The sequence below is a fragment of the Pseudomonas sp. GW821-FHT04D07 genome (genome assembly GCF_059420225.1).
Genome location: NZ_JBWKTH010000039.1, coordinates 1 through 50,983, shown reverse-complemented (window position 1 = coordinate 50,983; position 50,983 = coordinate 1). Strand labels below are relative to the sequence as shown.

Sequence of the window (50,983 nt, the reverse complement as noted above, 5' to 3'; positions counted from 1 at the left end):
CCCCCCCCCCCCCCCCCCCCCCCCCCCCCCCCCCCCCCCCCCCCCCCCCCCCCCCCCCCCCCCCCCCCCCCCCCACAAGGGCGATCTGCGCCCACACGAGCTTCATCCGGCTTCAAGATCACGGTTCTTCAGCCGTGCGCCGCAGGCCATGGATAGGCCAGCCACGTTTCCAGGCGCTTGGCGAAGCGGCCGCTTTCCATATCCTGATGCAGCCACTGGTCGACATACTGCTTGAGCACGATGTCACGGGGCAGCAACACGGCCTTCTCGGAGAAGTCGAACGGCTGCTCCGGGTGCACCGCGCACAGCTGCGGATGCAGCTTCTGCTGGACCCGGGTTTCCACCGCGTCGGTCATCATCAGGTCGGCCTTGCCGTCGACGATCTGCTGGAAAATCGTCACATTGTCCGGATGCACGAGGATCTGTGCCTGCTTGAGGTTGGCGCGGGCGAACTTCTCATTGGTGCCGCCAGGGTTGACGATCGCCCGGACATTCGGCTGGTCGATCTGAGCCAGGGTCTGGAACGCCTGCTGCCGGGAACAGAGGGTGATCGGCGTCTTGCCGTCACGCTGGTAAGGCTGCGAGAAAAACGCCAGTTTCTGGCGCTCCATGTTCACCGAGATCCCGCTGATCGCCAGGTCGAACTTGTCAGCCTGCAGATCGCCCGTCAGCGTCGGCCAGGTGGTCGGCACCAGTTCCAGCTTGACCCCCAGGGATGTCGCCAGCCCTTCGGCCAGTTCGATATCCAGGCCGATAAAGCCATCCGCACTCTTGTAGCTGAACGGCTTGTAGTCACCGGTAGTGCCGACACGCAGCACGCCTTGCTGGACGATGTGGTCGAGTCGGCTGTTGCTGGCTTCCTGTGGGGAAGCCGCGCTACTGCTCGGCGGCTGCGGCGCGGCAGTGACCGTGCCGGTCAGCAACAGCCCGGCGAACAGGCAGCGGGAAAAATACGCGGGAATGGCAAACGTCATAAGCGGTCCTTTCTTATCTGGATCCATGGGTGCCTGCGACAGGCACGCCTCTCCAGATTAACCGCTAGCCCCCGGTAGGAGCGAGCTTGCTCGCGATGGAGTACCCGGCACCGTGGGGTATCAGGCACGAAGAGTCATCGTTAACGACCATCGCGAGCAATCGAGCGTCGACCGGCTGCGCCTACAGGACAGACATCCGTAACGACACAATCGACATCAGCCCGTGGGTGATGGCGTCTCATCGGGAATGTACGGTTCGCTGGGCTCGTTCGGGTGGGGCGGTTCGCTGGGTTGCGGCGTATCGGGATCAGGCTGCCCCGGGATACCCGGGATGCCGCTGGACAGGCTCTGGGGATGCGCCAGCAACGACCAAGCCAACAAACCCACTTGATTGGGTTCCAGTTTCGCCAGTTGGGCGCTGATACTTGGATCGATCTTCATGGGGTACTCCTGAGCGTTGAAGCCCGGTTCGTCTTGCACAAACCGGGAGGGTGCACTCAATAGAGTAGCCGTACGCCGAGGAATTCCCTGTTTCGACGCGCCCTTTGTCAGGTACGCGGCAGGGTCACGCCACGCTGGCCCTGATACTTGCCGCCACGGTCCTTATAGGACACTTCGCACTCTTCATCGGACTCGAGGAACAACATCTGCGCCACGCCTTCATTGGCGTAGATCTTCGCCGGCAACGTGGTGGTGTTGGAGAACTCCAGGGTCACGTGGCCTTCCCATTCCGGCTCCAGCGGCGTGACGTTGACGATGATCCCGCAACGGGCGTAAGTACTCTTGCCCAGGCAGATGGTCAGCACGTTGCGTGGAATACGGAAATACTCGACGGTGCGGGCCAGGGCGAAGGAGTTCGGTGGAATGATGCAGACGTCGCTCTTCACATCGACGAAGCTGCCCGCGTCGAAGTTTTTCGGATCGACAGTCGCCGAATTGATGTTGGTGAACACCTTGAACTCATCGGCGCAGCGCACATCGTAGCCATAGCTCGAGACACCGAAGGAGATCACCCGGTTGTCGGCTTCGCCACGCACCTGGCGCTCGACGAAGGGTTCGATCATGCCGTGCTCTTGCGCCATGCGGCGAATCCACTTGTCCGATTTGATGCTCATGGCGGGTGTCCTGATATAACGAGGTGGAAAAATTCTGTCCGGCATCTTACCGGGGCGCGCCGTCGGGTTAAAGCGTCGACGCCGTTTCTCGCGATGACGCGCTCCCCGGACCTGACAAATCGGCCATTTGCGCTGGACTACCAGCCTTCCCGGCCACCGCCAGTCACGAAATAGACGAAACCTTTGTGAAGACCATTGGCACGTCTCGGAAAGTGGGGTATGGTGGCGCCACTGTGCTGCTTGTGTCACTGAGAATCTCTACACGATGTTGAATTTCGATCCAACCATCTCCAAGAATTTTTCCTGCTCTTTGCACTCAGTCTCGGCCAGGGCTTTTCCTGAGTCGCAGTTAACTTTGTCCAAGGAGACATCAAATGTCTAATCGCCAAACCGGTACCGTTAAGTGGTTCAACGATGAAAAAGGCTTCGGCTTCATCACTCCACAATCCGGTGACGACCTGTTCGTACACTTCAAAGCAATCCAATCCGACGGCTTCAAAAGCCTGAAAGAAGGCCAACAGGTTTCTTTCATCGCTACCCGCGGTCAGAAAGGCATGCAAGCTGAAGAAGTTCAAGTTATCTAACTTGTACTGATCCAGTAAAAAAGCCCCGCCCTCAAAAGCGGGGCTTTTTTGTGCCCGGGTGTTTTGCAGGTGCCTGCCAGGTATCGGCCCGTACGCCCATCAACCGTACGACACAAACCTTGCAGGAGCCGGCTTGCTGGCGATAGCGGCTTATCAGGCGACAACGATGTCGACTGTCAGATCGCATCGCCAGCAAGCCGGCTCCTACAGGTACAGCGTTCCAGCTCGCTTGAGGCGTAGCGACATCAATCGTCGCTGATGGTGATATTCGGCATTGCCTGGCTGACCGCTTCCTGCAACACGATCCGCGCGCCCACGTGCCGTGCCAGTTCCTGGTAGACCATGGCGATCTGGCTGTCCGGCTCGGCGATCACCGTCGGCTTGCCACCGTCGGCCTGCTCACGGATCAGCATCGACAGCGGCAACGAGGCCAGCAGCTCAACGCCATACTGGCTCGCCAGCTTCTCACCGCCGCCTTCACCGAACAGATGCTCGGCATGGCCGCAGTTCGAACAGATATGCACCGCCATGTTTTCCACGACACCCAGCACCGGGATATTCACCTTGCGGAACATCTCCACGCCCTTGCGGGCATCCAGCAGGGCCAGGTCCTGCGGGGTGGTGACAATCACCGCGCCGGCCACCGGGACCTTCTGCGCCAGGGTCAGCTGGATATCGCCGGTGCCCGGCGGCATGTCGATCACCAGGTAGTCGAGGTTGCCCCAGTCGGTCTGGGTCACCAGTTGCAACAAAGCCCCGGAAACCATCGGACCGCGCCAGACCATCGGCGTGTTGTCATCGGTAAGGAAGGCCATGGACATCACTTCCACGCCATGGGACTCGATGGGCACGAACCATTTCTGCTCCTTGATCTTCGGCCGCGTGCCTTCAGCGACACCGAACATGATGCCCTGGCTCGGCCCGTAGATATCCGCATCGAGAATCCCCACCCGGGCCCCTTCGCGGGCCAGCGCCAGCGCCAGGTTGGCCGCCGTGGTCGACTTGCCCACCCCGCCCTTGCCGGAGGCCACCGCCACCACGTTCTTCACATTGGCCAGGCCCGGAATCTGCGCCTGGGCCTTGTGCGCGGCAATCACGCAGTCGATCTCGACCTTGGCCGCGGCCACGCCGTCCAGGCCTTCGACGGCCATCTGCAACATCTGCGCCCAGCCACTTTTGAACAGGCCGGCGGCATAACCCAACTCAAGTCGGACCGTGACGTGATCACCCTGGATATCGATGGCCCGCACACAGCCGGCGCTGACCGGGTCCTGGTTCAGATAAGGGTCGGTGTACTGGCGAAGGACGGCCTCCACCGCTGCGCGATTGACTGCGCTCATGGGCAACTCCCGAAAAAGACTGAGTAAAACAGACAGCTATCCTAACCGTTCTGAGAAGCAGAGACATGCCACAAGGGGTGAATTATGTGCGCCGGGGCTTTATAGTGGCCGATCTCCGTTTCACTTCAAGTAGCCGAGCCCCATGTCCGAGCCACGCCAGATCCTCGTCACCAGCGCCCTGCCCTATGCCAATGGTTCCATTCACCTTGGCCACATGGTCGAGTATGTCCAGACGGACATGTGGGTGCGCTTCCAGAAGCACCGCGGCAACCAATGCATCTATGTCTGCGCTGACGACGCCCACGGCTCGGCCATCATGTTGCGCGCCGAGAAGGAAGGCATCACCCCGGAACAGTTGATCGCCAACGTCCAGCTCGAGCACAGCAGCGACTTCGCCGACTTCCTGGTGGAGTTCGACAACTTCCACTCGACCCACGCCGAAGAAAACCGCGCGCTGTCGACCCAGATCTACCTGCGCCTGCGCGACGCCGGGCATATCGCCACACGTTCGATCACCCAGTATTTCGACCCGGAAAAGCAGATGTTCCTGGCCGACCGCTTCATCAAGGGCACCTGCCCGAAATGCGGCACCGAAGACCAGTACGGCGACAACTGCGAGAAATGCGGCGCGACCTACGCACCCACCGACCTGAAAGACCCGAAATCGGCGATTTCCGGGGCCACGCCGGTGCTCAAGGATTCCCAGCACTTCTTCTTCAAGCTGCCGGACTTCCAGGCCATGCTGCAAACCTGGACCCGCAGCGGCACCCTGCAGGACGCCGTGGCGAACAAGATCGCCGAATGGCTGGATGCCGGCCTGCAACAGTGGGACATCTCCCGCGACGCGCCGTATTTCGGTTTCGAGATCCCGGATGAGCCGGGCAAGTACTTCTACGTCTGGCTGGATGCGCCCATCGGCTACATGGCCAGCTTCAAGAACCTCTGCGCGCGACGTCCGGAACTGGACTTCGATGCGTTCTGGGGCAAGGACTCGACAGCCGAGCTGTACCACTTCATCGGCAAGGACATCGTCAACTTCCACGCCCTGTTCTGGCCGGCGATGCTCGAAGGTGCCGGCTACCGCAAGCCAACCGGGATCAACGTGCACGGTTACCTGACCGTCAACGGTCAGAAAATGTCCAAGTCCCGCGGCACCTTTATCAAGGCCCGTACCTACCTGGACCACCTGTCCCCGGAATACCTGCGTTACTACTACGCGGCCAAGCTGGGCAAAGGCGTCGACGACCTCGACCTGAACCTGGAAGACTTCGTGCAGAAGGTCAACTCGGACCTGGTCGGCAAGGTGGTCAACATCGCCAGCCGTTGTGCCGGCTTTATCCACAAGGGCAATGCCGGTGTACTGGTGGCCGGCAACGCCGCGCCGGAACTCACCGAAGCCTTCCTGGCCGCCACCCCGAGCATCGCCGAAGCCTACGAGGCACGGGATTTCGCCCGGGCCATGCGTGAAATCATGGGGCTGGCCGACCGCGCCAATGCCTGGATCGCCGACAAGGCCCCCTGGTCCCTGGCCAAACAGGAAGGCAAGCAGGATGAAGTCCAGGCCGTCTGCGCCGTGGGCATCAACCTGTTCCGCCAATTGATCATCTTCCTCAAGCCGGTGCTGCCACTGCTGGCCGCCGATGCCGAGGCATTCCTCAATGTCGCGCCGCTGACCTGGAACGATCACGCCAGCCTGCTCGCCAACCATCAGTTGAATGCGTTCAAACCATTGATGACCCGTATCGACCCGGTAAAAGTGCAAGCCATGAGCGACGCCTCGAAAGAAGACCTCACCGCCAGCCAGACCGACACCGGTAGCGCCGCCCCACAAGGCAACGGCGAACTGGCCAAGGACCCGTTGTCGGCGGAAATCGACTTCGATGCCTTTGCCGCCGTCGACCTGCGCGTCGCGCTGATTCTCAAGGCCGAAGCCGTCGAAGGCGCGGACAAGCTGCTGCGCCTGACCCTGGATATCGGCGATGAGCAACGCAACGTGTTCTCCGGAATCAAGAGCGCCTACCCGAACCCCGCGGAGCTGGAAGGTCGCCTGACCATGATGATCGCCAACCTCAAACCACGGAAAATGCGTTTCGGCATCTCCGAGGGCATGGTGATGGCGGCCGGTCCTGGCGGCGAGGACATCTACCTGCTGAGCCCGGACACCGGTGCCAAGCCAGGCCAGCGGATCAAGTAACCGCTCACGCCAACTCGCGGGGCATGTGCAATCATGGCCCGCGACGTTGCAAAACTGGTACGCAGTCCCTCCTTGCCGGATAATCAGCGTTGTTCGCTAATCCGGCATGACCATGATCGATTTTGTATTTCCTCTCGTCAGTGCAGCCCTGCTCAACAACCTCGTGTTGCACTGGCCGCTGGGCGTCGATCCGCTGCTGCAAGCCCAACCGGCCGTCTCCGGAAAACGCCTGACCCTCCACGCCCTGGGCATTGCCACCAGCGCACTGCTGCTGCTCAGCACGCTGATCAGCCACAGCCTCTACCACTACCTGCTGCTGCCACTGGGCCTGGAGGCCTTCAAGCTGTTCGTCTTCCTGCCCACCAGCGTGTTGCTGATTGGCCCACTCCTGACACTGCTTGCGCGCTGCCTGCCACGCCTGCCCTTTGCCGGGCTTGCGCCCTGGCTGCTGGGCAATGCCGGCATCCTCGGCCTGAGCCTGCTCAACGCCGCCGATGACCTGGGACTGATCCGGGCGCTCGTCACCAGCCTGGGGGCCGGACTGGGTTTCTGGCTGGTCCTGAGCCTGTTCAGCGACCTGCGCCAGCGTACTTTCCACGAGGAGGTTCCGCTACCCTTTCGCGGTCTGCCGATCGATCTGATTGGCGCCGGTTTGATAGGCGTGGCCTTCCTCGGTTTCACTGCATTGGTCAAACCATGAGCCTGATTCAACGTATCGATGCCCTGCTGCCGCAGACCCAATGCGGTAAATGCGGGCACCCGGGCTGCAAGCCTTACGCCGAAGGCATCGCCCAGGGCGAGGCGATCAACAAGTGCCCGCCGGGCGGTGGCGAAACCATTGCCGCCCTGGCCGAACTGCTGCACGTGCCCGTCCTGCTGCTGGACCCCGAACGCGGCAGCGCCCCGGCCCAGGTCGCGTTTATCCGCGAGGCTGAGTGCATCGGCTGCACCAAATGCATCCAGGCCTGCCCGGTGGATGCCATTGTCGGCGCGGCCAAGTGGATGCACAGCGTGATCGTCGACGAGTGCACCGGCTGCGACCTGTGTGTCGCGCCCTGCCCGGTGGATTGCATCGAGATGCATCCACTGCCCTTGACCCAGATCGTGCCGGTGGTCGGCGGCTTGGCCAACAGCGTCGCGGAACTCCGCGCGCGCGCGGAGAAACGCAATCGCGCGCGCCGGCGCTTCGAAAACCGCAACGCCCGGCTGCACGCCGAAGAACAGCGCAAGCAGGCGGAACGCCTGGCCCGTACGCAGCGCGCGGCACAACCCGAAGCCGTCGCGACCAACCCGGTGCAGGACGCCATTGCGCGGATCAAGGCGCAGAAAGCCGAGGCCGCCGACGCGGCGCTGAAAAAAGCCAAGATCAATCTGGCCATGAGCCGGGCGCAATTGAACAAATCGCTGAAAGCCTTCGGCCATCCGCCGATTGCCGAACAGGCCGCACAACTGGTGCTGCTGCAACAGCAATTCGAAGCAGCGGAACAGGCCCTGCGCCACTTGGATGCGTCCCATGCGGCGCCTTGAAACGCCGGACGAGCGCACCCGCCGAGCCATGCAATGGGTGTTGCTCGCCACGCTGCCAGGGATCGCGGTGCTACTCTGGCTCAATGGTTGGGCCATCCTGATCAACCTGCTGCTGGCCGCCTGCAGCGCGCTGGCGGCCGAAGCGCTGGCCCTCGGTTTACGCCGCCGCCCGATAGGCTCCGCGTTGATGGACGGCAGCGCCCTGGTCAGCGCCACCCTGCTGGCCGTCGCCCTGCCGCCCTATTGCCCCTGGTGGCTGACCGTCAGCGCCTCGACCAGCGCCTTGCTGCTGGGCAAGCATCTGTATGGCGGCCTGGGTAAAAATCCGTTCAACCCGGCCATGCTCGGTTATGCCCTGGTCCTGGTCAGCTTCCCTGGCGCCATGACCCATTGGTCGATCAACCATGGCCTGAACCTGCTCGGCGGCCTGCAAACCGTGTTCGGCCTGCATCTCGACGGGCAACCGGACGCCTGGGTCCAGGCCACCGCGCTGGACACACTACGGATCAACAAAAGCCTGACCATGGACGAGCTTTTCGCCAGCAACCCCGCATTCGGGCATTTCGGCGGCAAGGGCAGCGAATGGGTCAATCTGGCCTTTCTCGCCGGCGGCGCCTTTCTGCTCAGGCAAAAAGTCTTCAGCTGGCACGCGCCGGCGGGCATGCTCGGCAGCCTGTTTATCCTCAGCTTGCTGTTCTGGAATGGCTCCGGCTCGGACTCCCACGGCTCGCCACTGTTTCACCTGCTGACTGGCGCGACGATGCTCGGTGCCTTTTTCATCGTCACCGAGCCGGTCTCCGGCGCCAGAAGCCCCAGGGCGCGCCTGCTGTTCGGCATCGGCGTCGGCACCCTGACCTACGTGATCCGCACCTGGGGCAGCTACCCCGATGGCGTGGCCTTTGCCGTGCTGCTGATGAACCTCGCGGTACCGTCCCTGGAACGCCTGGGCGCCGCCACGCAGGAGGAACCGCCAGCATGAACAGAACCGCCTCGGCACTTATCCTGCTGACCCTGGCCGGACTGGGAATCGGCCTGACCTGGCTGGCGCAGCAACAGGCGCGACCGCTGATCCAGGAACAACAGGAGGTGATCGAGAACCGCAAGCTGCTCGATGTCCTGCCGCCAGGGCAATACCAGAGCCGCCCGCTACAACTGGAGGCGGTGCAGCAAGCTCACAGCCTGCTGATCAGCGGCAGCTTGATGTTCAAGGACGGCCAACCGAGCGCGGTTGTCCTGCAAAGTCGGACCCAGGGCTATGGCGGGCCGCTGGATCTGATGATCGGGATTGGCGTGAACGGCAGGCTGCTCGGGGTCAAGACCCTGTCGCACGCGGAAACACCCGGGCTGGGGGCAAAAATCGCCGACCAGGGTAATCTCTGGCTGCAACACTGGCTGGGTAAGTCCCGGGCGGATACCGCCGATAGCGACTGGCGCCTGAAAAAGGATGGCGGGCAGTTCGACCAGATAGCCGGCGCGACGATCACCTCCCGCGCCGCCGTCAACGCCATTCATGATGCCCTGCGCTACTTCGATGAACATCTGGCGCCACTCATGGGAACAGCCGCACATGAATAGGTCCGCGACACTCCAGAAAACCATGCTCCTGACGCCACTCCTCGGTGCCAGCGATTCGTTGCTCAAGGCACTCTCGATCGGGGTGCTGAGCCTGATCGCGATCAGCGCCTATGGCCTGCTGAGTCGGACTCTCAAACCCTGGATTCACCCGAGGCTGGCCGGGCTGAGCGGCATCCTGCTCGCCGCCACCCTGGTCAGTTGCCTTTCCCTCGGTCTTCAGGCCTGGGCCTGGGAGTTGCACCAGGCCCTGGGTATCTACCCGGCCCTGATCAGCCTGCAATGCCTGCTATTGGAGCACCTGGGAGCGTTCGAGCGCCGTCACCTGGGGACCAGCACCGCCCTGCTCGCCAGCCTCGGGGTGGGCCTGTTGCTCATGGGGACGCTGCGAGAACTGCTGGGTAACGGCACGTTGCTCGATCACCTGCGCTGGCTAAACCCGAGCGCTAGCGAGCTGCCGCGCTTGTGGGCCGCGCAAGACGGACTGCACCTGGCCAGCCTGACGCCGGGCGCCTTTATCCTTCTGGGCCTGCTGTTGGCCGCCAGACAGGCCTGGAGCCAGCAGCGCTTAGCCAGACTGGGCTCGACCTCATTTTCAAAGGAATCCACCCTGCCATGAATGCCGCCAAACGCCTGGAGATCTTTCGCAGATTCCACGAAGACAATCCGGACCCCAAGACCGAACTGGCCTACTCGACGCCCTTTGAGCTGTTGATCGCGGTGATTCTCTCCGCCCAGGCCACCGACGTCAGCGTGAACAAGGCGACTGCCAAGCTCTACCCCGTGGCCAACACCCCACAAGCCATTCACGCCCTCGGGGTCGAAGGGCTGTCGGCGTATATCAAGACCATCGGCCTGTTCAACAGCAAGGCCAAGAACGTGATCGAGACTTGTCGCTTGCTGGTGGAAAACCACGGCGGCGAGGTACCGCAAACCCGCGAAGCCCTGGAGGCCCTGCCCGGCGTCGGTCGCAAGACCGCCAACGTGGTGCTCAACACCGCGTTCCGACAACTGACCATGGCCGTCGACACGCATATTTTCCGGGTCAGCAACCGCACCGGCCTGGCGCCGGGCAAGGATGTGGTCGCGGTCGAGAAGCAGTTGATGAAATTCGTGCCCAAGCCTTACCTGCTCGACGCCCACCACTGGTTGATCCTGCACGGACGTTACGTCTGTCAGGCGCGCAAACCGCGTTGTGGCAGTTGTCGGATCGAAGACTTGTGCGAATACAAGGACAAGACCTCGGACGATTGAGCCACTATTGGTTTTATTGATAAAGCGATTGAAAAAATCTTTTTTACCGGGCCGGAAATTATCGATATAAGGGGCGCCAACGGCAGTCTTAGCCCGGAGTTATGTTTATGAGCACCGACAAAGAGCAATTGGACGTAGAAGACGACTTCATCGCTGCCGAAACAGAGGACAGCGAGCCCGTGGTTGAGGTCGCAAAAACCAACCTCAGCAAGCGCCGCACCATCGATAACCTGCTGGAAGAGCGTCGCCTGCAAAAGCAACTGGCAGACTATGATTTTGATTTGTAATTAATACACGCCCACTCAAAAGCCTCCTTTGCGGAGGCTTTTTGGTTTGTAGAGGTGTCGTTGTTATGCAGAGCATCGTCGATGCCATACCGCCGGCCCTCTCCTGCCGGCTGAATACCAGGGGTTTTCCTCGTCGTCCCCGCTTCCTTCCCCCTTCCGTCCGTTGCCAGGTAGCTGTCGCTAAAGGTTGTTTCAGACCAGGCCGTTGCGCTGCGCCAACTCGATCAGGTCAACCAGCGAGCGGGCGTTGAGCTTGAGCAATAACCGCGTTTTGTAGGTACTGACGGTCTTGTTGCTCAAAAACATGCCATCGGCAATTTCCTTGTTGCTCTTGCCCCTCGCCAATTGCTGCAACACCATCATTTCGCGGCCGGAGAGCCGATTGACCATATCGGCCTCACTGGCATTCCCCAGGCTGGAGCGCACCGTGTGCAACGCCTGGTTGGGGAAATAGCTGTAGCCGGAAAGCACCGCCTTGATGGCACTGAGCATTTCAGTCAGGTCCTGCTGCTTGCACACGTAACCCGCGGCACCAGCCTGCATGCAACGCATGGAAAAATGCCCGGGGGCCTGCGAGGTCAGCACCAGAACTTTGAAAGAAAGTCCCATAGACGTTAAACGGGCAATGACTTCCAGCCCGTCCAGCTTGGGAATCCCGATATCGAGTATAACAATGTCCGGCGCATGTTCCCGCGCCAACTGTAAAGCATCTACACCGTTATCCGTCTCCGCAATGACTTCGTAGCCATGACGTTCCATCAGCATACGTACAGCAAGACGAATGACGGGATGATCATCCACGATCAGCACTTTATTCATGGGCAAGTCCAATTTTCGCTGTTCGAATTTTCAGAGTCAGCACAATAGCCTAGTCATACCCTCCTGGGCATAGCGCCTCCACCGGGCAGTACCAGCCAAAGACATTCCCTACAAACAACAGAGATTCGCCCTACAAAAAAAGCACCATCATAAAAAGTGCAACTCCCTGGCGGATCGCCAACCGTCCGGGAGCCATACCGTCCATGATAAACATCCCACTCCCAGGGGATTTCATCTTGGCATCCGGCACAACGACATCACCTTGCTTCGCTTTGCCAGGTTCAAACATTAGAACGCCAGGTAATGGCCTGTCTAATGGATTTCTGCAACAAGAAATAATGGGCCCGCCCGCGGGCCGCCACCCGCGCCCGGACGCCATGACACAGGGCCTGGCGGCGCTCGCGGACGGGCGCCAAGGCGCCCACTGGTTGCCGCGAAAAACGCCGAAGAAATTGGCCATAAAACCGACGGCATACACATAAGTAAGGACGGTATTATCAAAAAGCTGTTTATGCTAATGCCAGGTCAGCGGAAACGTTTGACAACTTGCACGCACCCTCCGCCAGTGAATACACAGTCGGTGCTGAGTTGTGCCCTTTCGATAAACCCTGAACGGCAACATTAACAGCTGCGGCACCGCTCACTTTAAAATGCCAAGCCGCGACCGATAAAAAGAACAGGAAACGGACTACGCCCCGCCAAGAACGCTTACCTTCAACTCTACAATCACCGCCCTACAGTTAAACCCTCCGACTTGATCCTTTCTTTCCAGGCTGCAAACTCGATACTTGCTGACTCACTTCAAGACCTTCGAACACCACTCAATCGTTTATTCATCTCCCAACACCGAATGACATTAGCAAAGGTCTATCCTACGACTCGGACGAGCAGGTCATATATAATGAACGACCACACTTTCAAAAAGCATCTGATCCCGCACAAACCTCTGGATCTTGACCTCGATCTGGCCATTGACGACTTTCTCAAACGCGGCGGCACCATTGATCGCGTGCAAGGCGGCGTCTGCGACCAGGTTCCGCCGGACACTGGCGACCAAGCCATGGCGGCGGAAGAAGAGGAGCAGGAACGAACACGCAAAACCGAACTGCTGCGCGAGCTGATCACCAAGGGGGCGGGCATCTGCGCCCTGCAGTACTCGCTCAAGATGAACAAGAACGAGATAAAACGCATGGCGCGGGAAAACGGCCTGAAGATCGTTCAAAGCCGTTCGCTGCACATCACTCGGAAATACCGGACGGCGCACTCGACCAGCGCGGAGTTCGCGCAAGATGCCATTGCCGGACATGCCATGCACTATTGCGCGCTCGGTTACACCGCCATCGAGATTGCGCAAAAACTCGACTTGACCGTGCGCCAGGTCTGCGAACTGGGAAAAAACTACCGCTTCGAACTCAATCACCGCACCGACCACCAGGATGAATAATGCCGTCCCGGCGCCAAAAAAAAGCCCCGGCCAACAGGCCAGGGCTTTTCAGACAAACAACCGATCAGAACAACTTGCGACCCTTGTTCGCCGCAATGCGCATGCGCAGTGCATTGAGCTTGATGAAGCCGGCCGCGTCGGCCTGGTTGTAGGCGCCGCCGTCTTCTTCGAAGGTGGCGATGTTGGCATCGAACAACGACTCGTCGGACTTGCGCCCGGTGACGATCACGTTGCCCTTGTACAGTTTCAGGCGAACCACGCCATTCACGTGGGCCTGGGACGCATCGATCATCTGTTGCAGCATCAGACGCTCAGGGCTCCACCAGTAGCCGGTGTAGATCAGGCTGGCGTACTTGGGCATCAGCTCGTCTTTCAGGTGAGCGACTTCGCGGTCCAGGGTGATCGACTCGATGGCCCGGTGCGCACGCAGCATGATGGTGCCGCCTGGGGTTTCGTAGCAACCGCGGGACTTCATGCCCACATAGCGGTTCTCGACGATGTCCAGACGGCCGATGCCGTGTTCGCCGCCGATACGGTTCAGGGTCGCCAGCACGGTGGCTGGGGTCATTTCGACGCCGTCCAGTGCGACGATATCGCCGTTGCGGTAGGTCAGCTCCAGATACTGAGCCTTGTCAGGCGCGTTCTCCGGGGAGACGGTCCAACGCCACATGTCTTCTTCGTGCTCGGTCCAGGTGTCTTCCAGCACGCCGCCTTCATAGGAGATGTGCAGCAGGTTGGCATCCATCGAATACGGGGATTTTTTCTTGCCGTGACGTTCGATCGGGATGTTGTGCTTTTCAGCGTAATCCATCAGTTTTTCACGGGACAGCAGGTCCCATTCACGCCATGGCGCAATCACTTTCACGCCTGGCTTGAGGGCATAGGCACCCAGCTCGAAACGCACCTGGTCGTTACCTTTGCCGGTAGCGCCGTGGGAAATGGCGTCGGCACCGGTTTCGTTGGCGATTTCGATCAGGCGCTTGGCGATCAGCGGACGGGCGATGGAAGTGCCCAGCAGGTACTCGCCTTCGTAGACGGTATTGGCGCGGAACATCGGGAACACGAAATCGCGCACGAATTCTTCGCGCAGGTCGTCGATATAGATCTCCTTCACGCCCATGGCTTGCGCCTTGGCACGTGCTGGCTCGACCTCTTCGCCCTGACCCAGGTCCGCGGTGAAGGTCACCACTTCACAGTTATAAGTATCCTGCAGCCACTTGAGGATCACCGAAGTGTCCAGGCCGCCGGAATACGCCAGAACGACCTTGTTTACGTCCGCCATGCCATCACTCCACCGGGTTGTACGGAAAGCCGTCGATTCTACCGCTCAAACCGGTGAATTTACAGAGGCGCGACAGCTTAGGACGGCAAAGCGACAGATAATGTCGACGCGGCGACGAAAACAGCCGCTTCAGGAGGTCTTCGCGGCATTCCCCGCGCTGGCCGTGGGCGCGGGAGCAGGAGCCGCGGGAGCCGGCGCGGACGCCTCGGCGACCGGGACACGCTCCAGATGGATATTGACCCGGCGATTCTTCGCCCGGTTGGCCGCACTGTTGTTCGGCACCAGCGGATAACGCTCACCGTGGAAACGCATGACGATGGCCGATTCGGGGATGCCGTTGGCCTTGAAGAAATCCATCACCGCCAGCGCCCGGCGCCGCGACAGGTCGCGGTTGGCCAGGCGATTGCCGGCATTGTCGGAATGCCCATCGAGTTCGATATGGTTGACGGTCGGATCGGCCTTCATGAACTCGAGCATCACCTGCAACTCGGCCTTGGCCTGGGCATCGAGGTCGACACCGGTGCCGGGAAAGCCGATCTGCGCCTGTTTCACTTGCTCGAAATTCTTCGGCAGCAGTTTCGCGGTGCACGCCTGGTAGTCGCTGTAGGCCTTGCTGAACTTCACCGGCAGCAGGCGTATTTCGGAAATACCGCCGTCGCGTGAATAATGCCGGACCAGCGGGCTGCGGCCTTCCATCAGGCCACTGACCAGGCGTCCGGCCTGGCCCTGGGAGCTGTTGAACAGCACATCGCCACTGCCGATCTGCACCGAGCCCAGGTTGATATCACCACGCCCCGGCTGCCACGGCGCCGCCGCCGCCAGCAAGGTCGCTGAACCGCCACCGAGCACGTGGTTGTAGGCTTTCAGGCGAAAGGTCACCTGCTCGCCGGCCCGGCGCACGAACTCACCGGCCCCGAAGTCGGTGATCGGCTGGCTCAGCCGACACTCGAACTTGTCCCCTTCCACCTTCCACTCGATGCTCTCCAGACGGGTCTGGAAAGTCATGGCCATGGCGGGCAGGCTGGCGAACATACTGAGCAAGGCTAAATAACGCTGGCGCACGGGAGGCTCCACTGAATGTCTACATCGTCAAGACAGGCATGCCGATTCCACGCCCTACCCCTGTGGTATCGGTTGGCCGTGGCAAAACTTGATAGCGAGTGCCTGAGGCTGTCTTTTCCGGTAGCATTCCCTTCAGTTCGACCCGCCTGGAATCCCCAATGTCCGACCGCCTGACCCTGCTGCGTCCCGACGACTGGCATATTCATCTTCGCGATGGTGCTGCGTTACCTCACACTGTCGCGGATGTTGCGCGCACCTTCGGCCGCGCCATCATCATGCCCAACCTGGTGCCACCGGTGCGCAACGCCGAGGAAGCCGACGCCTATCGCCAGCGCATTCTCGCTGCGCGTCCGGCCGGCAGCCGCTTCGAACCGTTGATGGTGCTCTACCTCACCGACCGGACCCAGCCCGAGGAAATCCGCGCCGCCAAGGCCAGCGGTTTTGTCCACGCCGCCAAGCTCTACCCGGCCGGCGCGACCACCAACTCGGACTCCGGCGTCACCAGCATCGACAAGATTTTCCCGGCCCTGGAAACCATGGCCGAAGTCGGCATGCCATTGCTGATCCATGGTGAAGTCACCCGTGGCGAGGTCGATGTGTTCGACCGCGAGAAACTTTTCATCGACGAGCATATGCGCCGTGTCGTCGAGCGTTTCCCGAGCCTGAAGGTGGTGTTCGAACACATCACCACGACGGATGCGGTGCAGTTTGTCAGCGAGGCCTCGGCCAACGTCGGCGCGACCATCACCGCCCATCACCTGCTGTATAACCGCAACCACATGCTGGTGGGCGGGATCCGCCCGCACTTCTACTGCCTGCCGATCCTCAAGCGCGGCACGCACCAGGAAGCCCTGCTGACGGCGGCGACCAGCGGCAATCCGAAGTTTTTCCTCGGCACCGACTCGGCGCCCCACGCCCAGCATGCCAAGGAAGCCGCTTGCGGCTGCGCCGGCTGCTACACCGCCTATGCCGCGATCGAGTTGTATGCCGAAGCCTTCGAACAGCGCAACGCGCTGGACAAGCTCGAAGGTTTCGCCAGCCTGCATGGCCCGCGGTTCTACGGCCTGCCGGCGAACACCGAACAGATCACCCTGGTCCGTGAAGAATGGACCGCCCCGACCAGCCTGCCATTCGGCGAGCTGTCAGTCATTCCGCTGCGCGCCGGTGAAAAACTGCGCTGGCGCCTGCTGGAGAAAACGCTGTGAGTGAAGAGCATTTCGACGACGAACAAGAAGGCAATGGCGGCGGTACCGGTTCCCGGCACCCGATGGCCGCACGCTTTCGTGGCTACCTGCCGGTTGTCGTCGATGTCGAGACCGGAGGTTTCAACGCCGCCACCGACGCCCTGCTGGAAATCGCCGCGACCACCATCGGCATGGACGAAAAAGGCTTTGTGTTCCCGGAGCACACCTACTTCTTCCGCGTCGAGCCGTTCGAAGGCGCCAATATCGAAGCCGCAGCCCTGGAGTTCACCGGGATCAAGCTCGATCACCCACTGCGCATGGCCGTCAGCGAAGAAGCCGCGCTGACCGACATTTTCCGTGGTGTGCGCAAGGCCCTGAAGGCCAACGGTTGCAAACGCGCGATCCTGGTCGGTCACAACAGCAGCTTCGACCTGGGCTTCCTCAACGCCGCCGTGGCGCGGCTGGACATGAAACGCAACCCGTTTCACCCGTTCTCCAGCTTCGACACCGCCACTCTCGCCGGCCTCGCCTACGGTCAGACCGTATTGGCCAAGGCCTGCCAGGCGGCCGATATCGACTTTGACGGACGCGAGGCCCACTCGGCCCGCTACGACACCGAGAAGACCGCCGAGCTGTTCTGCGGCATCGTCAACCGCTGGAAGCAAATGGGCGGCTGGGAAGACTACAACGACTGATTTCAGTCGACGGAAAAATCCCCGTGCATAAAAAAACCGGTCATGACGACCGGTTTTTTTATGGATGACGCTTAATTACAGCTGGGCAGCATTTTCGGTCAGGTACTTGGCAACGCCTGCTGGCGAAGCGTCCATGCCCTTGTCGCCTTTTTTCCAGTTGGCCGGGCAGACTTCGCCGTGCTCTTCGTGGAATTGCAGGGCGTCGACCAGACGAATCAGCTCTTCCATGTTACGACCCAACGGCAGGTCGTTGATGATCTGCGAGCGGACAACGCCCTTGTCGTCGATCAGGAACGCGCCACGGAACGCCACGCCGCCTTCGGACTCAACGTCGTAGGCCTTGGCGATGTCGTGCTTCATGTCGGCAGCCATGGTGTATTTGACTTTGCCGATGCCGCCATCATTGATGGCGGTGTTGCGCCAGGCGTTGTGGGTGAAGTGCGAGTCGATGGAGACGGCCACGACTTCAACGTTGCGCGCCTTGAAATCGTCCATGCGGTGGTCCAGGGCGATCAGCTCGGACGGGCAGACGAAGGTGAAGTCCAGCGGGTAGAAGAACACCAGGCCGTATTTGCCTTTGATGGCCGAGGACAGGGTGAAGCTGTCAACGATTTCGCCATTGCCCAGTACGGCAGGGACGGTGAAGTCGGGGGCTTGTTTGCCTACGAGTACGCTCATTGAATATCTCCTGGTGTGATGCGGTGAAGAACAAGGTCCAGCCCAGCCTGCCATGAACAGACGACAGGACTGTGACGCGACCTACCTTCCTAAGGACCGACCATCATACACCGCGTTTTTCGACTGCCTCCAACGCTTTTTACAAACTCGCCCGTCGCGGGGTGACACCATTCGTCAGGTAAGCAACCCGCTGGCAAAAGCTTTACCGAAAGCACTTTGACAATCATTCTCGTTAACATTAAGATCCAACGCAATCGAGCCTTAATCAGCGATGGTTCTCACTTTATGTATGTCTGCCTCTGCACTGGCGTCACCGATGGACAAATCCGCGAAGCGATCTACGAGGGTTGCTGCAGCTATCGCGACGTGCGGCAAGTCACCGGTGTGGCCAGCCAATGCGGCAAATGTGCATGCCTGGCCAAGCAAGTGGTCCGCGAGACCCTGACCGAGCTGCAAAGCCAACAGGCGGCGATCCCTTACCCGGTAGAATTTTCTGTCGCGTAAATCGCAAATTTTCAAAGAACCGGACCTCGTGTCCGGTTTTTTTATGCCTGTAATTCAATTGCTTAGGACTAAGACGCGGAACACAAACATTCTTATTCCGATTAATTTTTATATAGGATTCAATAACTTAGGTTTGACACTCGAAGTTGTCGAGATCAAACTCTGCCTTATAGTCAGTTATTACAGGACAGGACCCCACCATGAAAGGCGATATCACGGTCATCCAGCATCTCAACAAGATCCTTGCCAATGAGCTGGTTGCGATCAACCAATACTTCCTGCATGCCCGCATGTATGAAGACTGGGGCCTGAACAAGCTGGGCAAGCACGAGTACCACGAGTCCATCGACGAGATGAAGCACGCGGACAAGCTGATCAAGCGCATCCTGTTCCTCGAGGGCCTGCCGAACGTGCAGGACCTCGGCAAGCTGCACATCGGCGAACACACCAAGGAAATGCTCGAGTGTGACCTGCGTATCGAACGCATCGGCCATGCCGATCTGAAAGTGGCCATTGCCCACTGTGAAGCCACGGGTGACTTCGGCAGCCGCGAACTACTGGAAGAGATCCTCGAGTCCGAGGAAGAACATATCGACTGGCTGGAAACCCAACTGGGTCTGATCGACAAAGTGGGTCTCGAGAATTACCTGCAGTCGCAAATGGGCGAATAAACAGCGCCCATTAAAAAGCCCCGCATTCTTGTTCAGAGTGTGGGGCTTTTTTACGACCCCCTGTAGGAGCCAGCTTGCTGGCGATGACGTCCGCAAGATCGATACAAGGCTTACGGGCCTCATCGCCAGCAAGCTGGCTCCTACAGGATCGCGTGCAATCGACTCAGGCTTCGGTCTTGGCCGCTGCCGCTTTGGTCGCTGCATCCTTGACCAGGGTCTGCAACTCACCGTTGGCGAACATTTCCGCCATGATGTCGCTGCCGCCGACCAGTTCACCACCGACCCACAGTTGTGGGAACGTCGGCCAGTTGGCGTATTTCGGCAGGTTGGCACGGATTTCCGGGTTCTGCAGGATGTCCACGTAAGCGAACTTCTCGCCGCAGCCCATCACGGCCTGCGCGGCCTTGGCGGAAAAGCCGCACTGTGGCGCATTCGGCGAGCCTTTCATGTAAAGCAGAACGGTGTTGTTGGCAATCTGCTCTTTAATCGTTTCGATGATATCCACAAGGCACCTCTTCTGAACTTTCCGACTCTGTTGTCGGCACGGTGAGGCATTGTAACGGAAAGCCGAGCGTGGTGCTCGGTCTCCCCGACATCATGGCCACCACTGACACAACAGATCTTGTGGGAGCCGGCTCGCCGGCGATGAGGCCCTTGAACCTTGTAGCGCCCTTGCGACCGCTATCGCCGGCAAGCCGGCTCCCACATCAGCAGGTATCAGGCGGCCGCCACCGTGACCGGCACGCCGTTCAACGCCGCATTGCCCGACAGCACGTCCAATTGACGTTCATCGGTCAGGTCGTTGGCGCTGGAGCCCGGCTGGCCACTGGCAATCGCCATCTTCACCCCGGGCCGCGCATGCCCCCAACCATGGGGCAGGCTGACCACGCCGGGCATCATCTCCAGGCTGGCGAGCACCTCCACCTCGATCATGCCGACCCGTGAACTGACCTGCACCCGCTGCCCATCCTCGAGGCTGCGGCTGGCCAGGTCATCAGGATGCATCAGCAACTGATGACGCGGCTTGCCCTTCACCAGGCGATGATAATTGTGCATCCACGAATTATTGCTACGCACATGCCGGCGACCGATCATCAGCAACTCCCCGGCTTGCGGTGCCTGCTGCGCGGCGAAACGGGCAAGGTCGGCCAGAATCACCGCCGGCGCCGCCTGGACCCGTTGCCCGGGCGTCTTGAGGCGTGGCGCCAGGTTCGGCTTGAGCGCGCCGAGATCGACGCCATGGGGAAAGTCCTCCAGGGTCTTGAGCGACAGCTGGCGCGGCGATGCATCGCCATACAGCCCCATCCGCAAGCCCATGTCGATCATCTGCGCCGGGGCCATGGTCGGCTTGAGCACCTGGCCGGTCAGGCTGGAAAAAGCCTTGGCCAGGCCGACAAAAATCTCCCAGTCGTGTAACGCCCCCTCGGGCTTGGCCAGGATCGCCTTGTTGAAACGGCTGACGTTGCGCACCGCGAACATATTGAACGTGGTGTCGTAGTGATCGTTTTCCAGGGCCGAGGTCGACGGCAGGATCAGGTCGGCATAACGGGTGGTCTCGTTGATGTACAGGTCGATACTGACCATGAACTCCAGACCGTCCAGCGCCTGCTCCAATTGCCGGCCATTGGGCGTCGACAACACCGGGTTGCCGGCGATCGTCACCAGGGCCCGCACCTGCCCTTCGCCTTCGCTGAGTATTTCCTCGGCCAGGGCCGACACCGGCAGTTCACCGCCATACTCCGGCAACCCGGACACCCGGCTCTGCCAGCGGTTGAAATGGCCGCCGGAGGTCGAGGCCACCAGATCCACCGCCGGCTCCGTGCACAAGGCCCCGCCGACCCGATCGAGATTGCCGGTCACCAGGTTGAGCAACTGCACCAGCCAATGGCACAAGGTACCGAACGATTGGGTCGAGACGCCCATCCGGCCATAGCAGACCGCCTTGTCCGCCGCGGCGAAGTCCCGGGCCAACTGGCGAATCTGCGCTGCTGGCACCGCACACAGCGGGCTCATGGATTCGGCGCTGAAGCCGGCCACGGCCTGGCGCACCTCATCGAGGCCGTCCACCGGCAGATGACTGGCACGTGTCAGCCCTTCGGCGAACAGGGTGTTGAGCAGGCCGAACAACAAGGCCGCATCACCGCCCGGGCGCACGAACAAGTGCTGGTCGGCAATGGCCGCCGTCTCGCTGCGTCGCGGGTCGACCACCACCACTTTGCCGCCCCGGGCCTGGATCGCCTTCAGGCGCTTCTCCACATCCGGCACGGTCATGATGCTGCCGTTGGAGGCCAACGGATTGCCCCCCAGGATCAGCATGAAGTCGGTGTGGTCGATATCCGGAATCGGCAGCAACAGCCCATGGCCGTACATCAGGTGACTGCTCAGGTGATGGGGCAACTGGTCGACGGAGGTCGCGGAAAACCGGTTGCGGGTTTTCAGCAAGCCGAGGAAATAATTGCTGTGGGTCATCAACCCATAGTTGTGCACGCTGGGGTTGCCCTGATAGATCGCCACGGCATTCTGGCCATGCCGGGCCTGGATCGCCGATAGCCGTTCGGCCACCAGGGCAAAGGCCTCCTCCCACTCGATCGGCAACCATTCGCTGCCCACTCGACGCATCGGCTGGCGCAGACGATCCGGATCGTTCTGGATATCCTGCAGCGCCACCGCCTTGGGACAGATATGCCCGCGACTGAAGGTATCCAGCGGATCGCCCTTGATCGAGGTGATCTGCACCGATGCTTCGGTGGTGGTGGTTTCGATGGTCAGGCCGCAGATGGCCTCACACAAATGGCAGGCACGGTGATGGAGAGTCTTGGTCATGGCCAGTCTCTGTTTTGTTCAAGGCAACCCGGATCGGTTGCGAGAACAAAACTATGGCCCCACGCCGAGCAGCATGCCAGCGACGTTCATCTTGTGAATCGAGGGACATCAGGCCAGCCGATGGCGGCCCGGAAATCAGGCCAGGGGCAGCCTGGGGGCGGGTTGCAACTGGATTTCCTGAATGGTTTCGATCTGCTCCTGGCCCATATGGACCCCGGTCAGTTCGCCGATCAGGCGCCAATGCTCGTCAAGACCGGAACTGATGGTCGCCATCCGATCGATCATCCGGCGGCCGGCCGCCCGAGTGACTTCATCCTCGCTACGCAACAACTCGAACGACATCGAGGTCACGGAAGCGGTCATATGGGTTAGCGCCTGCGCTGTCAGCTTCAGCAATTCCATTAATTGTTGCTCTTTCGAGTCCATTCCAAAGCCTCCCTGTGTCCGCGGTGACACATTTTACAACCTAGCAGATTAGTTTAGGAAATGTTTCCGTCGCCTCCATCTTGCAGGCCATTGCCCTGCCCTGCCAGTCAGAAAGCGACCAGAGCCCGCCTGCGCCCGTCGCCCTCGATTGCCAAGGCTTTGCGGCACAGTGTACAAAGGCCTGCTGTCGCCAGGAGACAGGCGTGCATCGGCTTGAAAAAATCATGGCCATTGAGGCGGCCAACCCCCGAAACGCCCTGAATCTAAGCCTCCTATTGGTAACACGCGACATTTTCTTATACGATCGCGTCTTCCCCTATTTCGTCGCCCCGTGCGGCTTACGCCGCAGGTCTCGCCCGTTTTTCCGTAAAACCCGGCTTTGAGTATCTGCGGTCTGTTGCAAAAAGGTAGTTAATGATGAGCGCAAGGCACTTTCTCTCCCTGATGGATTGCACGCCCGAAGAGCTGGTCAGCGTGATTCGTCGAGGCATCGAGCTGAAGGACCTGCGTGACCGCGGCGTACTCTTCGAGCCACTCAAGGGTCGGATTCTCGGGATGATTTTCGAGAAGTCCTCGACGCGCACCCGTGTCTCTTTCGAAGCCGGCATGATCCAGCTGGGCGGCCAGGCGATTTTCCTCTCGCCGCGCGACACCCAGTTGGGCCGTGGCGAGCCTATCGGCGACAGCGCCATCGTCCTGTCGCGCATGCTCGATGTGGTCATGCTCCGCACGTTCAAGCACAGCACCCTGACCGAGTTCGCCGCCAACTCCCGGGTACCAGTGATCAATGGCCTGTCCGATGACCTGCATCCCTGCCAGTTGCTCGCGGACATGCAGACGTTCCTCGAACATCGTGGCTCGATCCAGGGCAAGACCGTGACCTGGATCGGCGACGGCAACAACATGTGCAACAGCTATATCGAGGCGGCCATCCAGTTCGACTTCCAGTTGCGCGTCAGTTGCCCCGAAGGCTATGACCCCAACCCGGCGCTGCTGGCCCAGGCCGGCGAACGGGTACGACTGGTCCGCGATCCGCGTGAAGCGGTACGCGGTGCGCACCTGGTGAGCACCGATGTCTGGACCTCCATGGGCCAGGAAGAAGAAACCGCCAAGCGCCTGGCCCTGTTCGCCCCACTGCAAGTCACCCGCGAACTGCTCGATCTGGCCGCGCCCGACGTGCTGTTCCTGCACTGCCTGCCGGCCCACCGCGGCGAGGAAATCAGCCTCGACCTGCTCGACGACCCGCGTTCGGTCGCCTGGGACCAGGCCGAAAACCGCCTGCATGCACAAAAGGCTCTGCTCGAATTCCTGGTCGCGCCGGCGTACCGCCCTGCATGAGTCATCCGCTGCTGTTGAATCTGCATAACCTGGCTTGCGGCTACCAGGCGCAACGGGTCGTGCAGAACCTCAACCTGCACCTCAATGCCGGGGACATCGGCTGCCTGCTCGGTGCGTCCGGGTGCGGCAAGACCACCACCCTGCGAGCCATTGCCGGTTTCGAGCCAGTGCACGAGGGCGAAATCCAGCTGGCCGGCGAAGTCATCTCCCGCGCCGGGTTCACCCTGGCGCCGGAGAAACGTCGGATAGGCATGGTGTTCCAGGACTACGCGCTGTTTCCACACCTGAGCGTCGCCGACAACATCGCCTTCGGTATTCGCCAGCACCCGCGCAAGGCGCGGATCACCGAAGAAATGCTCGAGTTGGTCAACCTCAAGGGGCTGGGCAAACGTTATCCCCACGAACTGTCCGGCGGGCAACAACAACGGGTGGCCCTGGCCCGCGCCCTGGCCCCCGAGCCGCAATTGCTGTTGCTCGACGAGCCGTTTTCCAACCTCGACGTCGAGCTGCGGCGCAAGCTCAGCCAGGAAGTCCGCGACATCCTCAAGCAACGCGGCACCAGCGCGATCCTGGTGACCCATGATCAGGAAGAAGCCTTCGCCGTCAGCGACCAGGTCGGTGTATTCAAGGAGGGTCGCCTGGAGCAATGGGATACGCCCTACAACCTCTATCACGAACCGCAGACGGCTTTCGTGGCGAGCTTTGTCGGCCAGGGCTACTTCATTCGAGGGCAACTGAGCAGCCCCGAGTCGGTGCACACCGAACTGGGCGTGCTGCGCGGCAATCGGGCCTACGGTTGGCCGCTGGGCGGCGCGGTGGATGTGTTGCTACGACCAGATGACATTGTCCATGCCCCGGACAGCGCGCTGCAGGCGACAGTCATCGGCAAGACCTTCCTTGGTGCCTCGACCCTGTATCGCCTGCAACTGCCGACGGGCAGCCAGCTGGAATCGATTTTCCCCAGCCACGTCGATTACCTGCCAGGCACGCCGGTGGGTATTCGCGTGGCCGCCGAGCACCTGGTGCTGTTCCAGCCTGCCGCGTAGAGCGTAAACGGGATCAGGCGCGGCCGATATCGGCGAACTTCGCCTGGGTATGCTCGGCCAACACCGCGGGCGCCAACTCCACCTCCAGACCTCGACGGCCGGCGCTGACGAAAATACTCGCGAAGGGCTGCGCACTCCGATCGATAAAGGTTCGCAAGCGCTTCTTCTGTCCAAGCGGGCTGATACCGCCGAGCAGATAACCGGTGGCCCGCTGGGCCGCCGCCGGATCCGCCATCTCGACCTTCTTGACCCCCGCCGCCTGGGCCAGCGCCTTCAGGTCCAGACTTCCGACGACCGGCACCACCGCCACCAGCAATTCGGCCTTTTCGGTGCTGGCGAGCAGCGTCTTGAACACCTGCTCCGGGGCCAATCCCAATTTTTCCGCGGCCTCCAGACCATAAGACGGCGCTTTCGGATCGTGTTCATAACTGTGCACGCGATGTTCGGCACGAACTTTTTTCAGCAGGTCCAATGCGGGGGTCATGGCAGGTCCAGGCAGCTCGAAAGACAGGCGTGGATTTTAGGCTATTCGCGACGAAAAGGCTCTATGACAGGCCAAGCCCCAAGCTTTTCCTAGCATTACCCTAGCCAATCAACACATAAAAAACACCTCAGTCCTACATACAAATCATCCTCATTCACGCAGCCAATGCTCAAAAAGTAGACTATCGTTCACTTTCGACCTTTGACATCAGCGTTTCTTGTCTATATTTTTTCGAAACTGAAGATTACAGTCCTACACTCAGTCGTAACGAGCGGTAAGCCGAAATCAGAGCAGGGGATTCCTGAGCATCGGTGAAAGTCCACGTCCATCATCCGGGTGGGCGTCTAACAACAACAAAAATCGAGGTGTCCAATGAGTACCGCTTTGAAACAACCGTCGCTCTCGGGCCAATGCATCGCCGAATTCCTCGGCACCGCGCTGTTGATCTTCTTCGGCACCGGTTGTGTTGCCGCGCTCAAGGTCGCGGGCGCCAGCTTTGGCCTGTGGGAAATCAGCATCATCTGGGGCATGGGCGTGAGCATGGCGATCTACCTGACCGCCGGCGTTTCCGGCGCTCACCTGAACCCCGCCGTCAGCATTGCGCTGTGCCTGTTCGCCGATTTCGAAAAACGCAAACTGCCGTTCTACATCCTCGCCCAGGTCGCCGGGGCCTTCTGCGCCGCCGCGTTGGTTTACACGCTCTACAGCAACCTGTTCTTCGATTTCGAACAAACCCATCATATGATCCGCGGTTCCCAGGCCAGCCTGGAACTGGCGTCGGTGTTTTCCACCTACCCCAACCCGGCCCTGAGCACTGCCCAGGCGTTCCTGGTGGAAGTGGTGATCACTGCGATCCTGATGGGCGTGATCATGTCCCTGACCGACGACAACAACGGTCTGCCCAACGGCCCGTTGGCCCCCCTGCTGATCGGCCTGCTGATCGCCGTGATCGGCAGCGCGATGGGTCCGTTGACCGGCTTTGCGATGAACCCTGCCCGGGATTTCGGCCCCAAGCTGATGACCTTCCTCTTTGGCTGGGGTGAGATCGCCTTCACCGGCGGGCGCGACATTCCGTATTTCCTGATTCCGATCTTTGCACCGATTGTCGGTGCCTGCCTCGGCGCCGTGCTGTATCGCGGGATGATTGCCCGTCACCTGCCCAGCGCCGAACCTGCGACACAGGAACAACCCGCGACCGCTGCCAAAAAGGTCCAGGCTTCCTGACACACCTGCAATGCGCCACCCCTTGTGAGCGTCCTTCTCCCTGAGGGTGCTCATCCCGGCACTTTTCTCTATTTCAGCAAGGCAATTGAAAATGACCGACATTCAGAATAAGAACTACATCATTGCCCTCGATCAGGGTACGACCAGCTCCCGGGCGATCATCTTCGATCGCAACGCCAATGTGGTCGGCACCGCCCAGCGCGAATTCCAGCAACACTATCCACAAGCCGGCTGGGTCGAACACGACCCGATGGAAATCTTCGCCACCCAGAGCGCGGTGATGGTCGAAGCCCTGGCGCAAGCCGGCCTGCACCACGACCAGGTCGCCGCCATCGGCATCACCAACCAGCGTGAAACCACCGTGGTCTGGGACAAGGTCAGCGGCCGTCCGATCTACAACGCCATCGTCTGGCAGTGCCGCCGCAGCACCGAGATCTGCCAGCAACTCAAGCGCGACGGTCACGAAGAGTACATCCGCGAAACCACCGGCCTGGTCACCGACCCGTACTTCTCCGGCACCAAGCTGAAGTGGATCCTCGACAACGTCGAAGGCAGCCGCGAACGCGCGCGTAACGGCGAACTGCTGTTCGGCACCATCGACAGCTGGCTGATCTGGAAATTCACCGGCGGCAAGACCCACGTCACCGACTACACCAACGCCTCGCGCACCCTGCTCTTCAACATCCACTCCCTGGAGTGGGACTCTAAGATGCTCGAGATCCTCGATATTCCCCGGGAAATGCTCCCGGAAGTGAAGTCGTCTTCGGAAATCTACGGCCACACCAAGAGCGGCATCGCCATCGGCGGTATCGCCGGCGACCAGCAGGCCGCCCTGTTCGGCCAGATGTGCGTGGAGCCAGGCCAGGCGAAAAACACCTACGGCACCGGCTGCTTCCTGCTGATGAACACCGGTACCAAGGCCGTCCGCTCCAAGCACGGCATGCTCACCACCATCGCTTGCGGGCCACGCGGCGAAGTCGCTTATGCCCTCGAAGGCGCGGTATTCAACGGTGGCTCGACCATCCAGTGGCTGCGTGACGAACTGAAGATCATCAACGACGCCTTCGACACTGAATACTTCGCCAGCAAGGTCAAGGACAGCAACGGCGTGTACCTGGTACCGGCCTTCACCGGTCTCGGCGCGCCGTACTGGGACCCCTATGCCCGTGGCGCCTTGTTCGGCCTGACACGCGGGGTGAAGGTGGATCACATCATTCGTGCCGCGCTGGAGTCGATCGCCTACCAGACCCGCGATGTACTGGACGCCATGCAACAGGACTCGGGCGAACGCCTCAAGGCCCTGCGCGTGGACGGTGGCGCGGTAGCCAACAACTTCCTGATGCAGTTCCAGGCCGACATTCTCGGGACCCAGGTCGAGCGTCCGCAAATGCGCGAAACCACGGCACTCGGCGCGGCCTACCTGGCCGGCCTGGCATGCGGTTTCTGGGGCAGCCTGGAAGAGCTGCGCGGCAAGGCGGTGATCGAGCGCGAGTTCGCGCCGCAACGTCCTGAGGCCGAGAAGGAAAAACTCTATGCCGGCTGGCAGAAAGCCGTCAGCCGCACCCGCGATTGGGAACCGCACGAAGGCAGCAACTAAGCCGAGCCGCCCCTTGTAGGAGCCAGCTTGCTGGCGATGAGGCCCTTGAGCCTTGCAGCGTCCATCCGGACGCCATCGCCAGCAAGCCGGCCCCCACAGGTCTTGCGTCAGCCCCTACACCTCACGCCCCTGCCTAACCGACAGGCACCCGCCCGGTTTACGACGCAACCGCCGCACATCCACGATTGATTGGCCCCACAAGTGGCAGACAGGTCCTTCCTGCGGCATGATGGAGGAATTTGTACGGCAGCCCAAAGGACGCCCAATGAATCTGCCTCCCCGCCAGCAGCAAATCCTCGAACTGGTCCGCGAACGCGGTTATGTCAGCATCGAGGAAATGGCCCAGCTTTTTGTTGTCACCCCGCAAACCATCCGCCGCGATATCAACCAGTTGGCGGACTCCAATCTGCTGCGTCGCTACCACGGTGGCGCGGCCTATGATTCCAGCGTGGAAAACACCGCCTACGCCATGCGCGCTGACCAGATGCGCGATGAAAAGCAGCGCATCGCCGAGGCTATTGCCGCCCATATCCCCGATCACGCCTCGCTGTTCATCAATATCGGCACCACCACCGAGTCCATCGCCCGGGCGCTGCTCAATCACAACCACCTGAAGATCATCACCAACAACCTGCATGTCGCCTCGATCCTCAGCGCCAAGGATGACTTCGAAGTGCAACTGGCCGGCGGCAACGTACGCCGCGACGGCGGCGTGGTGGGCCAGGCCAGCGTCGACTTCATCAACCAGTTCAAGGTCGACTTCGCCCTGGTGGGCATCAGCGGTATAGATGAAGACGGCAGCCTGCTGGATTTCGACTACCAGGAGGTGCGGGTTTCCCAGGCGATCATCGCCAATGCCCGCCAGGTCATCCTGGCCGCGGACTCCAGCAAGTTCGGGCGCAATGCCATGGTGCGCCTGGGGCCGATCACCCTGATCGACAGCCTGGTGACCGACCAGGCGCCCGTGCCGGCGTTGGCCCAGTTGCTTCACCAGCACAAGATCCGCCTGGAAGTGGTCTAGCCCATCCCCCTTGTAGGAGCGAGCTTGCTCGCGATGGACGCCAACGCTAACGCGGGGTATCTGGATAGCCGCGGTGTCTTTACGTCCATCGCGAGCAATCGAGCGTCGACCGGCTGCTCCTACATGAGTAATAGCGAACACCTCGCGGCTCTCGCCCTACAATGTTCGATAATTTTCCTTTTCCCCGGTCTTGATCGATTTTTTCAATCAGGGTTGACTGGTCGTGGGCGCGTTTATCCGTTACTATTTTCGAAAGTGAACATTAATGTTCGAATTCAAATATAGAGAAGACCCTGCGAGGCTCACCGATGAACCCCAGCACCTTGCCTGCCCCACCCCTTGCCGAGATCTATGACATCGCCGTGATTGGCGGTGGTATCAATGGTGTCGGGATTGCCGCGGACGCAGCCGGTCGCGGTCTCTCGGTGTTCCTTTGCGAAAAGGACGACCTGGCCAGCCACACCTCCTCGGCCAGCAGCAAGTTGATCCACGGTGGCTTGCGCTACCTGGAACACTACGAATTCCGTCTGGTGCGCGAAGCCCTGGCCGAGCGTGAAGTCCTGCTCGCCAAGGCCCCGCATATCGTCAAGCCGATGCGCTTCGTCCTGCCGCACCGCCCGCACCTGCGTCCGGCCTGGATGATTCGCGCCGGCCTGTTCCTCTATGACCACCTGGGCAAGCGCGAGAAGCTCGCCGCTTCGAAAAGCCTGAAGTTCGGCACCGACAGCGCGCTCAAGGCCGAAATCACCAGGGGTTTCGAATACTCCGATTGCTGGGTCGACGACGCGCGCCTGGTGGTGCTCAATGCCATGGCGGCGCGGGAAAACGGTGCCCATGTGCACACCCGTACCCGCTGCGTCAGCGCCCGCCGCGGCAAAGGCCTGTGGCAGCTGGAAATGGAGCGCGGCAACGGCGCGCGCTTCTCGATCCAGGCCAAGGCCCTGGTCAACGCGGCCGGCCCTTGGGTCGCCAAGTTCATCAAGGACGATCTGAAGCTGGAATCGCCCTACGGCATCCGTCTGATCCAGGGCAGCCACCTGATCGTGCCCCGGCTGTACGAAGGCGAGCACGCGCACATCCTGCAGAACGAGGACCAGCGCATTGTCTTCACCATTCCGTACCTGGACCGTTTCACCCTGATTGGCACCACCGACCGCGAATACCAGGGCGACCCGGCCAAGGTCAGCATCACCGAAGCCGAAACCGACTACCTGCTCAAGGTGGTCAACGCGCACTTCAAGAAGCAACTGGCCCGCGGCGATATCGTGCACAGCTATTCCGGCGTTCGGCCACTGTGCAACGACGAGTCCGACAACCCTTCGGCGGTCACTCGCGATTACACCCTGGCGCTGTCCGGCGGCAACGATGAAGCCCCGCTGCTGTCGGTGTTCGGCGGCAAGTTGACCACCTACCGCAAGCTCGCCGAGTCGGCGCTGGCTCAACTGGCACCGTTCTTCAAGAACATGAAGCCAAGCTGGACCGCCAGTTCGACCTTGCCCGGTGGCGAAGACATGACCACGCGCCAGGCCCTGAGTCACGAGATCCGCACCCGCTTCGACTGGATTCCGAACGAGATTGCCCGGCGCTGGGCGAGCACCTACGGCAGCCGCACCTGGCGCCTGCTGGAGGGCGTGCAGAACCTCAGCGACCTGGGCGAACACCTCGGTGGCGGCCTCTACACCCGCGAAGTAGATTATCTGTGCCGCGAGGAGTGGGCTTGCGCGGCGGTGGATATCCTGTGGCGACGCAGCAAGCTGGGCCTGTTCACCACGGCGGCCGAGCAGCAACAGTTGCAGCACTACCTGGACAAGGTCGAGCAGCATCGCGGCAAGATCGAAGCGGCCTGATTTCAGGCCCCTCTCAAGACAGAACGTTTCCCTTTGTAGGAGCCGGCTTGCCGGCGATGGCGTCCGCAAGGACGCTGCATGGCCCAAGGGCCTCATCGCCAGCAAGCTGGCTCCCACATTTTTTGCGACACATCCAAGATCACCATAAACCTCGAAAATCACTCCTCCTCCTACATCCCCTTCCCATTCGGTTTTCCGAACAAGCCTTCGCCCACTATTCGGCAAACCGGACGCCAGACGCTCAGAAATCTCTCGAAATAAACAAAAACCCCTTTAAAATCAAAGGCTAAATCCACCCCTCCGAGCCTGGCATGAGTCGTGCTCTACACTCTGTACCGAATACTCAGGCCATCCCTTGGGTCATATGAGCGATTCGAAGTACCCGAGAGTCGGCTGACCGGCTCCATAAGAAAAACAATCTCGAGGAAATCATCTGATGCGCATCGTTCCCCAGCTTCTGGGCGCAGCTATCGCTGTTGCTCTGATCAGTACTCCAGTTTTCGCCGCTGAACTGACCGGCACCCTGAAGAAGATCAAAGAATCCGGCACCATCACCCTCGGGCATCGCGACAGCTCTATTCCGTTCTCCTACATCGCGGATGCATCCGGCAAGCCAGTGGGCTACTCCCACGACATCCAGTTGGCTATCGTCGACGGCATCAAGAAAGACCTCGGCCTGCCGGAACTCAAGGTCAAGTACAACCTGGTCACTTCCCAGACCCGTATCCCGCTGGTGCAGAACGGCACCGTCGACGTCGAGTGTGGTTCCACCACCAACAACGCCGAACGCGGCCAGCAAGTCGACTTCTCGGTCGGTATCTTCGAAATCGGCACCCGTCTGCTGACGAAGAAGGACTCCACCTACAAGGACTTCGCCGACCTCAAGGGCAAGAACGTCGTGACCACCGCCGGCACCACCTCCGAGCGCATCATCAAGGCGATGAACGCCGACAAGCAGATGGGCATGAACGTCATCTCCGCCAAAGACCATGGCGAAGCCTTCAACATGCTCGAAAGCGGCCGCGCCGTGGCCTTCATGATGGACGACGCACTGCTCGCCGGGGAAATGGCCAAGGCCAAGAAGCCCGATGACTGGGCCGTGACCGGTACCGCGCAATCCTACGAAATCTATGGCTGCATGGTCCGCAAGGACGACCCGGCGTTCAAGAAAGCCGTGGATGACGCCATTGTCGGGATCTACAAATCCGGCGAGATCAACAAGATCTACGCCAAGTGGTTCACTCAGCCGATCCCGCCAAAGGGCCTGAACCTGAACTTCCCGATGAGCGACGAGCTCAAGGCGCTGCTGGCCAATCCGAACGACAAGCCAGCACCGGACAAAAAGATCTGATTCAGCCCCCCGGGAGTTGCTTGACACCTGCTGTACTGGCTTCCTCTATTGAGATGGGAAAGACACTCGGACCGCGAGCGGTGCGCGTGTGCCTGACGGAGCACGTCAGGCAGGGCGGAGTCCCGGGAAGCACGTGCGTGACCACTGATTGATCCGAGGGGAGACCCGAATGAATTACAACTGGGACTGGGGCGTGTTCTTCAAGTCCACCGGCGTGGGCAGCGAGACCTATCTCGACTGGTTCATCTCCGGCTTGGGCTGGACCATCGCCATCGCCGTGGTGGCCTGGATCGTTGCACTGATCCTCGGCTCGCTGCTGGGCGTGATGCGCACCGTACCGAACCGCGTAGTGGCAGGTATTGCCACGGTCTACGTGGAAATCTTCCGCAACGTGCCACTGCTGGTGCAGCTGTTCATCTGGTACTTCCTGGTACCCGACCTGCTGCCGCAACACCTGCAGGACTGGTACAAGCAGGACCTGCATCCAACCACCTCGGCCTATCTGAGCGTCGTGGTCTGCCTGGGCCTGTTCACCGCCGCCCGGGTCTGCGAGCAAGTGCGCACCGGGATTCAGGCGCTGCCCCGCGGCCAGGAATCGGCGGCCCGCGCCATGGGTTTCAAACTGCCGCAGATCTACTGGAACGTGCTGCTGCCGCAAGCCTACCGGATCATCATTCCGCCGCTCACCTCGGAATTCCTCAACGTCTTCAAGAACTCCTCCGTGGCCTCGCTGATCGGCCTGATGGAACTGCTCGCGCAGACCAAGCAGACCGCCGAGTTCTCCGCCAACCTGTTCGAAGCCTTCACCCTGGCGACGCTGATCTACTTCACCCTGAACATGAGCCTGATGCTGCTGATGCGCCAGGTGGAGAAAAAAGTCGCGGTGCCCGGCCTGATCTCCGTGGGGGGTAAATAATGGACTTCGATTTCAGTGGTATCGTCCCGGCCATTCCGGGCCTCTGGAACGGCATGTTGATGACCCTGCAGCTGATGGTGCTGGGCGTCGTCGGCGGCCTGGTCATCGGTACGCTGCTGGCGTTGATGCGCTTGTCTTCGAACAAGCTGCTGGCCAATATCGCCGGCGCCTACGTCAACTACTTCCGCTCGATCCCGCTGCTGCTGGTGATCACCTGGTTCTACCTGGCGGTGCCGTTCGTCCTGCGCTGGATCACAGGCGTTGACACGCCGATCGGTGCGTTCACTTCCTGCATCGTGGCATTCATGATGTTCGAAGCGGCGTACTTCTGCGAAATCGTCCGTGCCGGCGTGCAGTCGATCGCCAAGGGCCAGATGGGCGCCGCCCAGGCCCTGGGCATGAGCTATGGCCAGACCATGCGCCTGATCATCCTGCCCCAGGCATTCCGCAAGATGACCCCGCTGCTGTTGCAGCAGAGCATCATCCTGTTCCAGGACACTTCGCTGGTCTACACCGTGGGCCTGGTGGACTTCCTCAACGCCTCGCGCTCCAGCGGCGACATCATCGGCCGCTCCAACGAATTCCTGATCTTCGCCGGTCTCGTCTACTTCACAATCAGCTTTGCCGCCTCGCTGCTGGTCAAGCGTCTGCAAAAAAGGTTTGCCGTATGATCTCTATCAAGAACATCAACAAGTGGTATGGCGACTTCCAGGTGCTGACCGATTGCAGCACCGAGGTCAGCAAGGGCGAAGTAGTGGTGGTCTGCGGTCCTTCGGGCTCGGGCAAGTCCACCCTGATCAAATGCGTGAACGCCCTGGAACCCTTCCAGAAAGGCGACATCGTGGTCGATGGCACCTCCATCGCCGACCCGAAGACCAACCTGCCGAAACTGCGTTCGCGGGTCGGCATGGTGTTCCAGCATTTCGAGTTGTTCCCGCACCTGACCATTACCGAAAACCTGACCATCGCGCAGATCAAGGTCCTCGGCCGCAGCAAGGAAGAAGCGACCAAGAAAGGCCTGCAACTGCTTGATCGCGTCGGGCTCTCGGCCCACGCTCACAAGCACCCGGGGCAACTCTCCGGCGGCCAGCAACAGCGTGTGGCGATTGCCCGCGCCCTGGCGATGGACCCGGTGGTGATGCTGTTCGACGAACCGACCTCGGCGCTCGACCCGGAAATGGTCAACGAAGTGCTCGACGTGATGGTGCAACTGGCCCAGGAAGGCATGACCATGATGTGCGTGACCCACGAAATGGGTTTTGCGCGCAAGGTCGCCAGCCGCGTGATCTTCATGGACCAGGGCAAGATCATCGAAGACTGCAACAAGGATGAGTTCTTCGGCGACATCAGTGCCCGTTCGGACCGTGCGCAGCATTTCCTCGAGAAGATCCTGCAACACTAAAACCCCAGGCTCCCCCTGTAGGAGTCGAGCTTGCTCGCGATGGACGTCAACGATAACACGGGGTACCTGATGCCCCATGGCGCCTGCTCCACCATCGCGAGCAAGCTCGCTCCTACAGGGTTCAGGTGATGGCCGTGCAGACACGCGGTCTGGTTGACCCAAGGCAAACGTGATGAAATGCGACCCCAACCTCTATCGCGCAACGCCGCCATCACTTGCCGTGAAACCCCGCCAGATTCGCCAACTGTTCCTGCCACCGCTGATCATCCTGCTGATGATCGGCCTGGGTTATGCCGGCTATCGCATCAGCGAACACTATGGCATCCGCACCCTCAGCGAAAACGGTGAACGCCAGCTGGAGTTGCACGCCCGCACCGTCGAAAGCGAGATCAGCAAGTACACCTACCTGCCCAGCCTGCTGGAGCTTGAATCCAGTGTCTCGGCCCTGCTCAGGGAGCCCGACGCCGAACACCGCCAAGCCGTCAACGACTACCTCGAAGGCCTGAACCGGCGCAGCCGCAGTCGGGCCATCTATGTGCTGGACACCACCGGCCGGGTACTGGCCACCAGCAACTGGCGCGACGCCGACAGTTACCTGGGCGAAGACCTGTCCTTTCGCGCCTACTTCCAGGACGCCGTGCGCGGTCTGCCGGGACGTTTCTACGGAATCGGCAGCACCAGCGGCGAACCCGGTTATTACCTGGCCCACGGCCTCGAAGAACAAGGCAAGATCATCGGCGTGGCGGTGATCAAGGTGCGCCTCGAAGCCCTTGAAGAACGCTGGCAACGGGCCCGCCTGGAAGCCTTCGTCAGTGACGAGAACGGCATCATCATCCTCTCCAGCGACCCGGCCCGGCGCCTCAAGTCCGTGCGCCCGCTGACCCCGGAGATCAAGGAGCGCCTGGCCCGCAGCCTGCAATATTACTGGTGGCCGCTGAACGAGCTGCAACCCCTGGCCCGCGAACGCCTGGCCGAGGGCGTGGAAACCCTGACCTTCCCAGCCAACACCGAACTGGCCAAGGACGGCGACAGCGTCAGCTACCTGGCCCAAACCCGCCGTCTGAACGACACACCCTGGCACTTCACCCTGCTCACGCCCCTGCAGGACCTGCGGCGAGAAGCCGCCAACCAGGGCATCCTGGTGGCCGTGGCCTTCGCCCTGGTGGCCTTCCTGCTGATCGCCTGGAACGAACGGCGCAAGGTCATCGCCACCCGCCTGGCCGCCCGCGAGGCCCTGGAGGAAGCCAACAGTCAGCTGGAACGGCGGATCGCCGAACGTACCGTTGACCTGCGCGCCAGCAACGACCGGCTCAAGGACCAGATCCGCGAACGACGCCAGGCCGAGGAAACCCTGCGCCGCGCCCAGGACGAACTGGTCCAGGCCGGCAAGCTGGCCGCCATCGGCCAGATGTCCACCAGCATCGCCCATGAACTCAACCAGCCGCTGGCGGCGCTGCGTACCCTGTCCGGCAACACCGTGCGTTTCCTCGAACGCGGTGAACTCGACACCGCCAGCACCAACCTGCGCACCATCAACGACCTGATCGACCGCATGGGCCGGATCACCGCCAGCCTGCGCGCCTTTGCCCGACGCGGCGACGACAAGGGCGAGTCGAGCCTGGCCAAGGCCATCGACGCTGCCTTGCAGGTTCTCGGCAGCCGGATCGAAACCCAGCGCCTGGAAGTCCATCGCGACTTCGACGACGTGCAACTGGCCATCGACCAGACCCGCCTGGAACAGATCCTGGTCAACCTGATCGGCAACGCCCTCGACGCCATGCAGGCGCAAGCGCTGCCGGAACTGTGGCTGGAAGGCGACTTCGTCGAAGGCAAATACCGCCTGCTGGTGCGCGACAACGGTCACGGCATCGAGCCTGAGGCGCGCAAGCACCTGTTCGAACCTTTCTTCACCACCAAGCCGGGAGAACAGGGCCTCGGCCTCGGCCTGACCCTCTCCGCCAGCCTGGCGGCGGCGGCCGGTGGCCACCTCGGGGTCGAACACCCAGCCACGGGCGGCACCGCCTTCGTTCTCACTTTACCGCGGGTCCCCCCTGCCAAGGCCGAGCCGATATGAACAACGACCTCACTGTCCTGATTGTCGAGGACGACCCGCATGTCTTGCTCGGTTGCCAGCAGGCGCTGTCCCTGGAAGATATCCCCTGCGAAGGCGTCGGCAGTGCCGAGGAAGCCCTGGCCCGGATCGGCGACAACTTCCCCGGCATCGTCATCAGCGATATCCGCCTGCCGGGCATCGATGGTCTGGAGCTGCTGACCCGGCTCAAGGCCCGCGACCGCAGCCTGCCGGTGGTGCTGATCACCGGCCACGGCGATATCTCCATGGCTGTCGGTGCCATGCGCAACGGCGCCTATGACTTCATGGAGAAACCCTTTTCCCCGGAACGCCTGGTGGACGTCGCCCGCCGTGCCCTGGAACAACGCGGGCTGGCCCGGGAAGTCTGGTCGTTACGGCGGCAACTGGCCGAGCGCGACTCGCTGGAGGGACGGATCATCGGGCGCTCGCCGGCCATGCAGAACCTGCGGGAATTGATTGCCAATGTCGCCGACACCTCGGCCAACGTACTGATCGAAGGCGAGACCGGCACCGGCAAGGAACTGGTTGCCCGCTGCCTGCATGACTTCAGCCGGCGCCAGTCGCAACAGTTCGTCGCGCTCAACTGCGGTGGGCTGCCGGAGAATCTGTTCGAGAGCGAAATCTTCGGCCATGAGGCCAACGCGTTCACCGGCGCCGGCAAACGGCGTATCGGCAAGATCGAGCACGCCCATGGCGGCACGCTGTTCCTCGACGAAGTGGAAAGCATGCCGATTGCCATGCAGATCAAACTGCTGCGGGTCTTGCAGGAGCGCACCCTGGAACGCCTGGGCTCGAACCAGAGCGTGGCCGTCGATTGCCGAGTCATCGCCGCCACCAAGTCCGACCTCGACGAACTCGGCCGCGCCGGAGAGTTTCGCAGCGACCTGTATTACCGGCTGAACGTGGTGACCCTGGAACTGCCGCCCCTGCGCGAGCGGCGCGAGGACATCCTGCAATTGTTCGAACATTTCCTCCAGCAATCCTCCCTGCGTTTCGACCGTATCGTGCCGGAGCTGGACAACCAGACCTTGTCCAGCCTCATGAGCCACGACTGGCCGGGCAATGTCCGCGAACTGCGCAACGTCGCCGAGCGTTTCGCCCTGGGCCTGCCGCCCTTCAAGAAAGCCGGCGCGCAAAGCAGCGGCGGGCTGGGCTTTGCCGAAGCGGTGGAAGCTTTCGAGCGCAACCTGCTCAACGATGCCCTGCAACGCAGCGGCGGCAATCTGAGCCAGGCCAGCCACGAACTGGGCCTGGCCAAGACCACCTTGTTCGACAAGGTCAAGAAGTACGGCTTGAGCCACTGACCGCGAGTATTGACGATGGATTTACTGTTGAAAGCCGCGCTCGGCGCGGCGATGGTGGTGTTGCTGGCCGCGCTGTCGAAAACCCGCAATTACTACATTGCCGGGCTGGTGCCGCTGTTCCCGACCTTTGCCCTGATCGCTCACTACATCGTCGGCAAGACGCGCTCAACCGATGACCTGAAGACCACGATCCTGTTCGGCATGTGGTCGATCATCCCCTATTTCATCTACCTGGCGACCCTGTATGTGCTGGTAGACCGGCTGCGCCTGGAGGTGTCGCTGGCGCTGGCGGTACTCGCCTGGTTGCTGGCGGCCAGCGTGCTGGTCAGCCTCTGGCTGCGTTTTCACACTTGAGTCCCGGGCACCCGCGTCGATTTGTACTGGCCCGTCCTTTGCATTTGCCGGCAAAGCCCTTACGCTGTGTGTTTTTTTACCAACACCGAAGCGAAACCGGGCGGCCGTGCAATCCTCGCCCCGCCATCAAGTGTTGATTATGTTGTTCTAGGAGCTGTTTCCGTGTCCCTTGGCGTTATTTTTCTGGTGCTTTTTTCCGTGGTCCTGGACGTGGTCGGCCAGCTCTGTTTCAAGATGGGCCTCGACCGTCTGCCAGAGCTGGACGGCGGCTTCCGACTGAAAGCCTTCTGGGGTCAGGTCTTCAACGCCCCACTGTTGTGGTGCGGGATCGGTTCCTATGCCATCGAGTTCTTTGTCTGGATCGAAGCCCTGTCGCGGGCACCGCTGAGCCTGGTATTCCCCATCGGCGCGCTGGCGTATTGCGGTGTAGTGCTGGCGGGCAAGGTGGTGCTGGGCGAAACCGTCAGCCGCCGTCGCTGGCTCGGCACGCTGGTGATCACCGCCGGCGTGATGCTGGTGGCCATTTCCGGCGCTTGAGGGCTCCATTCATGTTTGAAGGAAAGTGTTGATGAGCGGTGCAAAACACATTGATTGGTTGCATGGGCGTTTTGGCACCATTGTGCTCTGGGCCTTGCTGATCGCTTGCGAAAGCGGCGGACAGATCGCTTCCAAAATCGGTGGCGATCTGTTGGGGCAGAGCGATTTCAGCCTGCAATGGCTGCAAGCGGTGCTGCTCAACCCCGGTGTCTGGGTAGCGGTAGCCTGTTATATCGGGGCGTTTTTCGTCTGGATGCTGATTCTGCGACGCAGCACGCTGTCGCTGGCGTTTCCGCTGAGCTCGCTGGTGTTTGTCGCGGTGCTGCTGGCGTCCTGGCTGGGGCTCAATGAGCAGATCAGCCTGCTGCACTGGATCGGTGTGGCGGTGATCATCGGTGGGATTGCGCTGCTGGCCGAAGGCGAGAAGAACTAGCCGACGATGGCGGCGAGCGTGACACCGCTATCGCCAGCAAGCTGGCTCCTACAAATCCGAGCCACGCCGCGAACTATTGTGGGAGCTGGCTTGCCAGCGATGACGTCGGTGAATATGACATCGCCATCGCCGGCAAGCCGGTTCCCACAAGGTCCGTATTCCGGCCTCAGAACTTGTAGCTGATCGCCGTCTGGATCTGACCCTGGTCATTGTCGCCCTTCTGCTTGACGATGCTGCTGTCCGCCGCCGAACCCACCAGGTGAATCCAGCTGGCACTGGTCATCAGCGACCAGTTGCCGCCCAGCGGGAAAGCAAAGCTCTGGGTCAGGGTCAGGTTCTGGAAGCCGCCGCCGGCATGGTACTGGCTGATCCCCGAAGCCTGCGCCTCCTGGGCACTCACCCCGAAGAAGGTCTGGGCCTGGCGTTCATCGGCAAAGTGCGCGGTGAAATTGCTGCGGCCGATAATCCCCATGCCCAACGGATACCCCAGTTCACCGCCCATCCGGCCCAACAGGCCGCCCTGGCCGCCAGCGCCGCCGACGGCACTGCCGAGCTCGGCGAACAGCCGCCAGAAGTCGGCCGGCGCATATTCCACGTAACCGCCTACCAGCCCCATGTCCGGTACATCGCGCAGGCCGCGCAACGAACCGTTGGAGTTGCGCCCGGGAATGTAATTGGCAAAAGGCCCGACACTGAAACCGTTGGCCTTGAATGCCGCCCAGGTCAGGCCATCGTCGCCGCTGAGGCTGAAATTGCCCCAGTCCAGATCCACGTACGGCAGCGGCGTCACTTCATACCGGCTACCCGACGGATCATAGGGTTGATAACCCAACCCAGCCCCCACCTGTCCGGTCGGACCTTCGTCAGCCAGGGCGGCATGACTCCAGCCCCCCAGGGAAAACAGGCCGGCCAGCAGCAATGAGGAGGTCAGACGAATCATGAAAAATGTCCTTGTCGATACATGCCTGGCGCGATCATAAACGCGACTTTTTATAGGCAAGCACTGATGTTGTTTGTAGGAAGCTACAAATTTTGTAGCTCCGTGTACGTAGTCGGATACATGCAGGGGATATTCCCTACGAGAATACCGGATTTGAGCACTTGGCACACTCCGTGCTCTGCGTAGGGAATGCGCAGTGTGCGCTCTTATTCAACAGGTACAAGTAGATGATGCACTGGCATATCGTGTGTGATTTCGATGGGACCATCTCCCGCACCGACGCGATCGACAACATCCTTGAGCGTTTCGCCGACCCGAGCTGGGAAAGCATCGAGCAAGAGTGGCTGGACGGTCATATCGGTTCGCGCGAATGCCTCAGCCGCCAACTGGCGCTGGTCAAGGCTTCGCCAGCGGATTTGCTGGCGTACTTCGACACCATCGATATCGACCCGGATTTCCCGGACTTCGTCGATCATGTCATGGGCCTCGGCGCCTCCATCGAAGTGGTCAGCGACGGCATCGAACAAGGCATCGCGCGGATCCTCTCGCGCAACTACGTGACCTTGCTGCCGATTCTCGCCAACCGCCTGCGCCAGGTCGACCACAACAGCTGGCGCATCGATTTCCCGTACTCCAGCGACGCCTGCCGCGCCGCCTCCGGCAACTGCAAATGCAAGTCCGCGCCCAAGGGCAAGCGCATCCTGGTGATCGGCGACGGTCAATCGGACATGTGCGTGGCCGGCACCGCCGACTTCGTCTTCGCCAAGGGCCGCCTGGCCGAGCATTGCGAACGCAACAACATTCCTTACGCGCGCTTCGACTCCTTCGCCGAGCTGCCGGCCATGCTGGCCCTGCTGCCGAACGACATCGCGGCGAACGCCGGCAACTACTCTATCGATCTTGAACAACAGGAACTCTTCCACCATGTCTGATATTCGTATCGCTACAGCCGAAGACCAGGTGCTTCTGGAAAAAGAAGCCAAATATTGCTCCTACGGCGATACAGTCCACTACATCGAACCACCGCGCATTTTCAGCCGTTGCGAAGGTTCCTACGTCTGGGACACCGAAGACCAGGCCTACCTCGACCTGCAAATGTGGTACTCGGCGGTCAACTTCGGCTACGCCAACCCACGTCTGAACAACGCCCTGAAGAAACAGATCGACACCCTGCCGCAGATCGCCAGCCAGTACCTGCACAAAGGCAAGATCGAACTGTCGGAAATGATCGCAGTCGACGCCAAGAACAAGTTCGGCCTCGACGGTCGCGTACACTTCAACGTCGGCGGTTCGCAGTCCATCGAAGACTCGCTGAAGGTCGTGCGTAACGCCACCAACGGCAAGAGCCTGATGTTCGCCTTCGAAGGCGGCTACCACGGCCGTACCCTGGGCGCATCCTCGATCACTTCGAGCTACCGCTACCGTCGCCGCTACGGCCACTTCGGCGAGCGCGCACAGTTCATCCCGTTCCCGTACCACTTCCGCGGCCCGAAAGGCATGACCAAGGAAGAATACGGCAGCCACTGCGTGCAGCAGTTCGCCCGTCTGTTCGAAACCGAATACAACGGTGTCTGGGACCCTAAAGTCGGTACCAGTGAATACGCCGCGTTCTACGTCGAGCCGATCCAGGGCACCGGCGGCTACGTGATCCCGCCGATGAACTTCTACAGCGAGCTGAAGCAGGTCCTCGACCAGCACGGCATCCTGATGGTCGTCGACGAAATCCAGATGGGCTTCTGGCGCACCGGCAAGCTGTGGTCGATCGAACACTTCGACGTCAAGCCGGACGTGATCGTCTTCGGCAAGGCGCTGACCAACGGTCTGAACCCGCTGGGCGGCATCTGGGCCCGTGAAGAACTGATCAACCCGAAGATCTTCCCACCAGGCTCCACCCACTCCACTTTCGCCTCGAACCCACTGGGTACGGCCGTTGGCCTGGAAATGTTCAAAATGACCAGCGAAGTCGACTACGGCGCGATGGTCATGGCCAAGGGCAAGTACTTCCTCGAAGGCCTGCAAGAGCTGCAGAAACGTTTCCCGATCATCGGCGACGTCGACGGCCTGGGCCTGGCCCTGCGCTGCGAAATCTGCACCGCCGACGGCTTCACCCCGGACAAGGCGACCCTGGACTACATGGTCGAGGAAGGCATGAAGGGCGACATGGTGGTTGATGGCCAGAAACTCGGCCTGATCCTCGACGTCGGCGGCTACTACAAGAACGTGATCACCCTGGCGCCGTCGCTGGAAATCAGCTACCCGGAAATCGACCTGGGTCTGAAACTGCTCGAGCAGCTGCTGAACCGAGCCATGAAGCGGTGAACATGACACCTATCGATCTGGGCGAAGGTGATGCTGGCTTCGTACTCGGCTCGGGTCCGGTCGGGATCTTGCTGATCCACGGCCTGACCGGCACCCCGACGGAACTCCGTCGGGTGGCCCAGGGCCTGGCCAAGAAGGGCAACTGCACGGTTTACGTGCCGACCCTGGCCGGGCACTGCGGCGGCAACGAAGACCTGCAAGCCACCGGCTGGCTGGACTGGTATGAAGGGGTACGCAAGACGTTCGTGGCGGTGAAACAACGCCACGAACAGGTTTTCGTCGGTGGCCTGTCCATGGGTGCGGTGATGTCCATGTACGTGGCCTCCGAGCATCCGGGCCAGGTCGCCGGGCTGTTGATGTATTCGACGACCCTGCGCTACGACGGCTGGAGCATTCACAAGCTGGCGTTCCTGACGCCGTTGCTGATGAAGATCCCGTTCGGCGTGCACATCTGCCGTTTCGAAGAAAAACCGCCGTATGGCATCAAGAACGAACGCCTGCGGGCCATCGTCGAGCGCCAGATGAAAGCCGGCCAGAGCAGCGATGCCGGGCTGTTGACCATGGAAGGCATCACCGTGCGCGAACTGCACCGGATGAACGCCGTGGTCATGCGCCGCATGCCATCGATCAAGACCCCGGCCCTGGTGATTCACTCCATCGAGGACGACATCACCAGCCCGTGGAACGCCGACTACGTCGAGCGTCACCTGGGCGGCCCGGTGACCAAGGTCATGCTCGATAACTGCTATCACATGATCACCGTCGACCTGCAATACAAGGAAGTGATCGAGCTGAGCGCCGACTATGTCGAGCGTTTGAGCGGCGCCTCGAGCGAGCCTGAAGCACAGCGGCAACAAGCCTAAGGAAAGACCCGTGATCAGCGCCCAAGCCTTCTCGACCATCGAGGCTATCGACCGTAACGCCTGGAACGATTGCTTTGTCGGCGTCCTGGAGAATTGGGAGTATTACCTGGCAGTGGAGAAAGCCGGCATCGAAGACTTTGAATGGCGCTACCTGGCGCTGTTCGAAGAGGGTCGTTTGCTGGCGGTCGCCCCCGCCTTCCTGACTTCCTACAAGCTCGACACCACGGTGCAGGGTTTGGTTAAACGCATCACCGGCTGGATCAATCGATTCTTGCCGGGATTGCTCGAATTTCCGCTCTACGCCATCGGCTCACCGGTGGCGGAGCGCTGCACGGCCGGGATGGCCAGCCATGTGCCGCCGGCACGGCGCCAGGCCCTGCTCGAACAGTTGCTGGCCCTGGCCCACGACGACGCCCGGCAATTGGGTATCCGCCTGATCGCCGTCAAGGATGCGCCCAGCGACGACCACGACTGGCGCCGCGGCTGCAAGGCGGCCGGCTACCAGGCCATGCCCAGCCTGCCCAACGCGCTGCTGCCGATCCCATTCGGTTCCATCGACGCCTACCTGGGCACCCTGGACAAGACCACCCGCAAGGACCTGCGGCGCAAGCTGCGGGCGTCGGGACCACGAATCGAATGGCGACGCAACATCGACGATGTGCTGCCACGGATCATGGACCTGTACCAGGCGACGCTGGCCCGTAGCGAACTGCAATTCGAACGGCTGCCGGCGGGTTACTTCACCAACGTACTCGAACACATGGACGAGCGCGCGGCCTGTGTCCTGTACTGGGCTGGCGAACGACTGGTGGCGTTCAACCTGGTGCTGTTCGACGGCGAACGCTTGATCGACAAGTTTTTCGGCCATGAGGTGAACCAACGCCGCGAGCCCAATCTCTATTTCCGCAACTGGCTGGCCAATGTCGAGTACTGCATTCGCCACCGGATCCCGGTCTACGAATCCGGGCAGGCCGGTTACGCCAGCAAGATTCGCCTGGGGTGCAGCTTCCAGGGCAACAACATGTTTTTCCACCATCGCAACTGGCTGATCAACCATGTCCTCAGAGGGGTTAAATTGTTGGTTCGCCCGGATCGATTCGACCCTGCCATGTCTGCTGCGATAAGCGAAACCTGATGACCAACACGCCAGAACGCCGCCGTAAACGACGCCCCTTCTCGATCTCGCGCTGGAGCGTACAACGCAAGTTGCTGCTGGCGTTCTGGCTGGTCAGCGTGGTGCCGACCATGATTGCCGCGGAGCTGGCGGCGACCACCCTGTCGCAGATTTTCGACAGCAACGTGCGCATCTGGCTGCAAGAGTCGACCAAGGTGGTCAAGGATGAAATCAGCGAGATCAAGCGTTCCAACGCCCGTGTCGCGCAGTTGTTCCTGCTCTACACCCGCCCGCCCAGCTCGCGCCGGGCCGCCAAGCATGACAAGCTGACCGCCGACATCGCCGACGCCATGGGCATTGACCTGGTGGCGCTGGTGCGCACCCAGGATCACAAGGTGGTGTTCACCACCCAGCCGGACGACATCGTCTCGCAGATCAGCACCGCGCCGAATGCCGTGCTGCAGACCATCCAGATCGCGGGCGCAACCACCGGCGTGGTGGTCTCGACCTTCGACACCACCCAGGACGGCGTCGACTACCAGATGGTCATCGCCACCTACCTGGACAGCAGTTTCCTCAACAGTGTCGCCGACGTGCACTCCCTGGACCTGCGCCTGTACCTGGCCAACCCCCAGGGCTTTTCCGAAATTTTCTCCACCCAGCGCTTCGAAGACCACCCCAGCAACGTGCCCGACAGCATCACCGACACCCTGCGTGAAACCCGCCAGCCCAGTGAAGTTTTCACCACCCGTTACAGCGGGTTGTACTGGCCGATCTTCAACGACACCGGCGACCTGCAGGGGGTGATTTTCAGCGGCCTGCTGCGCCATACCAGCCTGGTCGGCCTGGTCAACCAGAGCAACCTGTTCATCCTGATCTTCATGCTCGGTTCGGTGCTGTCGCTGAGCGTCGGCTGGCTGGTTTCGCGGCGCCTGACCCTGCCCTTGCGCGGCTTGGCCGAAGGGGTCAGCGCGGTGATCTCCGGCGACTACAGCAAACGTATCCCGGTGACCGGCAGCGACGAACTGGCGGAACTGAGCCACACCTTCAACCACATGACCGAACGCCTGGGCGAACTGCATCACCTCGAAGCCCAGTTGCGCCGCCGCGACCGCCTGCACGCCCTGGGCGAGGTCGCCATGGGCCTGGCCCACGAAATCCGCAACCCGTTGGGCATCATCAAAACCGCCACGCAGTTGCTGCACCGCCGGGCCAACCTGCTGGACACCGACAAGCGCCACCTGGAATACGTGATCAGCGAGGTCTCGCGGATCAACGACCTGATCACCGAATTCCTCGATTTCGCCAAGCCCAGCGCACCGATTCGCGCGCTCTACCCGGCCCGCGAGCTGGCCGAGGAAATCCTCGGCTTCTGCGCCCCGGAACTGGCGATCCACAATATCGACGCGCAGATCGACGACCAGGCACCCGGCGCCACCCTGTATGCCGACTCGCGGCAGTTGAAGCAGGCGTGCCTGAACCTGATCCTCAATGCCATCGACGCCATGCCCAAGGGCGGGCGCCTGACCATTGGTATTGCCAAGGACCCGCGATACACCATCATCAGTGTTTCCGACACCGGCCAGGGTATCGAGCCGGACATGATCGAGCGTATTTTTACACCGTTCGTCACCACCAAGGCCTCGGGCACCGGCCTGGGCCTGGCGAAGGTCTATTCGATCATGGAAAACCATGACGGGCGTATCGAGTGCCTCAGCGAAAAAGATGCCGGCGCGACCTTCAACCTGTACATTCCGGCCCATGGTGGTGACCTGGATCACGAGGATGAGGAAGAAGAAAATGACGCATAACGTTCTGGTGGTCGATGACGAGCCCAAGCTCTGCGACCTGCTGAGCTCGGCGCTGAGCCAGAACGATATCCGCGTCTTCACCGCCGGCAATGGTCTGGAGGCCCTGGCCGTGCTGGAACAGGAAGAAATCGACCTGATCATCAGCGACTGGCGCATGCCCGGCATGGACGGGCCGCAGTTACTGGCCGAGGTCAAGCTGCGTTTCCCGCAACTGCCGGTCATTGTGATGACCGCCTACAGCACCGTGAAGAATGCCGTGCAATCGATGCGCAATGGCGCCTTCGACTATATCGCCAAGCCGTTCGACATCGACGAGCTGGACATCACCGTCAACAAGGCCTTGCAATTTCGCGACATCCTGCGGGATAACGCGCGCCTGCGCGCCGAACTCGACGAACACCAGCAGATCGACAGCCTGGTGGGCGACAGCCCGACCTTCCGCCGGGTGCTGCAGGCCGTGGACTCGGTGCGCGAGAGCAACGCCACGATCCTGCTGACCGGCGAAAGCGGCACCGGCAAGGAAATGGTCGCCCGGGCCATCCACAAACACGGCAACCGCGCCGATATGCCGTTTGTCGCGGTCAACTGCGCGGCGATTCCCGAGGGTTTGCTGGAAAGCGAGATGTTCGGTCATCGCAAGGGCGCTTTTACCGGGGCCGTCGCGGACCGGGTCGGGCGCTTTATGCAGGCCGACAAGGGCACGCTGTTTCTCGATGAAATCGGCGATATGCCGCTGGCGTTGCAAGCCAAGATCCTCCGGGCGCTACAAGAGCGGATCATCGAGCCGGTGGGCGACCCGCGCGAGCGCAAGGTCGACGTGCGAGTGATTGCCGCGACCAACAAGAACCTGCTGCAAGCGGTGGCTGACAAGGCGTTTCGCGAAGACCTGTATTACCGCCTGAACGTCTTCCCGATTCCCCTGCCCGCCCTGCGTGACCGGGTCGAGGACATCGCCCCGCTGGCCCGGCATTTCGCCCATACCCTGGGCGCCACGGCCGGCAAACGCATCGACGGTTTCAGCGCGCAAGCCTTGCAGGCGATGCTCAACTACCCGTGGCCGGGGAATATCCGTGAACTGCAGAATTGTGTGGAACGGGCGACCATTGTCGCGGCCGGGCACATGATCGAAGAGACCGACCTGCCAGCTTATCTGTTCGAGTCGACGCCGCCGTCAAACAGCGGCGCAGCGCTGCCGGGGGTTGCCCCGGGCCTGCCGAAAGACCTCGACGCGGCCCTGGCGGACGTCGAGAAAGCCTATATCCTCGCGGCCCTGCAGGAAAGTAATGGCGTGCAGGCGGCGGCGGCGCAATTGATCGGGATTTCCGAGCGCAGCTTCTGGTATCGCCTGAAGAAACTGGCGATCCACGTCGACAAGATCATCCGCTGACCCCATACAACGATTTTGAAAACACCGCATCACCTGTAGGAGCTGGCTTGTCGGGTTATGGCAGCACGAAACTTTGGGGTGATACGCAACATTGTGGGAGCCGGCTTGCTGGCGATGGCGCCCGGATGAACGCCGCAAGGCTCAAGGGCCTCATCGCTGGCAAGCCAGCTCCTACTTCCCTCAGAGCTGCGCCCAGCGACTGACATCGCCCTGATGTCGGCGCAGGTACGGCAGCACCGCGGCCAGCAATGGCGCCTTGAACGCCTCCTGGAAACGATGGGCCAGCCCCGGGATCAACACCAACTGGCTGCCCTGGATATGCGCCGCCAGGTGCACACCGTGCATCACCGGCAACAACGGATCGGCGGTGCCATGGACCACCAGGGTCGGCACCCGCAGTTGATTGAGCAACGGCACCCGGCTCGGCTCGGCGAGAATCGCCATGATCTGACGCTTCACCCCTTCCGGATTGAAGGCCCGGTCATAGGACGCCGCCGCCTGCTGCAACAACTTGCGCCGGTCATCACGTACCTCAGGGCTGCCCAGGGCGGCCAGCAGGTCGGCCTGTTGCTCGATCGCCACCTCGCGATTCGGCGCGCTGCGCCGCGAGAGCAACTGCACCAGCGCCGCGTTCGGCGCCGGCAGGCCCTCGGCACCGGAACTGCTCATCACCAGGGTCAGGCTCTCGACCCGCTCCGGCGCCATCGCCGCCACGTGCTGGGCAATCATGCCGCCCATGCTGGCGCCGAGCACATGGAACTGCTGGACCTGCAATGCATCCATCAGGCCCAGGGCATCGCCGGCCATATCGGTCAGGGTATAAGGCGCCGCCACCGGCAAGCCAAGCTTGTAGCGCAGCACTTCGAAGGTCAGGTTGGCGCTGGTCGGCGCCTGGCGCCAGGTGGACAGGCCGACATCGCGATTGTCATAGCGAATCACCCGGAAGCCCTGCTGACAGAGCGCGACCACCACTTCATCCGGCCAGTGGATCAGTTGCCCGCCCAGGCCCATGACCAGCAGCAAGGCCGGATCCGAGGCACGCCCGATACTCTGGTAGGCCAGGCTGACCTTCTCCAGTTCGACCCGTTGGGTCGGAACATTGACATCGCATCTTGACGCCGCAAAAGACGGCAGGCCGAACAGCAGTGCGACCAGGAAAATGACTACACGCATGAAAACACCGAAACGCAGAACCCCATTGAGGCGCGAGTTTGATGTTATTTGTTCAATGGCGCTGCCACAGTTCAGTGACAGTTTGATGAAGATTGCCGAATGGCACCCTGCCAAGGCAACATGAGACAAACTCATACCCTGCCCGCCACTCACAAAATTTTCTCATGGAGCGCCCCGGTGCTGGAAATCCGTCACTTGAAAACCCTTCACGCGCTACGCGAGGCCGACAGCCTGGTAGAAGCCGCCGAACGCCTGCACCTGACCCAGTCGGCCCTGTCCCACCAGTTCAAGGAACTGGAAGAGCGCCTGGGCATGCCGTTGTTCGTGCGCAAGACCAAGCCGGTGCGCTTTACCAGCGCCGGGCTGCGCCTGCTGCAACTGGCGGACGCCAGCCTGCCGTTGCTGCGCGCGGCGGAGCGGGATATCGCGCGCCTGGCCGGTGGCACCGCCGGCCGCCTGCACATGGCGATCGAATGCCACAGCTGCTTCCAGTGGCTGATGCCGACCATCGACCAGTTCCGCGATGCCTGGCCGGAAGTCGAGCTGGACCTGGCCTCGGGTTTTTCCTTCGCCCCGCTGCCGGCCCTGGCCCGTGGCGATCTGGACCTGGTGGTGACCTCCGACCCGGTGGAACTGGTGGGCATCACCTACGTGCCGCTGTTCACCTACGAGGCCATGCTCGCGGTAGCCAACCAGCATGCATTGGCCAACAAGCCCTATATCGTGCCCGAGGACCTGCTCAAGGAAACCCTGATCACCTACCCGGTGGAGCGCGACCGGCTGGATATCTTCACCCGTTTCCTCGAACCCGCGGACGTCGAACCGGCGCAGGTACGCACCTCCGAACTGACCGTGATGATGATGCAACTGGTGGCCAGCGGTCGCGGCGTCTGCGGCATGCCCCATTGGGCGCTGCACGAATACAGCTCACGGGGTTACGTCAAGGCCAAGCGGCTGGGCGAGAAAGGCCTGTTCGCCACGTTGTATGCGGCGGTGCGCACCGACATGCTGGATGCACCGTACATGCGTGACTTCCTGCTGACCGCCAAGGACACCTCGTTCTCCACGCTTGACGGGGTCAGCGCAGTGCGTTGAAGCCCGTCAAGCGTCATCTGGTCGAAGGGGCTCAGGCGGTGGTCATTAGCGAGGCACGATAAAACGGCAGGATCAGGTCCCGTGTCAATGGCGCGAGGAACAGGCCACCGTCGCCGGCGGGATCGATCCAGACCACCTCTTCGATCTCGGCAGCGGCCTCCAGCGGTTCGTCGGTATGGACCCGGAACAGCTCGGCCACCACCTTGTGACCCGGCTCATTGGCCGCCGCGGCCGCGAACTGACCGAGATAGGTGGCGGCGGCCGTGTCGATGAGCAGCCCCAACTCTTCTTCAAGCTCGCGGGCCAGGGCATTCACCGGTTGCTCATCGGCTTCGATCTTGCCGCCTGGCTGCATGAAGGCCCGGGTGCCGCGTTTGCGCACCAACAGGGTACGGCCGTCGGGACCGATCAGCAGGGCGGCGGCAATTCGGATAATTTTGGAGGTCATGGAGGTCACAGCGGCCTTGGCAAAAGGCCGCAGGATCACATGGGCCGCGCTGATCGCGCAATCATGCGAAAGCCGCAGAACCTTGTAGGAGCCGGCTTGCTGGCGATGGCGGTTTATCAGGCGACAACGATGTCGACTATGAGATCGCCATCGCCAGCAAGCTGGCTCCTATGTATGGACTCGCCCACCCTGTCAACACGCTTTGAACACTGCTACCCGGTTGCATCTATGTATCAGGCCTATTCGAGGAAGCACTATTTGCTTCTGGCCAACATTGGGTGAGCTCGCGAAATGTCGATTACAGTGAGGCCACGAAGGCCAGTAGGAGCCTAGACATTTATCCGCGACGGTCTGACCTGGGGGTCAATGTTCTTCAGCAGCGGTTGAGGTGACTCAGCACCCCGGTGGTAGAACTCGGTCGATTAATGCACCGCCGCCTCCTGATTACCCAT

At 61.2% G+C, this 50,983-nt stretch carries 50 protein-coding genes and 1 pseudogene; 36 read left to right on the top strand and 15 right to left on the bottom strand.

From position 1 onward, the window contains the following. Nucleotides 1-128: 128 nt before the first annotated feature. The 3 genes from AC07T0_RS29160 to dcd all read right to left on the bottom strand — a co-directional run bounded on the left by AC07T0_RS29160 (nucleotide 129) and on the right by dcd (nucleotide 2,089). Entirely contained in the window at nucleotides 129-974 is an 846-nt protein-coding gene (locus AC07T0_RS29160) for a transporter substrate-binding domain-containing protein (protein WP_495004424.1), read from the bottom strand. A gap of 216 nt (nucleotides 975-1,190) precedes the next feature. Then, the gene (locus AC07T0_RS29155; RefSeq protein ID WP_495004423.1) at nucleotides 1,191-1,415 is read right to left on the bottom strand and encodes a hypothetical protein; all 225 of its coding nucleotides are present in this window, start codon (nucleotides 1,413-1,415) and stop codon (nucleotides 1,191-1,193) included. A 107-nt stretch (nucleotides 1,416-1,522) separates the two neighbouring features. Beyond that, on the bottom strand, nucleotides 1,523-2,089 hold the full coding sequence (dcd, locus tag AC07T0_RS29150; RefSeq protein WP_100944471.1) for a dCTP deaminase: 567 nt from the start codon (nucleotides 2,087-2,089) through the stop codon (nucleotides 1,523-1,525). Between the two features lie 374 nt (nucleotides 2,090-2,463). Between dcd and AC07T0_RS29145 the strand changes: the two genes are divergently transcribed. Beyond that, nucleotides 2,464-2,673 carry a cold-shock protein gene (locus AC07T0_RS29145; protein ID WP_002554837.1) on the top strand — a complete coding sequence of 70 codons (210 nt, stop codon included), beginning with the start codon at nucleotides 2,464-2,466 and terminating at the stop codon, nucleotides 2,671-2,673. Between the two features lie 245 nt (nucleotides 2,674-2,918). Here the strand turns inward: AC07T0_RS29145 and apbC are convergent, their stop codons facing one another. Further along, nucleotides 2,919-4,013 (bottom strand): iron-sulfur cluster carrier protein ApbC, encoded by a 1,095-nt coding sequence (gene apbC, locus AC07T0_RS29140; protein ID WP_495004422.1) that lies wholly within the window; start codon nucleotides 4,011-4,013, stop codon nucleotides 2,919-2,921. A 142-nt stretch (nucleotides 4,014-4,155) separates the two neighbouring features. Between apbC and metG the strand changes: the two genes are divergently transcribed. The 8 genes and pseudogenes from metG (at nucleotide 4,156) to AC07T0_RS29100 (ending at nucleotide 10,847) form a co-directional block, all read left to right on the top strand. Then, the gene (gene metG / locus AC07T0_RS29135) at nucleotides 4,156-6,207 is read left to right on the top strand and encodes a methionine--tRNA ligase (protein ID WP_495004421.1); all 2,052 of its coding nucleotides are present in this window, start codon (nucleotides 4,156-4,158) and stop codon (nucleotides 6,205-6,207) included. A 112-nt stretch (nucleotides 6,208-6,319) separates the two neighbouring features. Beyond that, on the top strand, nucleotides 6,320-6,907 hold the full coding sequence (locus AC07T0_RS29130; RefSeq protein ID WP_495004420.1) for an Rnf-Nqr domain containing protein: 588 nt from the start codon (nucleotides 6,320-6,322) through the stop codon (nucleotides 6,905-6,907). Beyond that, nucleotides 6,904-7,719 (top strand): annotated as a pseudogene (gene rsxB, locus AC07T0_RS29125) (electron transport complex subunit RsxB); the annotation flags it as partial. The gene AC07T0_RS29130 and the pseudogene rsxB, both read left to right, overlap by 4 nt. A 1-nt stretch (nucleotide 7,720) precedes the next feature. Continuing rightward, a complete protein-coding gene (locus AC07T0_RS29120; protein ID WP_495004419.1) occupies nucleotides 7,721-8,713 on the top strand; it encodes an RnfABCDGE type electron transport complex subunit D in 993 nt (330 codons plus the stop codon). Next, nucleotides 8,710-9,309, top strand: a complete 600-nt coding sequence (locus AC07T0_RS29115) for an RnfABCDGE type electron transport complex subunit G (RefSeq protein ID WP_495004418.1) — start codon at nucleotides 8,710-8,712, stop codon at nucleotides 9,307-9,309. The genes AC07T0_RS29120 and AC07T0_RS29115 overlap by 4 nt, the downstream gene beginning before the upstream one ends. Then, nucleotides 9,302-9,925 (top strand): Rnf-Nqr domain containing protein, encoded by a 624-nt coding sequence (locus AC07T0_RS29110; protein WP_495004417.1) that lies wholly within the window; start codon nucleotides 9,302-9,304, stop codon nucleotides 9,923-9,925. The genes AC07T0_RS29115 and AC07T0_RS29110 overlap by 8 nt, the downstream gene beginning before the upstream one ends. Further along, entirely contained in the window at nucleotides 9,922-10,560 is a 639-nt protein-coding gene (gene nth / locus AC07T0_RS29105; protein ID WP_495004416.1) for an endonuclease III, read from the top strand. Before AC07T0_RS29110 ends, nth begins: the two co-directional genes overlap by 4 nt. 107 nt (nucleotides 10,561-10,667) lie before the next feature. Continuing rightward, nucleotides 10,668-10,847, top strand: a complete 180-nt coding sequence (locus tag AC07T0_RS29100; protein WP_040070339.1) for a PA3496 family putative envelope integrity protein — start codon at nucleotides 10,668-10,670, stop codon at nucleotides 10,845-10,847. A gap of 192 nt (nucleotides 10,848-11,039) precedes the next feature. Here AC07T0_RS29100 and AC07T0_RS29095 read toward each other — a convergent pair whose 3' ends face one another. Further along, complete coding sequence (locus tag AC07T0_RS29095) at nucleotides 11,040-11,666, bottom strand: response regulator transcription factor (protein WP_040070340.1); 627 nt, start codon at nucleotides 11,664-11,666, stop codon at nucleotides 11,040-11,042. A gap of 901 nt (nucleotides 11,667-12,567) precedes the next feature. Here AC07T0_RS29095 and AC07T0_RS29090 point away from each other — a divergent pair. Then, on the top strand, nucleotides 12,568-13,110 hold the full coding sequence (locus tag AC07T0_RS29090; protein WP_495004415.1) for a hypothetical protein: 543 nt from the start codon (nucleotides 12,568-12,570) through the stop codon (nucleotides 13,108-13,110). Between the two features lie 64 nt (nucleotides 13,111-13,174). On the opposite strand, the gene AC07T0_RS29085 is transcribed toward AC07T0_RS29090, so the two are convergent. Further along, nucleotides 13,175-14,392 (bottom strand): argininosuccinate synthase, encoded by a 1,218-nt coding sequence (locus tag AC07T0_RS29085; protein WP_427631954.1) that lies wholly within the window; start codon nucleotides 14,390-14,392, stop codon nucleotides 13,175-13,177. Between the two features lie 129 nt (nucleotides 14,393-14,521). Beyond that, nucleotides 14,522-15,454, bottom strand: coding sequence for a flagellar protein MotY (locus AC07T0_RS29080; RefSeq protein WP_495004414.1), 933 nt, complete (start codon nucleotides 15,452-15,454; stop codon nucleotides 14,522-14,524). A 158-nt stretch (nucleotides 15,455-15,612) separates the two neighbouring features. On the opposite strand from AC07T0_RS29080, the gene pyrC reads away from it, so the two are divergent. Both pyrC and rnt read left to right on the top strand, forming a co-directional pair. Beyond that, nucleotides 15,613-16,659: a dihydroorotase gene (gene pyrC, locus AC07T0_RS29075; RefSeq protein WP_495004413.1), complete on the top strand. Its 1,047-nt coding sequence runs from the start codon at nucleotides 15,613-15,615 to the stop codon at nucleotides 16,657-16,659. After that, nucleotides 16,656-17,333 carry a ribonuclease T gene (rnt, locus tag AC07T0_RS29070; protein ID WP_495004412.1) on the top strand — a complete coding sequence of 226 codons (678 nt, stop codon included), beginning with the start codon at nucleotides 16,656-16,658 and terminating at the stop codon, nucleotides 17,331-17,333. Before pyrC ends, rnt begins: the two co-directional genes overlap by 4 nt. Nucleotides 17,334-17,408: 75 nt before the next feature. Here rnt and AC07T0_RS29065 read toward each other — a convergent pair whose 3' ends face one another. Next, nucleotides 17,409-18,011 carry a peroxiredoxin gene (locus tag AC07T0_RS29065; protein WP_495004411.1) on the bottom strand — a complete coding sequence of 201 codons (603 nt, stop codon included), beginning with the start codon at nucleotides 18,009-18,011 and terminating at the stop codon, nucleotides 17,409-17,411. Between the two features lie 285 nt (nucleotides 18,012-18,296). Between AC07T0_RS29065 and AC07T0_RS29060 the strand changes: the two genes are divergently transcribed. After that, nucleotides 18,297-18,515 (top strand): bacterioferritin-associated ferredoxin, encoded by a 219-nt coding sequence (locus AC07T0_RS29060; protein WP_495004410.1) that lies wholly within the window; start codon nucleotides 18,297-18,299, stop codon nucleotides 18,513-18,515. Between the two features lie 200 nt (nucleotides 18,516-18,715). Then, on the top strand, nucleotides 18,716-19,186 hold the full coding sequence (gene bfr, locus AC07T0_RS29055; protein WP_495004409.1) for a bacterioferritin: 471 nt from the start codon (nucleotides 18,716-18,718) through the stop codon (nucleotides 19,184-19,186). A gap of 163 nt (nucleotides 19,187-19,349) precedes the next feature. On the opposite strand, the gene grxD is transcribed toward bfr, so the two are convergent. The 3 genes from grxD to plzR all read right to left on the bottom strand — a co-directional run bounded on the left by grxD (nucleotide 19,350) and on the right by plzR (nucleotide 22,435). After that, nucleotides 19,350-19,691: a Grx4 family monothiol glutaredoxin gene (gene grxD, locus AC07T0_RS29050; RefSeq protein ID WP_495004408.1), complete on the bottom strand. Its 342-nt coding sequence runs from the start codon at nucleotides 19,689-19,691 to the stop codon at nucleotides 19,350-19,352. Between the two features lie 212 nt (nucleotides 19,692-19,903). Continuing rightward, the gene (locus AC07T0_RS29045) at nucleotides 19,904-22,009 is read right to left on the bottom strand and encodes a molybdopterin oxidoreductase family protein (RefSeq protein WP_495004407.1); all 2,106 of its coding nucleotides are present in this window, start codon (nucleotides 22,007-22,009) and stop codon (nucleotides 19,904-19,906) included. 135 nt (nucleotides 22,010-22,144) lie between these two features. Further along, complete coding sequence (gene plzR / locus AC07T0_RS29040; protein WP_495004406.1) at nucleotides 22,145-22,435, bottom strand: PlzR type 4 pili assembly inhibitor; 291 nt, start codon at nucleotides 22,433-22,435, stop codon at nucleotides 22,145-22,147. Between the two features lie 417 nt (nucleotides 22,436-22,852). On the opposite strand from plzR, the gene argF reads away from it, so the two are divergent. Both argF and AC07T0_RS29030 read left to right on the top strand, forming a co-directional pair. After that, nucleotides 22,853-23,773, top strand: coding sequence for an ornithine carbamoyltransferase (argF, locus tag AC07T0_RS29035; RefSeq protein ID WP_495004405.1), 921 nt, complete (start codon nucleotides 22,853-22,855; stop codon nucleotides 23,771-23,773). Beyond that, nucleotides 23,770-24,819, top strand: coding sequence for an ABC transporter ATP-binding protein (locus tag AC07T0_RS29030; RefSeq protein ID WP_495004404.1), 1,050 nt, complete (start codon nucleotides 23,770-23,772; stop codon nucleotides 24,817-24,819). Before argF ends, AC07T0_RS29030 begins: the two co-directional genes overlap by 4 nt. 13 nt (nucleotides 24,820-24,832) lie before the next feature. Here the strand turns inward: AC07T0_RS29030 and ybaK are convergent, their stop codons facing one another. Further along, nucleotides 24,833-25,303 (bottom strand): Cys-tRNA(Pro) deacylase, encoded by a 471-nt coding sequence (ybaK, locus tag AC07T0_RS29025; RefSeq protein WP_495004403.1) that lies wholly within the window; start codon nucleotides 25,301-25,303, stop codon nucleotides 24,833-24,835. 372 nt (nucleotides 25,304-25,675) lie between these two features. Here ybaK and AC07T0_RS29020 point away from each other — a divergent pair, with 372 nt between their 5' ends. The 13 genes from AC07T0_RS29020 (at nucleotide 25,676) to AC07T0_RS28960 (ending at nucleotide 39,381) form a co-directional block, all read left to right on the top strand. Next, the gene (locus AC07T0_RS29020) at nucleotides 25,676-26,527 is read left to right on the top strand and encodes an MIP/aquaporin family protein (protein ID WP_495004402.1); all 852 of its coding nucleotides are present in this window, start codon (nucleotides 25,676-25,678) and stop codon (nucleotides 26,525-26,527) included. Between the two features lie 91 nt (nucleotides 26,528-26,618). After that, entirely contained in the window at nucleotides 26,619-28,124 is a 1,506-nt protein-coding gene (gene glpK, locus AC07T0_RS29015; RefSeq protein WP_495004401.1) for a glycerol kinase GlpK, read from the top strand. Nucleotides 28,125-28,389: 265 nt separating this feature from the next. Further along, on the top strand, nucleotides 28,390-29,145 hold the full coding sequence (locus AC07T0_RS29010; protein ID WP_218225512.1) for a DeoR/GlpR family transcriptional regulator: 756 nt from the start codon (nucleotides 28,390-28,392) through the stop codon (nucleotides 29,143-29,145). A gap of 308 nt (nucleotides 29,146-29,453) precedes the next feature. Next, nucleotides 29,454-30,992 (top strand): glycerol-3-phosphate dehydrogenase, encoded by a 1,539-nt coding sequence (glpD, locus tag AC07T0_RS29005; RefSeq protein WP_495004400.1) that lies wholly within the window; start codon nucleotides 29,454-29,456, stop codon nucleotides 30,990-30,992. Between the two features lie 436 nt (nucleotides 30,993-31,428). Beyond that, entirely contained in the window at nucleotides 31,429-32,343 is a 915-nt protein-coding gene (locus AC07T0_RS29000; protein ID WP_495004399.1) for a glutamate/aspartate ABC transporter substrate-binding protein, read from the top strand. A gap of 169 nt (nucleotides 32,344-32,512) precedes the next feature. Further along, nucleotides 32,513-33,259 (top strand): amino acid ABC transporter permease, encoded by a 747-nt coding sequence (locus AC07T0_RS28995; protein ID WP_495004398.1) that lies wholly within the window; start codon nucleotides 32,513-32,515, stop codon nucleotides 33,257-33,259. Beyond that, nucleotides 33,259-33,930: an amino acid ABC transporter permease gene (locus AC07T0_RS28990; protein ID WP_495004397.1), complete on the top strand. Its 672-nt coding sequence runs from the start codon at nucleotides 33,259-33,261 to the stop codon at nucleotides 33,928-33,930. The genes AC07T0_RS28995 and AC07T0_RS28990 overlap by 1 nt, the downstream gene beginning before the upstream one ends. Then, entirely contained in the window at nucleotides 33,927-34,661 is a 735-nt protein-coding gene (locus tag AC07T0_RS28985; protein ID WP_495004396.1) for an amino acid ABC transporter ATP-binding protein, read from the top strand. Before AC07T0_RS28990 ends, AC07T0_RS28985 begins: the two co-directional genes overlap by 4 nt. Nucleotides 34,662-34,833: 172 nt before the next feature. Next, complete coding sequence (gene aauS, locus AC07T0_RS28980) at nucleotides 34,834-36,735, top strand: two-component sensor histidine kinase AauS (RefSeq protein ID WP_495004395.1); 1,902 nt, start codon at nucleotides 34,834-34,836, stop codon at nucleotides 36,733-36,735. A 44-nt stretch (nucleotides 36,736-36,779) separates the two neighbouring features. Beyond that, a complete protein-coding gene (gene aauR / locus AC07T0_RS28975) occupies nucleotides 36,780-38,057 on the top strand; it encodes a two-component response regulator AauR (protein ID WP_495004426.1) in 1,278 nt (425 codons plus the stop codon). A 24-nt stretch (nucleotides 38,058-38,081) separates the two neighbouring features. Further along, nucleotides 38,082-38,411, top strand: a complete 330-nt coding sequence (locus AC07T0_RS28970; protein WP_495004425.1) for a GlpM family protein — start codon at nucleotides 38,082-38,084, stop codon at nucleotides 38,409-38,411. Nucleotides 38,412-38,573: 162 nt separating this feature from the next. After that, nucleotides 38,574-38,948: an EamA family transporter gene (locus tag AC07T0_RS28965; protein WP_495004394.1), complete on the top strand. Its 375-nt coding sequence runs from the start codon at nucleotides 38,574-38,576 to the stop codon at nucleotides 38,946-38,948. A gap of 31 nt (nucleotides 38,949-38,979) precedes the next feature. Further along, complete coding sequence (locus AC07T0_RS28960; RefSeq protein ID WP_495004393.1) at nucleotides 38,980-39,381, top strand: DMT family transporter; 402 nt, start codon at nucleotides 38,980-38,982, stop codon at nucleotides 39,379-39,381. 166 nt (nucleotides 39,382-39,547) lie between these two features. Here the strand turns inward: AC07T0_RS28960 and AC07T0_RS28955 are convergent, their stop codons facing one another. Next, nucleotides 39,548-40,321, bottom strand: coding sequence for a MipA/OmpV family protein (locus tag AC07T0_RS28955; RefSeq protein WP_495004392.1), 774 nt, complete (start codon nucleotides 40,319-40,321; stop codon nucleotides 39,548-39,550). A gap of 227 nt (nucleotides 40,322-40,548) precedes the next feature. Between AC07T0_RS28955 and AC07T0_RS28950 the strand changes: the two genes are divergently transcribed. From AC07T0_RS28950 to AC07T0_RS28925, 6 genes are read left to right on the top strand one after another with little or no spacing between them, the layout of a single operon-like run. After that, complete coding sequence (locus tag AC07T0_RS28950; RefSeq protein ID WP_100944506.1) at nucleotides 40,549-41,253, top strand: HAD-IB family phosphatase; 705 nt, start codon at nucleotides 40,549-40,551, stop codon at nucleotides 41,251-41,253. After that, nucleotides 41,246-42,640, top strand: coding sequence for an aspartate aminotransferase family protein (locus AC07T0_RS28945; RefSeq protein WP_100944507.1), 1,395 nt, complete (start codon nucleotides 41,246-41,248; stop codon nucleotides 42,638-42,640). Before AC07T0_RS28950 ends, AC07T0_RS28945 begins: the two co-directional genes overlap by 8 nt. Then, complete coding sequence (locus AC07T0_RS28940) at nucleotides 42,637-43,503, top strand: alpha/beta hydrolase (RefSeq protein WP_495004391.1); 867 nt, start codon at nucleotides 42,637-42,639, stop codon at nucleotides 43,501-43,503. Before AC07T0_RS28945 ends, AC07T0_RS28940 begins: the two co-directional genes overlap by 4 nt. Before the next feature lie 10 nt (nucleotides 43,504-43,513). Beyond that, nucleotides 43,514-44,638 carry a GNAT family N-acetyltransferase gene (locus AC07T0_RS28935; protein WP_495004390.1) on the top strand — a complete coding sequence of 375 codons (1,125 nt, stop codon included), beginning with the start codon at nucleotides 43,514-43,516 and terminating at the stop codon, nucleotides 44,636-44,638. Next, nucleotides 44,638-46,428, top strand: coding sequence for a sensor histidine kinase (locus tag AC07T0_RS28930; protein ID WP_495004389.1), 1,791 nt, complete (start codon nucleotides 44,638-44,640; stop codon nucleotides 46,426-46,428). Before AC07T0_RS28935 ends, AC07T0_RS28930 begins: the two co-directional genes overlap by 1 nt. After that, entirely contained in the window at nucleotides 46,418-47,815 is a 1,398-nt protein-coding gene (locus AC07T0_RS28925) for a sigma-54-dependent transcriptional regulator (RefSeq protein ID WP_495004388.1), read from the top strand. Before AC07T0_RS28930 ends, AC07T0_RS28925 begins: the two co-directional genes overlap by 11 nt. Nucleotides 47,816-47,995: 180 nt before the next feature. Here the strand turns inward: AC07T0_RS28925 and AC07T0_RS28920 are convergent, their stop codons facing one another. Next, complete coding sequence (locus tag AC07T0_RS28920) at nucleotides 47,996-48,988, bottom strand: alpha/beta fold hydrolase (RefSeq protein ID WP_495004387.1); 993 nt, start codon at nucleotides 48,986-48,988, stop codon at nucleotides 47,996-47,998. Between the two features lie 177 nt (nucleotides 48,989-49,165). Between AC07T0_RS28920 and metR the strand changes: the two genes are divergently transcribed. Continuing rightward, entirely contained in the window at nucleotides 49,166-50,083 is a 918-nt protein-coding gene (metR, locus tag AC07T0_RS28915; protein ID WP_495004386.1) for a transcriptional regulator MetR, read from the top strand. A 31-nt stretch (nucleotides 50,084-50,114) separates the two neighbouring features. On the opposite strand, the gene AC07T0_RS28910 is transcribed toward metR, so the two are convergent. Continuing rightward, nucleotides 50,115-50,531: an NUDIX hydrolase gene (locus AC07T0_RS28910; protein WP_495004385.1), complete on the bottom strand. Its 417-nt coding sequence runs from the start codon at nucleotides 50,529-50,531 to the stop codon at nucleotides 50,115-50,117. Nucleotides 50,532-50,983 lie beyond the last annotated feature (452 nt).

Coding starts and splice junctions, on each gene's coding strand:
- AC07T0_RS29160 (WP_495004424.1), bottom strand. CDS start 974: ATGACGTTTGCCATTCCCGCGTATTTTTCCCGCTGCCTGTTCGCCGGG.
- AC07T0_RS29155 (WP_495004423.1), bottom strand. CDS start 1,415: ATGAAGATCGATCCAAGTATCAGCGCCCAACTGGCGAAACTGGAACCC.
- dcd (WP_100944471.1), bottom strand. CDS start 2,089: ATGAGCATCAAATCGGACAAGTGGATTCGCCGCATGGCGCAAGAGCAC.
- AC07T0_RS29145 (WP_002554837.1), top strand. CDS start 2,464: ATGTCTAATCGCCAAACCGGTACCGTTAAGTGGTTCAACGATGAAAAA.
- apbC (WP_495004422.1), bottom strand. CDS start 4,013: ATGAGCGCAGTCAATCGCGCAGCGGTGGAGGCCGTCCTTCGCCAGTAC.
- metG (WP_495004421.1), top strand. CDS start 4,156: ATGTCCGAGCCACGCCAGATCCTCGTCACCAGCGCCCTGCCCTATGCC.
- AC07T0_RS29130 (WP_495004420.1), top strand. CDS start 6,320: ATGATCGATTTTGTATTTCCTCTCGTCAGTGCAGCCCTGCTCAACAAC.
- AC07T0_RS29120 (WP_495004419.1), top strand. CDS start 7,721: ATGCGGCGCCTTGAAACGCCGGACGAGCGCACCCGCCGAGCCATGCAA.
- AC07T0_RS29115 (WP_495004418.1), top strand. CDS start 8,710: ATGAACAGAACCGCCTCGGCACTTATCCTGCTGACCCTGGCCGGACTG.
- AC07T0_RS29110 (WP_495004417.1), top strand. CDS start 9,302: ATGAATAGGTCCGCGACACTCCAGAAAACCATGCTCCTGACGCCACTC.
- nth (WP_495004416.1), top strand. CDS start 9,922: ATGAATGCCGCCAAACGCCTGGAGATCTTTCGCAGATTCCACGAAGAC.
- AC07T0_RS29100 (WP_040070339.1), top strand. CDS start 10,668: ATGAGCACCGACAAAGAGCAATTGGACGTAGAAGACGACTTCATCGCT.
- AC07T0_RS29095 (WP_040070340.1), bottom strand. CDS start 11,666: ATGAATAAAGTGCTGATCGTGGATGATCATCCCGTCATTCGTCTTGCT.
- AC07T0_RS29090 (WP_495004415.1), top strand. CDS start 12,568: ATGAACGACCACACTTTCAAAAAGCATCTGATCCCGCACAAACCTCTG.
- AC07T0_RS29085 (WP_427631954.1), bottom strand. CDS start 14,392: ATGGCGGACGTAAACAAGGTCGTTCTGGCGTATTCCGGCGGCCTGGAC.
- pyrC (WP_495004413.1), top strand. CDS start 15,613: ATGTCCGACCGCCTGACCCTGCTGCGTCCCGACGACTGGCATATTCAT.
- AC07T0_RS29065 (WP_495004411.1), bottom strand. CDS start 18,011: ATGAGCGTACTCGTAGGCAAACAAGCCCCCGACTTCACCGTCCCTGCC.
- AC07T0_RS29060 (WP_495004410.1), top strand. CDS start 18,297: ATGTATGTCTGCCTCTGCACTGGCGTCACCGATGGACAAATCCGCGAA.
- bfr (WP_495004409.1), top strand. CDS start 18,716: ATGAAAGGCGATATCACGGTCATCCAGCATCTCAACAAGATCCTTGCC.
- AC07T0_RS29045 (WP_495004407.1), bottom strand. CDS start 22,009: ATGACCAAGACTCTCCATCACCGTGCCTGCCATTTGTGTGAGGCCATC.
- plzR (WP_495004406.1), bottom strand. CDS start 22,435: ATGGACTCGAAAGAGCAACAATTAATGGAATTGCTGAAGCTGACAGCG.
- argF (WP_495004405.1), top strand. CDS start 22,853: ATGAGCGCAAGGCACTTTCTCTCCCTGATGGATTGCACGCCCGAAGAG.
- AC07T0_RS29030 (WP_495004404.1), top strand. CDS start 23,770: ATGAGTCATCCGCTGCTGTTGAATCTGCATAACCTGGCTTGCGGCTAC.
- ybaK (WP_495004403.1), bottom strand. CDS start 25,303: ATGACCCCCGCATTGGACCTGCTGAAAAAAGTTCGTGCCGAACATCGC.
- AC07T0_RS29020 (WP_495004402.1), top strand. CDS start 25,676: ATGAGTACCGCTTTGAAACAACCGTCGCTCTCGGGCCAATGCATCGCC.
- glpK (WP_495004401.1), top strand. CDS start 26,619: ATGACCGACATTCAGAATAAGAACTACATCATTGCCCTCGATCAGGGT.
- AC07T0_RS29010 (WP_218225512.1), top strand. CDS start 28,390: ATGAATCTGCCTCCCCGCCAGCAGCAAATCCTCGAACTGGTCCGCGAA.
- glpD (WP_495004400.1), top strand. CDS start 29,454: ATGAACCCCAGCACCTTGCCTGCCCCACCCCTTGCCGAGATCTATGAC.
- AC07T0_RS29000 (WP_495004399.1), top strand. CDS start 31,429: ATGCGCATCGTTCCCCAGCTTCTGGGCGCAGCTATCGCTGTTGCTCTG.
- AC07T0_RS28995 (WP_495004398.1), top strand. CDS start 32,513: ATGAATTACAACTGGGACTGGGGCGTGTTCTTCAAGTCCACCGGCGTG.
- AC07T0_RS28990 (WP_495004397.1), top strand. CDS start 33,259: ATGGACTTCGATTTCAGTGGTATCGTCCCGGCCATTCCGGGCCTCTGG.
- AC07T0_RS28985 (WP_495004396.1), top strand. CDS start 33,927: ATGATCTCTATCAAGAACATCAACAAGTGGTATGGCGACTTCCAGGTG.
- aauS (WP_495004395.1), top strand. CDS start 34,834: ATGAAATGCGACCCCAACCTCTATCGCGCAACGCCGCCATCACTTGCC.
- AC07T0_RS28960 (WP_495004393.1), top strand. CDS start 38,980: ATGAGCGGTGCAAAACACATTGATTGGTTGCATGGGCGTTTTGGCACC.
- AC07T0_RS28955 (WP_495004392.1), bottom strand. CDS start 40,321: ATGATTCGTCTGACCTCCTCATTGCTGCTGGCCGGCCTGTTTTCCCTG.
- AC07T0_RS28950 (WP_100944506.1), top strand. CDS start 40,549: ATGATGCACTGGCATATCGTGTGTGATTTCGATGGGACCATCTCCCGC.
- AC07T0_RS28945 (WP_100944507.1), top strand. CDS start 41,246: ATGTCTGATATTCGTATCGCTACAGCCGAAGACCAGGTGCTTCTGGAA.
- AC07T0_RS28930 (WP_495004389.1), top strand. CDS start 44,638: ATGACCAACACGCCAGAACGCCGCCGTAAACGACGCCCCTTCTCGATC.
- AC07T0_RS28925 (WP_495004388.1), top strand. CDS start 46,418: ATGACGCATAACGTTCTGGTGGTCGATGACGAGCCCAAGCTCTGCGAC.
- AC07T0_RS28920 (WP_495004387.1), bottom strand. CDS start 48,988: ATGCGTGTAGTCATTTTCCTGGTCGCACTGCTGTTCGGCCTGCCGTCT.
- AC07T0_RS28910 (WP_495004385.1), bottom strand. CDS start 50,531: ATGACCTCCAAAATTATCCGAATTGCCGCCGCCCTGCTGATCGGTCCC.